Consider the following 57,671-nt stretch of genomic DNA (forward strand, 5'->3'; position numbering starts at 1 on the left):
GCCCGTACCACTCGGCGGCGCGCCGGGAGCGGCGCCGGCGGGCGTGCTCGGCGCGGGCGGAGGTGCGGCGAGCGGAGGCGCGGCGGGCTGCTGCGCGGGGGCCTGTGCGCTGCTCGTCGGAGGCGGCGCCGGCGGCACCTGCGCGTGCGCTGCGGGGCCCACCACGAGCACCGAGAGACCCAGCGCGGAGGCGGCCACGCACGCGAGGGAAGCGCGCGCTCGGCGAGCGGCGGGCGTCGCGCGAAGAAGCTCCGGATCCGGCAACGTGGGCATCGAAGACTGTCCTTTCGAAAGGAAGGGGCTCGTGGGCGAGGGAATCGAGGCCCTGCGGGCTGCGCTCGCTTTACGATAACGAAAAACGAGATGCACGTGGCGCGTCAAGCGTGCTCGCGCGGCCGATCGTGATCACTCGTAGGCATCCTCGGCCGGGCGGCTCGGCTTCGGCGCTGCGGGCTTGCTCGCCCCGCTCTTCGGCGCGGCTTTCGGCTTGTCCGCGGGGGCCGTGGTCGGGCTCGTGGCCGGCTTCGACGTGGTCTCCTTCGTGGCGGGCGCCTCCTTCGCGGCGGGCGGCTCTTCCACCGTCACGGCGGCGCTCGCCTTCGTGGGCGCCACCTCGTCCGCGGGCTTCGGCGCCTCCATCGGCGCGGCCTGGATCGGCGGCATCGGCAGCGACGCGGGCCTCGTCTCCGGCGGCGGCTCGGGCTTCTTCTCGGCCTTCTTTTCCTGCGTGTTCGTCGTGGGTTTGTCCGGCTGAACCGTCGGGGACGAACCCCCTTTCCTGAGGTAGACGAACGCGAACGCGACGGCCACGAGGCCGAGCAGCACGAGCACCACGTGCTCCTTCTTCGGCCCCTTCTTCGCGGGCACGATCGCCTTGCTCGTGCTCTCCTCGTGCTCCTTCGCCGGCGTCGCCTCTGCGGCGCGTGGGGTTGCCTTCGTCGACTTCTTCTCGGCCTTGCTCTCCGTCTTTTTCGTCTCGGGCGCAGGGCTCTTGCTCGTGTCGCCCGAGGTGTTCTTCGAGGCGGCCTTCGTGGGCTTTCGTGTCGCGGCAGCCGGGGCTATGCTCGAGGCGCTCGGGGCCTCCGTGGGTTTCGTTTCGGCGGAAGCGGCTGGCGCGGCTTTGGCCGGGCTGGCCGTCTGGGCCGGCTTCGAGACCGTCGTGGAGACCACTTGGGAACGCGCGGTGCGCGCTCGGTGCTCCTTGCGCTGGGCACGGGAAAGCTTTTTGCTCACGATCCGACGCTACCCGAAGCGGGTTCGATCAGGCAAAACCTCGGATCCAGGGCAGGAAAAGCAACCTGGTCCGCAAGTCCGTTCTCGGACGGCTTGACATGGCCCCTTCGCCGAGTATCCTCCGCGTCCCCCGATTCCGGGTAGACGAACCACCATGCCGACCATCAGCCAGCTCATCCGAAACGGCCGCGAAGCCGCTCGTTACAAGACGGCCTCTCCGGCGCTCAAGTCCTGCCCGCAGCGGCGTGGCGTGTGCGTCCGCGTGTACACCACGACGCCGAAGAAGCCGAACTCGGCCCTCCGCAAGGTGTGTCGCGTGCGCCTCACGAACCAGATGGAGGTCACGAGCTACATCCCGGGCGAGGGGCACAACCTGCAGGAGCACTCGGTCGTGCTCATCCGCGGGGGTCGCGTGAAGGATCTGCCGGGCGTTCGTTACCACGTCGTGCGTGGCACCCTCGACGCCTCGGGCGCCGCGGGGCCGAGCTCGACCAACAAGGCGACCCGCAACCGCAAGCGCTCGAAGTACGGCGTGAAGCGTCCGAAGAGCTGAGCGCTGCTCGCTCTCGACAGCCCCCGATCACAGTCCGCCAGAAGGAAGCACCATGCCTCGTCGACGTGAAGTTCCGAAGCGCAGAATCATTCCGGACCCGAAGTTCAAGGACAAGCTCGTCGCCAAGTTCACGAACTCGCTCATGTTGAGCGGGAAGAAGGCGACGGCGGAGAGCATCCTCTACGGAGCGTTCGACGTCATCCGCGACCGCTTCAAGGAGGAGCCCATCGAGGTCTTCCGGAAGGCGCTCGACAACGTCAAGCCGAAGCTCGAGGTGAAGAGCCGGCGCGTCGGCGGCGCGACGTACCAGGTTCCGGTCGAGGTTCGGCCGGAGCGTCGCGTGGCGCTGGCGATGCGGTGGCTCGTGACCTATTCGCGTTCGCGTGGCGAGAAGACGATGCGCGAGCGCCTCGCGGCGGAGCTCATCGACGCGGCGCAGAACCGTGGCAACGCCGTGAAGAAGAAGGACGACACGCACAAGATGGCGGAGGCGAACAAGGCCTTCGCGCATTACCGCTGGTGACAGCCGGCGCGTAGAGCGGTCGGACACGGCAGGAGATACGTCGAGCGAGATGGCGAAGGCGACATAAGGATCGGGTTACGTGCTCGAACATGGCGGCGCGAGGCGCGCCGCCAACGAACGTACCCCGACACCCTCTCCAGGTTCTCGAAGCGCGCCAAACGGAGGCGGGCAGGGCTGGAGAGGGTGTCGTGCGTTCGGGGTTCGAAGCGACGAACGGCGCGAGCGACGACGACGCAGACGAAAACGAGCAACCGAGACCGACGCCTCGACATCAGCAGAGACAAACCGACCGCAGGAGGAAGCAGTGGCCCGCGAATACAGCCTGGAGCGCACGAGAAACATCGGGATCATGGCCCACATCGATGCGGGCAAGACCACGGTGACCGAGCGCATCCTCTATTACACGGGCGTCAACTACAAGCTGGGCGAGGTCCACGAGGGCGCTGCGACCATGGACTGGATGGTCCAGGAGCAGGAGCGCGGGATCACGATCACGGCTGCGGCGACGAACTGCTTCTGGGAGCCGAAGGAAGGCCCGTTCGCGGGGATCCGGAACCGCATCAACATCATCGACACGCCCGGCCACGTGGACTTCACGATCGAGGTCGAGCGCAGCTTGCGCGTGCTCGACGGCGCGGTCGCGGTGTTCGACGGCGGCAACGGCGTCGAGCCGCAGAGCGAGACGGTCTGGCGTCAGGCGGACAAGTACCATGTCCCGCGCATCGCGTTCATCAACAAGATGGACAAGGTCGGCGCGGACTTCGACATGTGCGTCGACTCGATGAAGGACCGGCTCGGCACGAACGCGGTCGCGGTGCACTACCCGCTCGGCGCGGAGGACAAGTTCCGCGGCGTCATCGACATCGTGCGGATGCGCGCGGCCGTCTTCGACGACGAGACGAAGGGCGCCGAGTACAGGTGGGAAGCGATCCCCGCGGATCTCGAGGCGAAGTGCCAGGAGCTCCGCGAGCGCCTCGTCGAGGCGTGCGCGGACGCGAGCGACGCGGTGATGGAGAAGTTTGTCGCCGGCGACATCGCTTCGATCACCGAGGACGAGATCTACGCGGCGATCCGCGCGGGCACCTTGAGCTTCAAGCTCGTGCCGGTGCTCTGCGGCTCGGCGTTCAAGAACAAGGGCATCCAGCTCTTGCTCGACGCGGTGATCCAGTTCCTGCCGTCGCCGGTCGACATCCCGCCGGTGCAGGGCACGGATCCGGACAAGAAGGACAAGGTGGTGACGCGCAAGGCAGCGGACAACGAGCCGTTCGCCGCGCTCGCGTTCAAGGTGATGAACGATCCCTTCGGCCACCTCACGTACTTCCGGGTCTACTCGGGCACGGTCGAGAGCGGGTCGAGCGTCCTCAACTCGACGCGCGGCAAGCGCGAGCGTTTCGGGCGCATCCTGCGCATGCACGCGAACAAGCGTGAAGAGGTGAAGACCTGCTACGCCGGCAACATCTACGCGGCGGTTGGTCTACGCGACACGCGCACGGGTGACACGCTCTGCGAGGAGAAGCACCCGGTCGTCCTCGAGCGGATGGAGTTCCCGGACCCGGTCATCTCCATCGCGATCGAGCCGAAGACCAAGGCGGATCTCGACAAGCTCGGGGTGTCGCTGCAGAAGCTCATGTTCGAGGATCCGTCCTTCCGGACGTACACGAACGAAGAGACGGGGCAGACGATCATCGCCGGCATGGGCGAGCTGCACCTCGAGATCATCGTCGACCGCTTGAAGCGCGAGTTCAAGGTCGACGCCAACGTCGGCAAGCCCGAGGTCGCGTATCGCGAGACGGTGACGCACAAGGTCACCGACGTCGAGGGCCGGTTCGTCCGGCAGACCGGCGGGCATGGTCAATATGGTCACGTCGTGATCGATCTCGGCCCGGCGCCGCGCGGCGCAGGGTTCGTCTTCGTCAACGACATCACCGGCGGCATCATCCCCAAGGAGTTCATCCCCTCCGTGGAGAAGGGGATTCGAGACGCGCTCGGGCGCGGGGTGCTCGCTGGTTATCCGGTGGTGGACGTCGAGGTGCGGCTGCACTTCGGCAGCTACCACGAGGTCGACTCGTCGGGCCCCGCCTTCGAGGTGGCAGGCTCGATTGCGTTCCAGGAGGCGGCCAAGCGCGCGGGCCTCGTGCTCCTGGAGCCGGTCATGTCGGTCGAGGTGGTTTGCCCGGAGCAATACCTCGGCGACGTCATCGGCGACCTGAACAGCCGTCGCGGGCGGATTCTCGACATGGGGCAGCGGGGAAATGCACGCGTCGTGCGCGCAGAGGTTCCGCTCGCTTCGATGTTCGGCTACGCGACGGACGTGCGTTCGAAGACGCAGGGCCGCGCGACGCACACGATGCAGATTTCGAATTACGCACCAGTTCCGGTCGCGATCCAGGAAGAGATCGTCGCCAAGCAGCGAGGTTAGGCAATGGCCAAGGAGAAATTCACTCGAACGAAGCCCCACGTGAACGTCGGCACGATCGGCCACATCGATCACGGCAAGACGACGCTCACGGCGGCCATCGTCAAGGTCCAGTCCAAGCAGAAGCTTGCGAAAGAGATCAAGTACGCCGACATCGCCAAGGGCGGCACCGTTCGCGACGAGACCAAGACGGTGACGATCGCAGCCGCGCACGTGGAGTACGAGTCGCCGAAGCGCCACTACGCGCACGTCGACTGCCCCGGCCACGCTGACTACATCAAGAACATGATCACGGGCGCCGCGCAGATGGACGGCGCGATCCTCGTGGTCAGCGCGCTCGACAGCGTCATGCCGCAGACCCGCGAGCACGTGCTCCTCGCGCGCCAGGTCGGCCTGAACTACCTCGTCGTCTTCCTCAACAAGTGTGACGCGGTGGACGACCCGGAGATGCTGGACCTCGTCGAGATGGAGGTCCGCGAGCTCCTCAACAAGTACAACTTCAACGGCGACAACGCGCCCGTCATCCGTGGTGCTTCGCTCCCGGCGCTCCAGGGCGACCCGAAGTGGGAGGCGAAGATCGGCGAGCTGCTCGACGCGCTCGACTCCTACATCCCGGAGCCGGAGCGCGCGGTCGACAAGCCGTTCCTCATGGCGATCGAGGACGTGTTCTCGATCAAGGGCCGCGGCACGGTGGCCACGGGCCGTATCGAGCGCGGCGTGGTGAAGGTCGGCGAAGAGGTCGAGATCATCGGCTTCAAGGACACGCGCAAGACCGTCGTCACGGGCGTCGAGATGTTCCGGAAGCTGCTCGATCAGGGCATCGCCGGCGACAACGTCGGTTGCCTCCTGCGCGGCGTCGAGAAGGACGACATCGAGCGTGGTCAGGTCCTCGCGAAGCCGGGCTCGATCACCCCGCACACGCACTTCAAGGGCGAGGTGTACGTCCTGAAGAAGGAGGAGGGCGGCCGTCACACGCCGTTCTTCACGAACTACCGCCCGCAGTTCTACATCCGGACGACGGACGTGACGGGCACCGTCAAGCTCCCCGAGGGGGTCAAGATGGTGATGCCGGGCGACAACATCACGATGGACATCGAGCTCATCGCGCCGGTCGCGCTCGAGGAGCAGATGCGGTTCGCGATCCGCGAGGGTGGTAAGACCGTCGGCGCGGGCATCGTGACGAAGATCCTCAAGTAAGGGAAAAAGCAGCGTCATGGCCGACACCACGAAGATCCGGATCCGCCTCAAGGCGTTCGATCACCAGCTTCTCGACAAGTCGACGAGCGACATCGTCGAGACCGCGAAGCGAACGGGCGCGCACGTCGCGGGCCCCATTCCCCTGCCCACGGAGATCCGTCGCTACACGGTCCTCCGCGGCCCGCACGTCGACAAGAAGTCGCGCGAGCAGTTCGAGATCCGCACGCACAAGCGGCTCCTCGACATCATCGAGCCGACGCAGCAGACCCTCGACGCCCTGATGAAGCTCGATCTTTCGGCTGGCGTCGACGTCGAGATCAAGAGCTAGGAGCGCGCCATGAAAGTCAACGTCTACAACCTCAAGCGGGAGCAGGTCGGCGAGATCGACCTTTCGGACGAGGTCTTCGGCGCCGAGGTGAAGGAGCAGCTCTTCTACGAGGTCGTCAAGGCCCAGCTCGCCTCGCGGCGCGCCGGCACCAAGGCCACGAAGGAGCGCAGCGCGGTCGCAGGCTCGACGAAGAAGCTCTACCGCCAGAAGGGCACGGGCCGCGCTCGTCAGGGCTCGATCCGCGCTCCGCACCACTCGGGCGGCGGCGCCGCGCACGCGCTCGAGCCGCAGGACTGGTCGTACCGTCCGCCGCGCAAGGTGCGCATCGGCGCGCTGAAGAGCGCGCTCTCCCTGTACGCCAAGGAGGGTCGCCTCATCGTCCTCGACAGCCTCGAGCTGCCCGAGATCAAGACGAAGGCGATCGTCGACGCGCTCGGGGCCCTGCAGGCGGGCAAGAAGTCGCTCGTCGTCGACAGCGCCTCGAACGATAAGCTGGTGAAGTCGATCCGCAACCTCGACACGCACCAGTTCTTGCCGCCGGAGGGCGTCAACGTGTACGACCTCCTCCGCCACGACCACCTCGTCGTCTCGAAAGAGGCGGCCAAAGCGCTCGAAGCGCGCTGCCTTCGGTAGAGGAACACGCCATGCAGCCCGAGCACATCATTCGTCGGCCGATCATCCTCACCGAGAAGTCGAGCCGGCTCCGCGAGCAGAGCAACAAGGTCATCTTCGAAGTCCGCCGCGACGCGAACAAGATCCAGATCAAGGACGCGATCCAGGCGCTCTTCAAGGTCGGCGTGGTCGAAGTGAACACGCTCGTCATGCGCGGCAAGGACAAGCGCATGGGGCGCGGCTACGCCAAGCTGCACAACTGGAAGAAGGCGATCGTCACCCTCAAGCCGGGCGACCAGATCCAGTTCTTCGACGAGGAGAAGTCGGAGTAAGCCATGGGTATCAAGAACTTCAAGCCGACCTCTCCGGCGCGGCGCTACTACTCGGTCAGTGATTTCAAGGAAATCACCAAGGCCGAGCCTGAGCGCTCCCTCATCGAGAAGCAGACCTCGACGGGTGGGCGCAACAACTACGGCCGCATCACCTCGCGGTTCCGCGGCGGTGGCCACAAGCAGCGTTACCGGATCATCGACTTCCGGCGCGACAAGATCGGCATCCCCGCGACCGTCGCCGCCATCGAGTACGATCCGAACCGCACCGCGCGTATCGCCCTGCTCCACTACATCGACGGCGAGAAGCGCTACATCCTCGCCCCCGATGGCCTGGTCGTGGGCGCGAAGCTCGTCGCGAGCCGCAACGCCGACATCAAGCCCGGAAACAGCCTCACGCTGCGCCACATCCCGCCCGGCACCTCGATCCACAACATCGAGGTCAAGAAGGGCAAGGGCGGCCAGCTTGTGCGCTCGGCCGGCGTCGCCGCGCAGCTCATGGCCAAGGACGGCGAATACGCCCAGGTGCGCCTCCCGAGCGGCGAGATTCGCAAGGTGCATCTCGATTGCCGCGCCACGATCGGGCAGGTGTCGAACCCGGACCACGCGAACATCACCCTCGGCAAGGCGGGTCGTTCGCGATGGCTCGGCCGTCGTCCGCACAACCGCGGCGTCACCATGAACCCCGTCGATCACCCGATGGGCGGCGGCGAGGGCCGCTCCTCCGGCGGTCGTCACCCCTGCTCGCCGTGGGGGCAGCTCGCCAAGGGCCTCAAGACTCGCAACAACAAGCGGACCGACGGAATGATCATCCGCCGGCGCGGAAGCAAGGGTTGATTGAGCCATGCCGCGTAGCATCAAGAAGGGCCCCTTCGTCGACGGCCACCTGATGGAGAAGATCCAGACGGCGCAGGCCACGGGCGGCCCCAAGAAGGTCATCAAGACCTGGTCCCGCAGGTCGACCATCGTCCCCGACGCTGTGGGACTCACGTTCGCCGTGCACAACGGCCGCAAGTTCGTCCCCGTGTTCGTCACGGAGAACATGGTCGGCCACAAGCTCGGTGAGTTCGCCCCGACCCGCACCTTCCACGGCCACTCCGGCGACAAGAAGGCGAAGGTCGGCAAGGCCCCCGGCGGTCGCTGAGGGTTTTTCCAAGAGAGCCCGCGTCCTCGCTTCGGCGAGGGGCGGGCTCTTTTGCATTTCGAAGCCTCGCCGAAACCTGCGCCTGACCGAGCCGCGCATTCCACAGGCGCCGCGACTGAAACCCCATTCGCCTGTGCATCGACCGCATCGCGGTCGATGCATCAAAGGTCCAGGGCTGGCCCTGGTCCGGGTCGAGGGGCGGACAGCCCCTCGTCGGGTCCGGGGTGAAACCCCGGCGCTACGCCATGCCTCTCAGCGCGACTTGAGAGCTTCCAGTGTTTCCTTGAGCTTCGGGTCCTTGGACATCTTGCACGTCCGGCCCATCAGTATCACCCAGCCGAGCGCGCGACTGTCTCCCTCCGTGCGCGCCCTGTCGAGCAGCGCGGCCTTATCGGGACAGCTCTTCGCGGCCCAGAGGTCGAAGGCGATCCGCGTGGCTGGCGTCGCGCGCGCTCGAACGTCGTCCTGCTTCAGGAGCTCTACTGCGCGATCGGCCGCCTTCGAGCCCCCCTTGCTCGTCACGAGCGCGTAAAGCACGTCTGGCCCGCGTGTGCCCATCTTCGCGCTGATCACGTCGAAGACCTTGTCGGCCTCGGCGCCGCCCGAGAACGCTGCCTTCGACGCGAGCTCGACGATGTCGGCGCGCACGTCTGCGTCCTCGGGCGACTTCGGATCCGCGGCCACGAGCGACGTCAGCGTCGCTGCCGCCTCCTTCACCTTGCCTGCGCGCACCTCCTTCGAGAGCTGCACGCGGAGCTCGCGCGAGTTGCCGGCTGGCGCCTCTGTCTGCGGCGCGTCCTCGTCCTCGTCGGAAGACGCGGCTGCGGCGCCCGGATCCTTCGAGATGCTCGGGTTTGCCCGCGCCTCGTCGAGGTCCGGGAACGGGGACGTGCGGAGGGCGATGGCCAGCACGATCACGGCGACGATGCTGGCTGCGCCCGCGATGCAGAGCACGACGGGGCGGGGCAGGGACGCAGCGGGATCCGGGGCGCGACCGGGCGGCGAGCCGACGATGGTCATGACGTGGGGAGGAGGATAGCGGAGCTTGGGCCCGTGCGGTTCGCCATCTCAGAGGGGGTTACAGCGTCTCGCCGGGGTTTCACCCCGGACCCGACCAGGGGCTCTTCGCCCCTGGACCCGAACCAGGGCACAGCCCTGGACCTCAGGTGCATCGACCGCGATGCGGTCGATGTAAAGAGATTTTCAGAATGTCCCGCGGACGCCCAGGTGGGCCGGACCGACGACGAGCTCGGTGTGGGCGGCTTCGGGCTTCTTGTCCTTCTTCAGGCTCAGCACGAAGAGCGTCGCGCCTGCGGCCACGCCGACGGCGCCCACGATGAGGCCCACGTTCGCGACCGTCTGCTGCATCTTGCCCTTGTCGACGTCGCCTTGCCGATCCGCGGGACACGGGCCGCCGCAGGCCGCCTTGAGGTCGTCGTACGTCGCGTTCGACATCGACCCGAAGACCGCGAACGTCACGAAGCCTGCGACGCCGAGGCCGCCGGCGGCGAATGCGCCGATGCGCATCCCGGACATGCCCTTGCCGCCGCTCGTCTCGCTGCCGCCGCCGCTCCCGTCGCCGCTGCCGCCGTCGCCGCTGCCGCCGCCGCTGCTCGGGGCTGCGAAGCCGATCGACACCGTCCTCGACTCGCCTGCGGTCGTGGTGATCGACTGCGACGCGGCCGGCTTCGCGCCGGACTCGAGGCGGATGTCCACGCTCCCGGGCATCGCGGGGAAGGGTTTGCCCCAGCGATCCTGGGGCACCTCGACGCCGCCGACGGTCAGGCGTGCGCCGCTCTCGGGCGTCGTGACGTCGACGCTCACGAGCGTGATCTTCGTGTTGAGCTCGTCGCGCTCGACCTTCGCGGTCTCGCCCGTCTGCGCGTACTTTTCCCCGGCGGTCTGGGCCTCGGCTGCGACCTTCTCGAACTCGAGGTAGGCGTCGACGAGCTTGCCCATCTCCCGCAGACAGCGCGCCACGTAGAGGTGCGAGTTCGGGCTTTGCACCTTGGCGTACGAGGCGCGGAAGTCCTCGATGGCCTGCGCGTACTTGCCGGCTTTGAAGAGGGTCGAGGCGCTCTCGAACTTCTTCTTGGCTTCGGCGATGTCCGCTGCGGAGGGCGTCGCCGCTGCGGCTGGGGCTTGGGCGTGGGCGTCGCTCGGCCCGAGGACCGAGAGCGCGGGAAGGGCAACGAAGAGAGCTGCGATCGCGGTTGTTCTGGTTCGCACGGCGCTCAGATTCCGGTGGGATCGAACTTGGGGGTTTTCTTGGTGGTCTTGTTCGTCGTCTTGCTCGTCCCGGTGGACGGCGGACGCACGGTCTTCGTCGTGCTCACGGTCGGCGCTTTCCACGTGGTCGGCGCCTTGTTTCCGCCGGCGGCGGCTTGCGTCCCCTCGGGCGCGGCGACCGCGGGCTCCTCGCCCTTCGGCTCTTCGGCCTTGGGCTCCTCGACCTTCGGCGGCTCGGCCGTCGTCGTGGGCGGCGGTTCGGGCTGCTTCGCCTCGGTCGGCGTCGGCGTCGGCGTCGGCGCGGCTTGCGTGGCGGGCGCTTGCTCTGTCGTCGTGGGCGTGGGCTTCTCGGGTTTGTCCCCGCTGCCGCCCGAGAACGCCACGACGGCGCCGATCGCGACGGCCGCGAGCGCGCCGACGCCCATGACGAGCCGCTTCTTCTTCTGCGACGCTTGCGCGGCGAGCAGGACGTCGTCGTCGTCCTTCGCGGCCGGCTGCGCGGTCGTGGCCGTCGGAATCGGCACGCTCTGCAGCGTCTCGAGCCGCGGCGCGGGTGGCGCGGCCGGGATGTCGAAGCTCGCCGCGCTCGTGTCGGCGGTCACGGGGACGTCCGTGCTCTCACCGGCCTTCGCCGCGGCTTCCGGCTTCGAGTCGACCTTCGGCTCGCTCGTCATTGGCGGCGGGATGCTCGCGCGATCCGCGGCGATGCTCGCGTCGGCTGCGGCGATCGCGGCGCGCAGCTCTGCGGCGCGTTTCGCGTTCGCCTCGCCGATCACCTTGCGCACGAAGTCGGCGACGTCCTCGTCCGTGATCGGCGAGCCGACCTGCGAGGACACCTGATCGAGCGCGCGTTGCATCTCGGCGGCCGTCGAGTAGCGCTTCGTCCGGTCCTTCTCGAGCGCTTTGAGGATCACCTTCTCGAAGTCCGCGTGGATGCTCGGGACGAGCTCGCGCGGCGGGATCGGATCCTTCAGCGCGATGTTCTCGACGGTCTTGAACTCCGTCTCTCCGCGGAACGGGTGCAGGCCCGTGACCATCACGTAGAGCAGCACGCCGAGCGAGAAAAGATCGCTGCGGCGATCGAGCGGCAGGCCGCCGAGCTGCTCGGGCGAGAGATACGGCGTCTTGCCTTTGACCAGGCCTTCGGTGCGCGTGACGTAGAGACGCCCGCGTGACTTCGCCACGCCGAAGTCGGCGATCTTCGCGAAGCCCGAGGTCGAGATCAGGATGTTGCCCGGCGAGATGTCGCGGTGGACGAGATCGACGAGCGCGCCGTTGTCGTCGCGCAGCTCGTGCGCGGCGTGCAGGCCCGCGCAGATCTGCGAGGCGATGCGCAGGATGATGTTCTGCGGGATCCCGCCGAGCGTCTTCGACGCCTTCTGCACCGTGCTGAGCGTGTCGCCCTCGACCCACTCCATCACGATGTAGAGGATGTCGTCCTGCTCCCCGAGGTCGAAGATCTCGACCACGTTCGGGTGCCGGATGCGGGCTGCGACGCGCGCCTCGTCGAGGAACATCGTCTCGAAATCCGGATCGTCGGAGACGTCCGGCAGCATCGTCTTGATCGCGACGGTCTTCTGGAAGCCGCGTGATCCCTGCAGGCGCGCGGCCCAGACCGACGCCATGCCGCCCTTCGCGACGCGCAGGAGGATCTCGTAACGGCCGAGCGTGCTGCCGGGCTTGAGGCGATCGAGCGCGGTCGCCTTCGTGCGCGAGACGGGCGCCTCGGAGCCGTCGCCGTCGGCTGGCGAAGGCCCGGTCGTCGGCGTCTTCGTGACGACCGTCGGCATCTCGGACTTCGTCATCACGACGTGCTCGGGTTTGTCCTCGGCCTTGGGCTCCTCGGCCTTGGGCGCCTCCGGCTTCTTGGCTTCTTCGGCCTTGAGCTCCTCGGCCTTGGGCGCCTCCGGCTTCTTGGCTTCGTCGGCCTTGGGCTCCTCGGCCTTCGGCGCGCCCTTCACCTCGACCTTCGGCGCCTCGAAGGCCCCGGAGTCGTCGTCGATCTCGATGTCCTCGCCGGGCAGCGACTCCGCGACGGGTCGGACCGGCGGCGGCGGCTTCGGCACCTCGGGCTTCGCGCCGACCACGGGCGGGGCCGGGGGCTTCGGGATCCCGGGCTTCGGCGGCGCCGGCGCGGCCTTCGGCGGCGGCGGCACGACCGGCTTCTTCGCCTCCGCGGCCGGGGCGGCTTCGGGTTTGTCGGCCGGTTTGTCCGCGCCCTTCGCCTCCGCGGGCTCCTTCGCCTCGGCGGCGGGCTCGGCCTTTGCGGCGGGCTTCGGCACGGCGGCGGCCGCGGGCTTCGGCGGCTCGACGCCGCCCACGAGCGTCCGCTGACGAACCATCGGCTTCGGGGCGCCGATCTTCGGCACGCTCGGACCTGCGGCCGGCTTGTCCTCCGCCGCGTCTTTTTTCTCGGCGGCGGGCGTGGGCGCCGGGGCCGTCACAGCGGGCGCCGTCACGGCGGGCGCCTTTGCGCCGAGCGGCGCCTTGCCGTTTGCCCCGGGCGCTGCGACGCCGACGACCGTGGGCTGCGGAGGACGCACGGCTGCGGCGGGGGCGGGCTTCGCCGCGGCGGGCGATGGGGCCGCCGCGGCGGGCGCCACGGCGGGCGCGGCCGCCGGCTTCGAGGCGAACTTCTCCACGAAAGCGCCCACTTCCTCGGGCTTGGCCAGCATGTCCGCGGGGACGCTCTGCAGCGCCTTGAGCAGGCTGTCGAGCGACGCGCGTTTCGCGGGATCGCGCTCGAGCGCCTTCGGCAGCGCCTCCTCCACCTCGGCGGGGAGGCCATCGATCATCACGGACGACAGCTCCTGGATCGGCCCCGAGAGGACCTTCTGCACGACGGCTGCCTCCATCTTCGAGGCGAAGAGCCGCTGCTTCGCGATGAGCTCCCACAGGATCACGGCGGCGGCGAACACGTCGCCCTTCGGATCGATCGTGCCCGTCGGCGCGCCGGGCGTCGCGGCGCTCATGGCCTTCACGCGCTCGGGCGGCGCGTAGGCGAGCCGATCTTGCTTCATGATCCCGTGCGGGCCGAGCTTCGCGAGGGCGCGCGCCCAGCCGAACCCGCCGACGCGCGTCACGCCGTCCTTGCCCACGAGCACGTGGAACGGGCTCAGCTCGCCGTGCGCGATGGGCTCGCTCTGCGCGTGCGCCGCCGCGAGGCCTTCGAGCAATTCGAGGCCGATACGCAGCGCGATCGGGAGCGGGATGCCGGCCGTCTTCGCGTTCGCGACCAGCGAGGAAAGTGTTTCGCCTTCGAAGTGCTCCGAGACCACGAAGATCTCGCCGTCGCCGACGCCCGTCTCCACCATCGGCACCACGTTCGCGTGCGTGAGGAGCTTGCCGTTCTTCGCGTCGCGCAAGAACGCCTCGGCGACCTCCGGCTTCTTCGTCACGTGCTTGTGCAGGCGAAGCACGACGTAGCTCTTCGTGCTTCCGTCGGTTTGGGCGAGCCAGGTGGACGCCACGCCACTGCCGGCCATCTCCCGCGTCAACTCGTATTTCCCGAGCTTCGAAGCCGATCCAGTGGCAGTCTGAGTATCGAGCGCCATTGCCGTCGCATGCTATCAGGTTCGTAGAAGCCGGATCCAGCAAGCTTTTCAGGTTGCGCGGCCGACGCCTCTCACGAGGAGCCTCACCCGCGAAGCACGGGGCACGCCGGGTCGAGTAGCGAGGCACACGTTCAGCACTGGGCTCGCAACTGACCATGTCGCCAGCGTCGTTCCCCTCGCGTCCTCGCCTCGCGGATCACGCCGTCGTTCGGCGCCATCGCGTGGGCGACGAGGACTTCTGGGTCCTTCACGATCAGCGCTCGGGCCTCGCGTATCGCCTCGGCGCGCGCGAGTGGGGATTGCTCGCGCAGGCCGACGGCTCGCGTGATCTCGAAGGGATCGTGGCCGCGGCCTCGCGCGCGGGGACCTTCGCGAAAGTCGAGACGCTGCGCGCGTTCCTCGCCGCTCTGCACGAGGCCGGCCTGCTCGCCGCGGGCGTCGCGCTGCTTCCCGATCCGAAGGCCCGCGGCGCTTCGCGACCGCTCGATCCGCTGCCCGGCTTCTCCCTCGCGTGCGACGGCCGCGGGAGCTGCTGCCGTCTTTATGCCTCCGTGATCTTCCGGCCCGTCGAGGAGGCCTATGCCCGCGCGCTCTTGCCGCGCGTGCTCGACGCCGGCGATCACCCCGAACGCGCGTTCACGCCTTTGCACGGCTCCTCGCCCTGCGGCGCGAGCTCCGTGCCTCTCGTCGACGGCCGCTGCGCATACCTCGATGACAGCGGGCTCTGCCGCCTGCACGCGGCGCAAGGCGCGCACGTAAAACCGCTCGGTTGCCAGACCTTTCCTGCGCTCTTCGTCGACGATGGGGAGACCGTGCGTGTCGCGCCCGCCGTGGAGTGCGCGTGCGTGCTCGCGAGCGCGCTCGATCCGCAGCCGGAGGGCGCTTCGCTCGTCCCCGATGGCGCGCAAAGCTCCGCGGATCTCGACGAAGGCATCCTGATCGTCGAGCTCCCGGAGACGCTGCTGGTCACGCCGGGAAAACACGGCACGCACGCGGATCTCGTTCGTTTCATGCGCGCCGTCGCGGAGGCGCAAGCGCCGATCGACACCGCGCGCGCGCTCGCAGCCCTCGCAGCTTCCGTCGAGATCGCGGGCCTCGATCCCGCCGCCGCGACGCGCGTCCTCGCAGCGCCCGCGCCCCTCGATCTCGAGCTCTTCCGCCCCTTCTTCGCAGCGCTCGCGTCGCGCGCATCTCGCCGCGCTCGCATCGACGCGACCTTCCGCGCCGAGCACGACCTCGCGGGCCGCGCCGTCCGCTGGATCGAAGCCGCGTCCCGCGCCCTCGTCGAGGATCCGACCCTCGCCGCGCCTGCCACCTCCACGCGCGCCCGCGCCGAAGCCTTTTACCTTCGCGCCGGCGCACACGCCTACCAGCTCGTTTCGAGCGACCTCCCCCTCGCGCACGCCCTCCGCGATCGCGCCGCGCGTCTCCTCCTCGCGCGTGCCTTGCCGCTCGTGATCACACCCGACGAAGCGCGCGACGAGCCTGCGCTCGTGCATCCGCTCGCCCTCGTCGAGGCGACGCTCCGGGGGCACGGCCTCGACGCGTACGCCCACGACGTGCCAGGCGCGGCGTAACGCGGCGATCGCGTGCACGCGGACGCTTCGACGTCATAACGATCCGAGGAGGATCGAGCCCATGACGATCACGAGGGGGGACCGAGTGGGGGAGCGAGGTGCGCTCGTCGAGCGCCTGCTTTCCATCATGGATCAGAAGAACCACTGGGCCTGGCCGAAGCTCACGAAGCCGGGCCTTTCGCGCGCCGCGCTGGCCGCGCATTTCCGCCACGAATACCGCACCTACGTGCGCGACTTCCCGGTGCTGCTCGCGCGTGTCCTCGGCCAGGGCCCGCCCGACGACGTGCGCATCGCGCTCGCCGAGAACCTCTACGAAGAGCAGACCGGAAAGCTGAGCCTCGGCGTCCCGCACCCCGCCTTGTTCCTGGAGATGATCGACGGCCTCGGCATCGATCGCGCCTCGATCGAAGACCCCGCGATCCCCCTCGAACCCGAGGCCCTCACCTACCGCGCGATGCTCGACCGCGTGAGCGCGAGCCCGCCCTGGCAGATCGGCGCCGCAGTCCTGACCATCTTCGTCGAGGGCAGCGTGCACGAGCGCGCCGAGCTCGAAGGCACACGGAAGCTCCCGCCAATCGACGAGGTCATCCGCACACACCCGATGGTCCTGCACTACGGCTGTCCACCCGAGCGCATGCGCCTCGCCCGCGCCCATCGCGCCGTCGAAGGAGGCCATCGCCGCGACGCGTGGAACATGCTCCTCGCCCACGTCCCGCCCGCGAGTGACCTCGCGGCCTCCGTCGTCGACGCGATGAGCGAGGCGCTCACGCTCTGGCAAGCGTATCGCTCGGCCGTCGCGCGTCACCTCGTCTGAGCGGATGCGCGGGGCGTTGCCCCGCACCCCAGCAGGGGGCTGTCCGCCCCTTGCACCCCGGACCAGGCACGGCCTGGACCGAAGGCCGAGAAACCGCGCATCGCGCGGTTTCTCGGACGGGCCCGTGGCAAGACCACCACCGGCGTTGCCAGCCAAGACAGCAGCGTTGTCGTTTCTCGTAGCGACCTTTTCCCTGTCGACAGCGCGCATCGCGCGCTGTCGCCCCGGGTCCAGCGCTTGCGCTGGTCCGGGTCCAGGGGTGGACAACCCCTGGTCGGGTCCGGGGTGAAACCCCGGCGCCACGCCACATCACCGCCGTTCGTCGGGACGCACTTCGTACAGCGCCGCCTCGCGCGAGCGGCTCGCGGCGGCCTTCACCGCATCCGCGACCGTCGCGCGGAGCAGGAGCGCCGCTGCTTGCCGCGCGACCTCCAGTGAGGGCAGCGATGCCGCGGCGAAGAGCACGAACCCGGCTCCGATCGTGAGCCCCGCGCTGCGCCCGCGACCTCGCGCAGGCGGCCTGACCGACGCGCCCCTCGTCCGTGAAAACCCCGTCGAGGACGCTCCCATGAAATCCGCGAGCGCCTCCTCCAGCGCAAACCGCAGCGCCCGCGCGTCCGGATACCGCCTGCGTCGATCCTTCTCCAGGCACTTCGCCACGAGCCGCCGCGCGCCCTCCGGCACCCAGCCGGGCAGCGGATCTGGCTCCTCCGACAGCACGACCTCGATCACTGCGTCCACGTCCGTCCCATCGAACGGCGCCCGCCCCGCGAGCGCCTCGTACAGCACCGCCCCGAGTGCCCAGAGATCCGCGCGCCCATCCACGTCCTCGTCGCCATGCGCCTGCTCCGGGCTCATGTACTGCGGCGTCCCCACGACCCGCGGCGTCCCCTCGTGGGAAGGCCCGCTCGGCTCGTCCGCCCGGAGGGGCGCCGGGACGAACCCGCCGCTCGGCGGGTTTTTCGCGCCCATCGGCGCGCTGCACCCGAAGTCGAGCAGCTTCGGCATGCGGCCCTCGCCCGGTACGTCCGCGAGGAAGATGTTCTCCGGCTTCACGTCCCGATGCACGATCCCGTGCGCGTGGATCGCCTCGAGACCCCGACAAACATCGATCGCGATCGACAAGGCCTCCGCGACGGCCAGCGGCTCGCGCGGGCGCAGCCTCTCGGCGAGCGTCTCGCCGCGGAGCAGCTCCATCACCAGGAAGCGGCGCTTCGGCTCGGCCTCGCCGGCGTCGAGGACACCCACGACGTTCGGATGGGAGATCTGCGCGGCGATGTGCGCCTCGCGCACGAAGCCGAGAGCCCCGGTGACGTCGCTCTCGGGGGGTGAGAGTTTGATCGCCACGTCGCGCCCGATCCGTTCGTCGCGGGCCCACCACACGGTCCCCATCCCGCCAGCGCCGATCGCCCGGATCAGCCGGTACCGATCCCCCAACAGCTCGCCCGCTCGGGCCATGCTCCCCCTCCGAAGCGGGCTGGTATCTGCAGGAAACGCGCCTCGACCGTTTTCCCGGGGAGGAGGACGGGGGTTACGGGGTCAAACCGCGGAGGACGTGCGTCGCGAGCGCCTCGCCGAGCTCCCGGTAGCCCCGCTGCGTCAGGTGCACGCCGTCGCTCGCCGCGCGCGCGGGCGACTCCGCGGCCCACGCCTTGATCGAGCCCTCGCCGCCCATGACGGCGTACGTGTCCCAGAAGCTGCACCCGGCCTGCCGCGCGCCCTCGCGGATCGCGTCGCGAACGAGCGGCGTGCGCGCGCGCGTGTCCGCGCGATCCGTCGGCGCGAGCGCGAGGCAGTCCGTGTCGGGCGCGAAGCGGCGGATGCGCTCCACGAGCCGCACGAGCCTTTGCGTGTACTTCACCGGATCCACGGCCACGTCGCCCGCCTCGTTCGTCCCGTACTCCAGCACCACGAGCGACGGCTTTCGCCGGGCGAGCTCGACCCCGAAGCTCGCCTCATCCCACGCGAGGGGCGTCCCGAACCGCGCCCCGTTGATCCCCAGCGTGTCGAGCACGACCCCTGGCCGCTCGGTTGGATCCGTCTCGATCACCACCCCGCAGAGCTCGGGGTTGCCGCGCGTGGGCGTCACCTGCAACGTCTCGCGCCCTTCGCTCACGAGCAAGAGGTGCCTGAGATCGCCCGGCGGCTCGGTCACGGTCGCGCGGATCTTCGTCTTCGGCCCGCTCCCGAGCGAGACCTCGAGCTCGTCGTCGGCCGAGCGCAGCCGGTAGCACACGTCCCACGAGAGCCGGCTCGTCAGGCCTTCGTCCGTCACGTTCACGCGCGCGCGGCCGCTGCCGGCCGGGCCCGTCGTCACGAGGCCGCCGAGCCCGAACACGCCGTCGCCCGTTCGTGACGACGTGGCCGGCGCCTTCGGCCGGATCGTCCACTTCTCGTCGGTCGAGAGCCGCACGCCGTCGTGCCTGTACTGCTTCCAGCCGACGTGCACGAACCCCGGCCCGGCCTTGCCGAACCGCTTCTGCAACACGTCGCGCATCGCCCCGGTCCAGAAGTCCGCCTGCCCGTGCGAATCGCCGAGCCAGAGGATTCGCACGTGCGCCTTGCGACCGCCGCGGCCGAGCTCCCGCAGCGCCGCTTGGAACCGCGCGAGCTCGGGCTCGCCCGCGGGGAGCGCAGGCGCCGGGGCCACGGACGCCGCGCCTTCCGGGATCGACGTCTCGATCGGCGCGGCGGCGCTCGCCGAGACAGGAGGCGCGGGCACGTCGGCGGATGCAGACGCAGACGCGACGGGACGCGACGGGACAGGCCCCGCGTCGGCCGGCAGCCGATGTTCTCCGCCGCAGGCCGCGGCGAGGGTGATCACGGCGAAAGCCCAGAAACCCTCAGGCGAACGGATCGTACACCTCCGCTTCTCCCCCGGGAGACGACGACGGCGGCCGCGGCGCGCGCCTGGCGCTGACATGCTCCTCCACCTCGCGCACGAGCTCCTCGGCGTAGGCCTCGAACGGCGCGCACGTGACCCCCGTCCCTGCGAGCGCGCTCGTCGCGGCGCGCGCGTCGTACCGCACGCCCCGCGCGATCTGCTCCAGGAACGCCTTGGGGCTGCGCACGAAGCGCTCGATCCCCGGCGTACGCAAGATCATCGCCGCCGCGCTCGCCGGCACCTGCCGGAGCGTGCTCCCGCGCGCGGCGCGCGCGAGCACCTCGAAAAACCTCCGCGCCGAGATCGGATGTGGATCCACGAGGTGGAACGTCTTGCCGCGCGCCTCCCGCATCCGCCCGAGCGCGCACGACGCGCGGACCACGTAGTCCATCGACACCACGTGCATCGGCGCCTCGCCTCGTTGCGGCAACGGCAGCGGGATCTCCGCCGGCGTCGTCAGCGCGAGCAGCGCCGCGAGGTGCAGCGCATCGAGCCGCTCCCCCGGCCCCGACGCGCCGACCACCGCCCCGGGCCGCACGATCACGATCGGCACGTGCTTCCCTGCGCGACGCGCGAGCGCCTCGGCCCGCATCCGCGCCCGCGCGGCCTCGTCGTGGAACTCCTGCCCGGCTTCCAGATCCTCCTCGTACACCACGCCCGTCCGGTCACCCGACACGGCCGCCGTCGAGTGCACGACCAGGGCTTCGAGCGAGCTCGACGCCCGCGCGAGCTCCAGGATCTCCGCCGTCGTCGCCACGTTCGCTCGCGCCGCGGTCGCCTCGTCCATCCCCACCCACGCCGCGTGCGCCGCGTGGTGGATCCGATCGACCTCCGACACGAGCTGCCGGTACTCCGAGCCCGAAAGACCGAGATCCATCGCTGCCGGATCTCCTTCGAGCACGCTCGTTCGTGCCGCGGCGGCCTCGCCGAGCGCGACGAGCGCCCGATCGGCCTCGGCCTTCTCCTCGGCGCGCACGACCGCGTACACGAACGCGCGTGTGTTCGTGGAGAGCACGTGCTCGGTGATCCGCTGCGCGTAGAGCGAAGGGAACCCGTTGATCAGCACGACCTCGTCGTGACCTGGGCGGGGCACGTGCCGAGCTTACCGCATGCGAACCCTGCAGACCGGGGTGAAACGGGCCCGCGATTCGTACTAGCCTTCGGACGTACGATGAGCGCACACGCCCCGCCCCTCCGAGGACGTCCTCGACGTGCCCTGACCCGCCTCGCCCGCGGCCTCCTCTTCGCCGTCGCCCTCGCGCTCCCCGCGACGCTCGCGGGCTGCAAGGACGAACAGCCCCCGCCGCCGCAGAAGGTCGCGCCCCTCGAGCCGATCCCTGCGCCGGCGGGCCTGCTCGCCGAGGTCTTCGTCCCGAACCCCGACGAGGCCTGGGCCAAGGCGCGCGCCGCCGTCGGTGGACCTGCGCTCTTCCTCCCCTCGAACGCGGGCAACCTCGCGGTTACGCTCCTCGGCTTGCCGCTCGCCGTCTCCGCCGAGATCGACGGCAACCTCCCGCTCGTCGGCGCGCTCGTCGAGCGCACCGGCGGCGGCCGCCCGCGCTCGGCGATGGGCATCCACGTGCGCGACGCCGGCAAGGTCGAGGGCTTGCTCGTGAAGGGCGAGAACGCGCGCTTCCAGCTCCGCGTGGACGAGAAGACCTCCATCACCCTGATCGAGCCCAAGGACGGCGGCGCTCGCCCGATGGTGATCGGCCTGCTCGGCAACTACCTCCTCTTCGCGCAGGAGGCCGCGGATCTGCTCGAGGTCGGCCCGTACGTCGTGCGCACCCTGCCCACGGCGAAGATGCCGAAGGCCGACATCGCCTTCGAGCTCCCGCGCGAGGCGCTCGGCGGCCCGATCGAAAAAGGCCTGCGATCGAGCTGGGAGAGCATCCGCCCCCGCCCGCGCGCCGGCGCGGCCGCCGAGGGGGACAAGGCGCCCACGTCCGTCCCGAGCCCGCTGAATGGGCTCGTCGACGCCTTGCTCGGCATCCTCGTCGAGCTCGACCATGCGCGCGTCACCCTCGATTTCGACGACCGCGCGGCGCACCTGCGCCTCCTCGGCACGCCGCGCGAGGGTTCGGCCGGCGCCGCGAACATCGCCGCGATGACCGTCGGCGATCCGCGCCGCTTGCTCGAATTGCCGGCCGACACCGACATCGGGGTCTATCTGCAAGACAGCGCGCAATCACGCGCGACCGACGCCAAGAAATACGCCGACGCCCTCGCCGCGGCGGTCGGCAAGGACGTCCCCGAGGACGATCGCGCCGCCCTTTCGGCCGCGCTCGTCGCCGTCGCCGAGGGCCGCGGCGATTCCTTCACGGCCGGCGCCTCGCTCCTCTCCACGGGCCCCGCCATTTATGCGCGCAGCGACGTCGCCGACGGGAGCAAGCTCGACGAGGCCCTCGGAAACCTCCTCGGCCTCGCCAAGCGGAAGAGCTTCGCCTCGTGGCTCGGCCAGAACGAGATCGAGGTCAGCACCGGAAAAACCGTCCTCGAAAACCTCCCGGGCGACGTTCGCCGCATCCGCCTGGCGCGCGTGGAGGGCAAGGACGACAAGGGCAAGAAGGACGAAAAGGCGGGCAAGGACCGGAAAGACAAACCCGGCAAGGACAAGCCCGCCGACAAACCCGCCGTGCCGGAGGGCGTGCCGAGCACGATCGATGTCCTTTACATGCTCGGCAAGGACGGCCTCGTCCTCGCGGCCGGTTATGACGCCAAGGCTGCGTTCCGGACCATCCTCGAATCGCCGGGCAAGGAAAACCTCTCCGGCCGCGCCGAGGCGAAATCGGCGATCGCGGCCGTCGGCGACAAGACCGCGTTCGTCGCCTTCGTGGATCCCTTGCGCCTCCTCAATCGTCGCGCCGGCAAGGCCGACGTCGGCCCGAGCGCGCCCGTCGTGTTCTCCCTCGGAAAGGGTGGGGAAGGGGTCGGGGCGAACGACCCGTGGATGCGCCTCGACGTCGCGAACCTCGCCATTCAGGAGCTCGTCAAGCGCCGCGGCGCACTCTAGTCCCGAGGGGGACGCCTCGCGTCCCCCGCTCGTCCGGGCAAAGCCCGGCCGATTCACCCCCTGGAGGCGAAATCGCGGCGCGATTTCGCTGCGCTTTCCCGCCCATCAACGCGGCGACGCCGACGCCTCGCGCTCCTTCGCGTTCCGCACGCACCGAAACCCGAGCCCCGGCACCTTGTACGACACGATCGCCCCGCCCCGGAAGGCCGCGAGGATCCCGCGCCCGCTCCGGTTCCAGCCGCCGCCGCGCACCACGTAGTTCCCGATGGAAGGCCGCAGGTGCACCGGATCGACCTCGTCCTTGCCCGAATACGGCACGTAACTATCGAGCACCCACTCCCACACGTTCCCGGCCAGATCGTGGATCGGCCCCGACGGCCAGATACGATCGCCTTTGCGGTGCGTCCCGACCTTCGAAGGCCCGCCGCCGTGGCAGCCACTGTCGCCGCCCGGCGAGATCAGGATCGCCTGCGTGAAATCGGCGTGCTCGCACGTCGGCTCCTCCTCGCCCCAGGGCCACGACCGGCCATCGCCCCCCGTCGCCGCCCACTCCCATTGCGCCTCGGTTGGCAGCGATTTGCCGTACTGCTCGCAATAATACTTCGACATCGGATAATCGACGAGGTTCACCGGGTAATCCGGCTTGTCGGGGTACGTGACCCACCGATCGGTCCGCTGAGGCGCCTTGCAGCCCTTCTCCTGCACGCACTTCTTCATGGCGCCCGCCGTCACCTCGGTCTGGTCCATGCAGAAGGGCTTCGTCAGCACCACCTTGTGCGGCAGGTCCGCGCGTCCCTTGCCGTGATTGCCCGATTTGCGGTTGCCAAACCCGAACGCCGACAGGTTCTTGCCCATCTTGAACCCCGCAGGCCCCGTCGCCGGCACGTACACCTCACCCTCGGGGCAAGCCGGCGCGCACGCGCCCGCCTCGCAACGCTCGATGTCGAGGCACGTCTTCACCGCCTCCGGCGCGCGTCCCGTCCCTGCACAACGCACCACGCTCTCACCGTCGCAGGCGAGCGCGCCCTCCGCTTTCCCCGCGCAAGGCCCCGTCTCTTCGGCCGCCGCCGTCGTCGCCGTCGCGGCATCCGGCACGCCGCCGCCGTCGATCGCCGGGGGCGTCGCGCCCGCGTCGTCCGAGCCACTTCCGCCGCTCGGTTGCTTGGCGCAACCGACGAGGACGGCGAGGGAGGGCAGCCAGAGGGCAATGCGCCGGCGAATCACGCGGCGGAAGGTACCCGCTCGCCCGGGCATGGCAAAGGTTCCGCGTAGGCTCCCGCGCACTACGGTGACGGCGGAATGGCCGCCGTCCCCACTCCCCAGCTCCCCGCGGTGATCCCCCGCCTCCGACACGTGGATCCCCGTATCCGACTTCACATTCCCCCCCTCGGCGGAGGTGATCCCCCTGCTCCGGGAAGTGATCCCCCCGCTCCGGAAGGTGATCCCCCGTATCCGAGCCTACGTTCCCCTGCTCCGGGAGGTGATCCCCCGCGGGGGATCACCTCCCGGAGCAGGGGGATCCTGTTTCGGCGGCCGGGGCCGAGCGATCGTCGTCGAGAGGGAATGTGGATCACCCCGGACGAGCGCACGTCCGAGAGCCGCGCGTCCATTGACAGGTTCCGGATCGAAACCAACGTTCGCCCCGCGCCAAACGTCGAGTCGATTCGCTCCCTCCCGGAGGTCGAGTGAGTTTGCGCTCCCATGTGAGGTGTACGATGAACGTTCGCAGGCTCTCGAAGCTCGGCGCCACTGCGCTCTTGATCCTCGCGGCCGGCTGCCAGCGCTCCCCCGAAGCCCAGGCCGTCACCCGTGAGACCACGGCCGCGGGCGCCACGGCCGCTCCTTCTTCCACCCCGCCCGTGCTCTCCGGCACGCCCGACGTCGCCGCCCTCGTCGCGCGCGTACAGCCCTCGGTCGTCAACATCACGAGCGAGCACGAGGTCGAGGTCCCGCGCGACATGCCAGGTGATCCATTCGGCGGCGACAGCCCGTTCGGCTGGTTCTTCGGTCCAAACCGCCATGGCCGTCGCCCGCCCGTCGAGCCCTTCGAGCGCGGGAGAAAGCAGCAGGCGCTCGGCTCCGGCATCCTGATCGACGCAGCAGGGCACGTCGTGACGAATGCACACGTCGTCGAGGACGCCGACGTGGTGCGCGTGAAGCTGGCGGACGATCGCGAATTCAAGGCAAAGGTGAAGGGGCGTGATCCTCAGCTCGATCTCGCCGTGCTCGAGCTCGAAGGGGCGAAGGACCTGCCGGCCGCGACGCTCGGGTCGAGCGCAGCGCTGCGCGTGGGCGAGTACGTCATTGCGATCGGAAACCCCTTCGGCCTCGGCCACACGGTGACGATGGGCATCGTCAGCGCCAAGAGCCGCACGATCGGCGCCGGCCCCTACGACGATTTCATCCAGACCGACGCGTCTATCAACCCGGGCAACAGCGGAGGCCCGCTGTTCAACCTGCGCGGCGAGGTCGTCGGGATCAACACAGCCATCAACCCGAACGGCAAGGGCATCGGCTTCGCCATTCCAATCGACGACGTGAAGGACGTGCTCCCACAGCTCCTCGGCACGGGCCACGTCGCGCGCGGCCGCCTCGGCGTCGTGATCCAGCCAGTCGACGCAGGGCTCGCGAAGGCATTTGGCCTCGATCGTCCGCGCGGCGCGCTCATCGCCGAGGTCGAGCCCGACGGGCCAGCGCAGAAGGCAGGCCTTCAGAGTGGCGACGTGATCGTCGAGGTCGACGGCACCGAAGTGCAAAACGCACACGATTTGCCGCGCATGGTCGCACGTCACGCGCCAGGCTCGAAGGTGAAGGTAAAGGTCCTGCGCAAGGGCGAGACCAAGACGTTCGAGGCCACGCTCGCAGCGCTCGCAGATGAACAAGGCAAGGGCGCAGCACCCAGCGGGCCGAGCGTCGACAGCTCGGGCCTCGGCGCCGAGCTCATGGACGCGCCCGACGGAGGCGGCGCCGTCGTGCGGCGCGTGCGTCCAGGCAGCGCAGCGGACGAGGCACTCGCGCCCGGCGACGTGATCGTCGAGGTGGATCGAGCGCCGGTCAAAAACGCGGCAGAGGCGTCAGAGCAGATCGGCCGCGCGCTGAAGAAAGGGCCGGCGCTCCTCCGGATCGAGCGCGACGGGCGAGGCCTTTACGTGGTCATCGAGTCCACGTCTCCGCGGTAAAGGCCTCGCGTGGTGGGTGTTCTGGGGGCGCTGCGCCGGGGCGCTGCCCCGGGCCCCGCGGGGGCTGTCCGCCCCTCGACCCGGACCAGGCACGGCCTGGACCGGGGGCGGAAGAACTGCGCTCCGCGCAGTTCTTCCGACGGGCCGGTGGCAAGACCTTGGAGGTGGGTTTCGAGCTGAACCGTCAGCTCTGCGGTCTTGACCGGCCAGCCCGTCGCCGGTCTTGACCTGGCCTGTTCGATGAACTGCGCATCGCGCAGTTCATCGACCCCGAGTCCAGCGCTTGCGCTGGTCCGGGTCCAGGGGCGGACAGCCCCTGGTGGGGCCTGGGGCAACGCCCCAGCGAAACGGCTCGACGCGAAACCTCACACGTTTTTCCTCGGGCACACGTCCGAGAACATGCAATCGCCGCATTGGGGGGCCTTCGCCGTGCATGTGTACCGCCCGTGCAGCACCATCGCCGGGCCGAATTTCGTCCAGCGCTCCTCGGGCACCATGTTCATCAGATCGCGCTCGATGGCCTCGGGTTTTTCCTGGGTCGTCAGGCCCATTCGCTGGCTCACCCGCGCCACGTGCGTGTCCACGATGATGCCCGACGGGATGTCCCATGCATTGTTCAGCACCACGTTCGCCGTCTTCCGCGCGACTCCGCGCAGCGCCGTGAGCTCTTCCATCGTCTGCGGCACCTCGCCCCCGTGCCGCTCGACGAGCGCGCGACACGTCTCCTGAACGGCCTTCGCTTTCTGCCGATAAGCGCCGGTCGGCTGCAGGATCTGCTCGAGCTCCTCCGTGTTCGCCTCGGCATATTCCTTGGCCGTGCGGTATTTCGGGAAGAGCGTCTTCGTCACCTTGTTGACTCGCACGTCGGTGCATTGCGCGGCGAGGATGGTGGCGATCAGGAGTTCCAGCGGCGTCGTCCAGTCGAGCTCGTAACGAGCGTCCGGGAACTTCTTCTGGAGCCGCTCGAGGACCGTCGACATCGAGACTTCGCCAGACCTTGCCATGCGAGAATGACCTCCTCCGTCCTCCGTGAGGACGAACCCGAGCCTACCGCAATCGAAGGACGCTGGCGAGAACCGAATCTCGCGGTCCGGTCATTGTTTGTCCGACGATCGCGCGAGCGTCAGGAACACCGGCACCGTGATCACGCGGATCCCGTAGGACCGAGCTTTCTGGCTCTTCGACGTCATCGAATGCGGATCGTCGATCACCAGCACGTCGAGCTTCTTCGTCACGGAGGCCTGGACCTTGAGTCCTGCGGCCACGGCCCGCGCTTCGAGCGCGGCCTTCGAGGGCTCGCCGTCCCCGGAAAAACATATCGACGTCCCCGGCCGGAGCGGCCGCGTCGAACCTGGGAGCGGCGCTGCCGCCCCGCTCCGCGCCGCCGCGAGCGCCTGCTCCGTACAATCCGCGGGCAAACCGAGGAGCCGCGACACCCGTGCGAGATCCGACGCGCCGAGGCCCCCACTGAGATCCCCCGCGAGCGCCGCCCGCGCGACCCCCGTCAAATAGGCCCGGTGCGCCGCGACGACATCCCCGCGCAAGAGCCCTGCGCCCTCCACGTGCCGGCGCGCGGCTTCCGCCTCTTCCTCGGTGACGCGCCGATCTTCGAGGATCTCGTCGAGCACCGTGAAATACCCATCCACGCTCCCGCTCGACGTCCCCTCGGGCAAACCCTCCACCATCACGCCGAGCGGCGACGGCTCCGCCGCGGCTTGCGCCTCGCCCCGCGCGGCGATCCGCGACGGACCTTCGATCTGCGGCCATGCGACGCTCTCCGCGATCGCGAGCTCCCTATCGTACGACGTGCGCCAGAAGCCCGTCGTGTTGAGCCGCGCGAACACACCGGCGGCCGCGCGCGCGTCGTCGAGCGCGCGGTGCTCGTGCCCGCCGTCGACGCCGAGGGCCTTGCAGCACGACGACAGCCGATAATCCCCGAGCCCTGGCAAGACTCGCATCGCGAGCTCGCGCGTGCACAGCCTCGGCGCGTCCGGCATCTCGTGCCCGAGCCGCCCGAGCTCCTCGGCGAGGAACGAGAGATCGAATTTGACGTTGTGCCCCACGAGCACCGCGCCTTCGAGGTACCGCACGAGCTCGGCGACCACCTCCGGAAACCTAGGCGCGCCCTCGAGATCCTCGGCGCCGAGCCCGTGGATGTGCGTCGCGCCGGGGTTCCTCTCGGGGTTCACCAGCGTCGTGAGCTCCCCGAGCACACGCCCCTCCGCGTCCGTGCGCACGACGGCGAGCTCCACGATCCGGTCCGTCTTCCATCGCAGCCCGGTCGTCTCGAAGTCCACCACCGCGAATCCACGGGGAAACGATGCTCGTCTTTCGGCGCTTTCCATCGCGGTCCGCGCCACCCTAGCACCTCCGGGCGGGCGAGGACAACGCTTGGAATGGCTCCCTTTCCGGGTTCCGTCCCGCGGACCGCCATGATATTCGCTCTCCAATCAGGGACATGCGGACCTCGCTCCTCCTCGCCTTGGCCCTCCTCGCCGCGCCCCTCGCCGCCGCCGGGTGCTCTTCCTGCGGCAAAAGCTCCTCGGGCCCCGCGCCCGAGGCCGCGGCCTCCGCGGCGCCCGGCGCGACGGAATCCGCCGCCGCGCCGCCCCCGAAGGCGAAGATGCCCGCGCCGAGCCGCCAGGGAAACGTCGTCGCGCGGAGCCCCGCCGAGGACCTTCTCTACGTCGCCGACGAGGATGGAAACGCCCTGCACCTCGTGCAGCTCCCGTTCGACAAGGAAAAACCTGCGTGGACCGTCGCGCTCCCCGGTCGGCCGGCGCAGGTCCTGCCGCGGGACGGCGAGGTCCTCGTCACGATCCGCGATCCGGGCCTGCTCCTCGTGATGCGGCCCGACGGCGCGAATGGCCTCGTCGAATCCGCGCGCATCGCGCTGCCCGCCGACGCCTGGGGCCTCGCGATCACGAAGGACGAGAAGACCGCGCTCGTCTCGTCCGCGTGGACGCACAAGGTCTCCGCCGTCGACCTCGAAACGAAAAAGGTCCGCTTCACCGTCGACGTCGCCCGCGAGCCGCGTGGCATCGCCATTCTCGGCGACGGCTCGCGCGCGTACGTGAGTCACCTCATGGGCGCCTCGCTCACGCGTATCGACGGAATCGGCACGGCCAATCCCACGGTCAAGCGCGTGAGCCTCCCCGCCGCGCCGCTCCGGCTCCCCTACGATACCCCGCGCGCCGACGACGCCTCCCTCGGGTATGCCCTCACGTTTTCGCCCGACGAACGCAGGCTTTTCGTCGCGCGCCACGCCTTCGGCGCCATGGGCGTCGAGCCCTGGTATGGCATGCCCACGGTCGACGTCCTGCTCCCGCGCGACGATTCGCCGCTCGCGCCCCGGCGCAAGCAGCCCGCGCTTTATGGGGCGCATATCAACGCGATCCCGCCCGAGGACCCGACCCTCGACCTTCACCCCGGCGACATGGTCCAGCCGCGCGCCATGGTGTATCGCTCGACGACGCGCACTTTGCTCGTCCTCGGCGAGGGCGGCGTCGCGCTGCCCGAGCTCGACGCGACCTCGATCGACCCTTCGGCGATCGTCCGGAAAAATCACCCCCTCCACGACGAGGGGGTGAGCGGCGGCGGCCCCGCGTGTGCCGCGCCGAGTGGCCTCGCGCTCTCCTCCGACGAACGCAAGGCCTACATCTTTTGCCGCTCCACGAATGCGCTCGCCGTCCTCACGTTCCCCGAGCCGAAGGCCGGCGCGAAATCGAGCGTCGTCCGTATTCCGCTCGGCAAGGGCCCCGGCGACGCCCTCGTCGCCGAGGGACGCCGCCTCTTTTACGACGCCCAGGATACCCTCGTGAGCGGCGGCCTCGGCTGCGCGGGTTGTCATCCCGAGGGCCGCGACGACGGTTTTACCTGGACCGAGTTCGCCCCGGTGGACGAGGGCACGAACGCCACGTTCGTCTCGAATGGCCGTGTCGCCGGCGCGGCCCGCCAAACGCCCATGCTCGCCGGGCGCGTCAAGGCGCAGGGCCCTTATGGCTGGCACGGCGAGAGCGAGACCCTCGTCGATCGGATCCTCGCCGGCTTCGCCCTTCATCGCTGGGACGAGCGGCACGTCGTGGACAAGCAAACGACTCGCCCGCGCGCGCTCGCGATCGCCGCCTTCCTCCGGGAAGGCCTCGTCCCTCCGCCGCGCGAAAAGGCCGAGCTCTCCGAGGTCGAGAAGCGCGGCAAGGCCGTCTTCGAGGGCGCCGAGACCGGCTGCAAATCATGCCACGCCGGCGCCGAGTTCACCGATCGTGTCCCCATGCCGCTGCCGCGCATGACCCTGCGCGCGGGCTACAGCGACGAGAAGGACAACAACAAATACAAGACGCCCTCGCTCCTCTTCGTCGGCGGCACGCCCCCGTATTTCCACGACGGCAGCTATGCCACGCTCGAAGAGCTCATCGACAACAACGACGACCGCATGGGCAAGACGAACCAGCTCTCCGCCGAGGACAAGGCCGCCCTCGTCGCCTATTTGAGGACGTTATGAAGCTCCGCTCGATCCTCCCAGCCTTCGCCGCGCTCTCGCTCGTTTCGAGCGTCGCCTCGCCCGAGGACGTGCCCGACGCCTCCCCGGGCGACGCGGGCGTGGACGCGGAGGTGGCGCCGCCTGCGGAATCGCTCCCGTTCCTCGGGCCCGTCCCGACCGAGAAATCGAAGCCGCCCACGTTCGCCGAGTGGAGCGCCGCGAAGGACCTCGAGGCGCCGCTGAGCTCGACGTTTTGCGGCATCCGTCGGGTGCGGGAATGGCTCCGTCTCCGCTGCGAGGTCATGAATTCGAACAGCATCGACCTCGTCACGGGCAATTCCAACGACGTCTTTTTCTCCGTGAAGCAGGGCGGCGGCGAGTGCACGAACGATCCGAACGAGGGCCAGATTTGCTGGGACGCCGTCGAGGTCGTCTTCCCGATCCGCCGCGGCGATCGGCGCTTCCTCCAGGTCACGCAGCGAACCGGGGGAGGGTATTACATGCCGGGCAGCGGACCGATGGTCCAGCCCGTCGTTGGCCTCTCCGAAATGTGGGTCGAGGACGAACCCGGCCCGATCGTGACGGCCGCCGCCTTGTGAACACCTTCATGCCCTCCCGCCGAGCCGCGCTTTTCGCCGCGCTTTTTGCCCTCGCCGGCTGCTCGTCCCCGGGCGCCGGCGATTCCACGCCCGTCGAGCTCACGGGCCCGCCCCCGTTCACCGCAAAACCCCGAACCGAATGGCCCACGCGCGCCTGGCCCACGGCCGAGCCCGCGTCCGTGGGCATCGATCCGGCCGCGCTGAAGAAGCTCGACGATTACCTCTTCGCGCGAAACGGCGACGACGTCGACCGCAAGGGACAACGCACGAACGCGTTCGTCCTGGTGAAAGACGGAAAGCTCGTCTTCGAGCATTACGCGCGCGGCACCACGGCCGAGACCTCGCTCCTCACGTGGTCGGTGTCGAAGAGCTTCGTGAACACCCTGATCGGCATCGCGATCGGGGAGGGGCGCTTCAAGGTCGACGACGCCGCCGGCAAGTATTACGCGGCGCTCGGCCCGGACAAACAGAACGTCCGGATCACCGATCTGCTCCGCATGAGCTCGGGGATCGACTGGAACGAGACCTACGAGGCTTCACCGGTCTTCTCCTCGGTCATGGCCATGCTCTACACGCGCGGCCAGGACGACATGCCTCGGTTCGTCGCCGGACACGGGCTCGCCCATGCCCCGGGTACGCACTGGAGTTATTCGAGCGGCGACACGAACCTCCTCCTCGCGGCTCTGCGGGCCACGATGTCGGACGCCGAATACGCCTCGTATCCCTGGAAAGCGCTCTTCGAGCCCCTCGGCATGACGAGCGCCCGCTTCGAGCGCGACGGCGCCGGCAACTTCGTCGGCTCCTCGTACCTGTATGCGACCGCGCGTGATCTCGCCAAATGGGGCCTGCTTTATCTGTCTGACGGCGTCTGGGACGGCAAGCGCCTCCTGCCGGAGGGATGGGTCGCCTACACGCTCACGATGGCCCCCGCGTACTACACGACCGATGTCCCACCGCCGTTATGGGAGGACAACCCCGGCGCCCAGGTCTACCTGAACGTCGGCGACCCCAAGCGCAACATCCCACGCCCCTGGCCCGCCGCGCCGCCCGACACCTTCGCGGCCCTTGGCCACTGGGGCAAATCGATCTTCGTGATCCCCTCGCTCGACCTCGTCGCCGTGCGTTTGGGCGACGACCGCGAATACGGCTGCTCCGCCCACGTGCAGAAGAACTGCGTGCCCGACCGCGAAAAGGCCTTCACGAAGGGCTATTACCTCGAGCTGCTCTCCGGGCTGGTGAAGCGATGAAGCGGGCGAAGCGTGTCCTCAAGATCATCGGCATCGCCCTCGGCGTGATCCTCGCCCTCGTCGGGATCTTCGTGGCCTGGAACTGGAAAGCCCTCTCGGCGTTCCCGTTGCTCCCGTCGGGCTACGAGGCCAAAGAGCTCTGCTCCTGCCTCTTCGTCGAGGGCCGCCCGCAGCCGGATTGCGAGGCCTTCATTCGCCAGAGCGTCGTCCCGATCGATGGCCGCTCCTTCGACATGGAGGGCAAAGCCGTCACCGTCACGGCGCTCTGGAACACGCGCCGCGCGCATTTCGTCTCGGAGCGATTCGGCTGCGTGATCGACGGCCCCGGCAAGTGACCGCTCACTTCCGCCGGTTCACCTCGAACTGCCCCACGAACGAATGGCTGCCGACCCGCGCCTCGTTCGCGAACAGCCGCACGTGATACGTCCCCTCCGCGGGTAGATCACACTGGACGAGCGTCGTCGCGCCCGGCGTCACCTGGCATCGCGACGTCTGCGTCGCGCCTTTCGCCTCGAAATCGGCGAGGATCGACATGCCGTTCGGGTTCTCCAACGTCACGACCGCCTCGCGATCGACCGTCACCTGCGAGCGCTTCGGATCCACGAGCACGAGCCCCTTGGCGTGGAAGCCGGGCCGCAGGTTCGGCTGCCGCACGAAATCCCCGCGGGAGATCGGCGTCGCCGAGAGCTGCCAGCGCGGCTCGTCCGGCAAATGGTTCGCCCCGAACACCTCGGGCGGGGCCATCAGGTAATCGGTCGAGTATTCCTTGACGAACGCGGGCCCCTTCAGATACCCGGCGTCCCACGTCGCGTCGATGAGGTACCATTTCCCATCGACGAGCGCCGCATTCCAGGCGTGCCCTTCACCGGCCACGTCGCCACCCATGTCCCGCGAGAAGCCGACCACGTACGCAATCGACACGCCGGCCGCCTCGCCCATCGCCACGAGCAGCTTCGCGTACCCGGCGCACACGCCTTTCCGCGTGGAGAACACGGTCTCCGCGTCCTGCGGTGGATACCGCTTCGCCACGTAGCTCTCGCCGTCGTAGGCGATCCGGTCCGCCACGTAATCGTGCAGCGCCTTCACGCGCAGCACCGGATCCGGCTCCTTCGAGGCAAGATGCTTCGCGACCGCAGCCAGGCTCGTCTCCACCTCGGGCGGGACCGATAGGACCGCCGGGTGCAGCTCCTCGCGGAACGGCCAGCGCGCACGCCCGGCCTCGGGACGCGGCGTCGGCGTCGGCTCGGGAATCGGTTCGTCCTGGCGCTTCGGCTTGTCGTCTTGCCGCGGTTTCTCCGTCGGCACGGGCGTCGGCACCGGCGCCGCGGAGGAGGTCGACGAGCCCGTGGGCTTCGGCTGATCGTCGCGGTAAGGGTTCTCGTTCGTCGCGAGGTACAGCCATTCGAGCCGATCGGCCGTGGCGAAGAGCGCGCGCCGCGTCGCGTCCACCCACGCGCCCTTCGCACCTTCGAGGAACCAATCGCCGCGCGCCGAGAGCGCCGTGAACAGCACCTTGGGCGCTGCGAGCAGCAATGCGCCCAGAAAAACCAGGTTGAGCCCCAACGTTCGCAGCAGGATCCGATCGCCGTACGTCAGGATCCGCGGCTTCGGATTCTTCTCCCGCGAGCGCCGCCACGCCGCGAACGCCTCCCACGCGAGCGGCAGGATCGGGAAGAAGCAAAGCCCCGCGAGCAGCGCCGCCCACCGCGGCCCATTCGAATAGGCCGCGAGCGACGACGCCGCCCACACCCCGGCGAGCGGGAGCGCGACGACGAAGAGGACCCACAGCACCCGGAGCAAAAAGACGATCACCGCCGCCGCGGGGCTCGTCTTCTTCGGCTTCGCGCCGCCCGCCTTCATTTGCCCTTCGGCGTGGCCGGCGCCGTGACCTTCCCGCCGCACCCGAGCCGCATGGCGAACGATTTCGTCCCCGCCGTGTACACCACCCAGACCGTATTCGCGTCCGCCGCCGCCGCGTGCAGCTCCAGCACTTGCCCCGGATACGCCGCCACCTCCTGCGCCTCGATCGCCCCGCTCCCGCCGAGCGTAGCGATCTCCAGCACCTGCGGCGAGCCCGGCTCCTTCGCCTCCGGCCGCGCGTACACCACGATCGTCTCCCCGCACGCGGGCGCCGCCGCCACGGGCGCCGTATCCATCCCGTTCGGGTAATCGAGCGTCTTGATCTTCGCCTTCCCGTTCCAGTCGACGAGAATGTCATGGAGGGCGAAACCTTTGTCCGTGGAGAGCGGCAAGAGCCCGGCCGCGGAGTTGCCCGCGCGCGCCCCCACGAGCTCCGGATACCCCTCGGGCGGCCCGCCCACGAACACCACGTCGTCGGCCGCGAGCGCCGTCGTCTTCTCGCGGATTTCGAAGCGCCGCGCGTGCACCGGCGTCATCGCCGACCGCGCGTCGAGCCACATTGCGATGACCTGCCCCTCGCCCACGGGCACGAGCGAAATCGACGTCGCACCCGACCCCTCGGGCGAGAGATCCAGTACGCCGCCCCCCTCGACCCACAATCGCCCGTGCCGCTCCGCGTTTCGCGCATTCGGCGCCGCCAGATACGCGACCGCGTCGCGCCCGCCCGTGCGCAGCGCCGAAGGGCTCGTCCCCGGCACTGCGTCGTTCGCCACGACCTCCGGCGCGCCGAGTTTCCCCTCCGCGTCGAGCGCGCTCCGCACGAGCCCCGATCCTTCGATCCAGTACGTGTGCATCACGCCGGAGGCATCCTCGGCGACCGCGACCCTCCCGCGTGGCCATTTGCGCGCCCGCTCCGGCTCGCTCGGCCCGTGCGCGGGGCCGTCGGGCCCGAACAGCGTCACCTGCGCCGCATTGCCGGAGAGCCTCCAGATCACGCCTTTCGAATACACCGTCGCCGCCCCGCCGATGGCGATCGGCTGCTCCGGCCCATCGATGAGGAACCGCGCGCCGGTCCTCGGCTTGCGCTTCTTCGTGTTGCCCCCGCCCCCGCTCGCGCCCGCGAGCGCGCCCGATCCCGCGGGCGCGGCCGTTCCCGCAGGCGCCGCCGATCCCGCGGGCGCCCCGTCCTCGTCCGGCTCCGCGCTCGGCGTCGCCAGGGGCTCGGTGCTCGCCGTGGGCGGCGCCTGCGGCAAGGGTTTGTCCTTTTTGGGTGCCGGGCGCCGGCACGCCGCGCCCGAGAGCGCAAGCGCCGCGGTCGCGATTCCCACGAGCGCGCTCTTTGCAAAAGGCATCACGACCGCGCGCTTCAAGGACAAGCCTGCTCCGCCGGCACTGCTTCGCTGCGGAGCCACGCCGCCGCGCAGGCCGAGGCGTCGTACCCGGCCACGGATTTCACGATGTCGAGCAGGTCCTGGAAATGCGCGGCCTTCCCCTTGTACTTCAGGAAAAACGCCTTCAGCGACGGATCGAGCTTCGCCTTGCCCACCTTCGCCTCGAGCGCGCGGAAGAAAAACGCGCCTTTCATGTAGGCGATGTCCCCGAAGAGCCCGTCCTTCAGGACGTCGACCACGCCGCAGCCCTCCGGCCAGGCGATCTTCGACGTGGCCCCGGCCATCGCATTGTTCAGGCGGGTCTGGTAATGGGACCAGAGCTTCATCCCCTCGTCCGCGCCCAGCACCTCCGTGATCGCCCGCGCTTCGAGGTAACTCACCGTGCCCTCGGAGAGCACGAAATCCTCCCAGCACGCCGGGCGCACGCCGTCGCCGAACCATCCGTGCGCCGCCTCGTGCGCCTGGATCCACGGGTCTCCCATGGCGATCGTCGAGACGTGCCAGAGCGGGTGATGCTCCATGCCCCCGTAGGCCCCGGCCCCCCAGTCCACCGCAATGGGGCCCGCCTCGCCGCCGAACGGATACCCGGCGAGCATCGTCTCGTAAAAATTCATGATGTCGACGAGCTTCGCCGTCCCTTTTTGCGCGTCCGTCCCCCCGCCCGGCAGGTAATGGGCCACGAGGCGCGTCCCCTGGTACGTCGTCCCGATGTCGAGCTTCGTGTAGCTCCCCGTCGCCCAGGCGATCTGGTACGACGGCGCGTCGATCCCGATCGTGGACGGATACACCGTCGTCATCCCGTCGGGCGTACCCGTCACCGTGAGCTCGAACGTCGTCCCGTCCGCGGGATCCGAATGGCACGGGAAGAGGTTGCCGCAGAAGTAGGGCCAGACGAGGGTCGAGCCCTTCTCCATGAGCCCTTCGAACTGCGCCTGCTGCTTGAACTTGTAATCGATCGTGATCTGAAAGGAGCCCTGTGACTTCGGCACGCCGACGTCGAGCTGCCCCTGCGCGAGCGTCCATTTCAGCGGGCCCTCCGCGCGCGACACGCCCTCGATCTCGAGCCCCGCCGCCTCGAACGACGCGCCCGTGCCGTCGAGCGAGCCTGCAAGGTCGATCACCGCGGTCCCGCTCATCGTCGAGAGGTCGACGGTGAGCGCCGTCTTCTGGATGTTCCGGCCGAGATCCGCCGACGGCTCGGGCGGCGGCTCGACAGGCGTCCCCGTGGTGCCGGGCTTCTCGTCGACGTCGTTCTGGGCGCAGCCGAGGGCCGCGAGGACGACAATTCCCATCCCGACGTGCCTCGCGTATCGACCGATCCGCATGTGCTTCCTCCGTGCGAGCGCTTGATCATCCACGCCGCGAGGAGACCATGTCAAGGCCGCGCGCGTCGGGAAATTTCCGCTGCCTCTGCGACCGTGCTTTCCGGGCGGTGCCCCTTTACGACCGGCACGGCCCCGTGCTCTACTCTCGCACCACGTGCCGGAGCGTGAGCGATGAGCGAGATCTTCACCTTCTTGTCCACCGCCTTCCCCCCGACCGCGCAGGTCACGGCTTTCAAGGGGCGGGAGGCCATTTCGCGGACGTATGAATTCGACATCGCGTTGAAGCTCACAGGGCTCGACGTCGACGTCGCCGCCGCGGTCGGAGCGCGCGCCACCCTGAACATCGATCGCGGCCTCGGCGCGCCGCCGTTCGCCTTTCACGGCATCCTCGCGTCCGTCGAGCTCGTGAACGATTACGGTGCGTACGGACTCTACCTCGCGCGTCTCGTCCCGACGTACTGGCAGCTCACGCTCACGCGCCACAGCCGCATCTTCACGGACGCGAGCATCCCCGAGATCATCGAGGCCATCCTGAAAGAGGGCGGGCTCGGGTCGAACGATTACAGGATCTCGCTCTGGCACGACTATCCCAAGCTCGAACACGTTTGCCAGTACCGCGAGAGCAATTACGATTTCATCGCCCGCCTCGCCGAGCGTGAGGGCATCTACTTCTACTTCGAGCAGAGCGAGGATCGCGAGGTCCTGGTGTTCACGGACACGCGCTCGGCGCACAAGAAGCTCGCGCCGAAGCCGGTGAAGTATTTCCCCGCGCCGCCCGGCGACGTCTCCGCGGGCGAGTCGCTCCGCTCGTTCCGGTGTCGCTCGAACGCGCTGCCCGGGCGCGTGAAGGTCACGGATTACAACTACCTGAAGCCGAGCCTGGAGGTCAAAGGCAGCGCCGAGCTCTCGGGCAAGGGCGATATCGTGCTTTACGGCGAGAACGTGAAGACGCCCGGCGAGGGCAAGCGATACGCCTCGATCCGCGCCGAGGAGATCGCCGCGCGGCAGACGGTGTACACGGGCACGGGCCCGCAGTTTTACCTGCGGCCGGGCTACGTGTTCGTGCTCGAAGAGCACCCGCGGCTCGCGTTCAACAGCGATTACCTCACGATCGAGATCGAGCACCTCGGCAATCAATCGGCGAGCGGCGAGGACATGGAGATGCTCTTCGGCGAGGAGGCGCCCACGAAGGAGACGTACCTCGCCACCGTGCACGCGATCCCGCACGGGACGCAGTTCCGCGCCGAGCGCAAGACGCCCTGGCCGCGCATCGACGGCGTGGTCGACGGCGTGGTCGACGGCGTCGCGGCGAGCCCGTACGCGCAAATCGACGGCCACGGCCGCTACAAGGTGAACATCTTCTTCGACGAGGGCGACGCGATCGACGGCTCGCGCTCGACGTGGGTGCGCATGCTCCAGCCGCACGGCGGCACCGTCGAGGGCCATCATTTCCCGCTGCGCAAGGGCACGGAGGTGCACCTCGTCTTCCTCGGCGGCGACCCGGATCGGCCCGTGATCGTGGGCGCCGCGCACAACGCCGAGACGCCGAGCGTGGTGACGCAGGGCAATTACACGAAGAATTTGATCCGCTCGGGATCGAACAACTTCATCGAGATGGAGGATCTCCTCGGCTCGACGCACGTGCACATCTATGCGCCGAAGCTCAACTCCTCGCTCCACCTCGGCGCCGGCCCCTACAACTTCGACCTCCGCACGGACGGCAGCGGCCACATTTATACGGGCGTGAACTTCGACGTCGACGTGATGGCGAACAAGACCGAGGACGTCCACGGGACCATCACCGAGACGTACGAGGGCCCGTTCACGACGACGGTCACGAATCCCGTCACGCAGACGTACAATGCGACGCTGAACGAGACCGTCGAGGGCGCGGTCACCGTCCGTTACAACGACATCCTCGACCTCCAGGTCACGAGCAACACGACGCAGGTCTACAAGGCCGTCGTCGATCTGAACGTGCACGGTACGAACACCGAGCGCTTCCACAGCACCTACGACGAGACGGTGCACGGGAAGATGACGGGGATTTACCTCGGCACGCGGTTCCAGGGTGTGACGGGCGAGGACAAACTGTTCGTCGACGGCAACCAGGACATCCACGTCACCGGGCCCTCGGTGGAAAAGATCGACGGCACCTACGACCTCACGGTCAAGGGCAACATGACCACGTCGATCAACGGCAACCAGAAGATCTCGACGCAGGGCCCGGTCGAGTGGTTCAAGGCGGCCGAGTTCAGCGGCTTCACGGGCGGCGCCAAGTTCGACGGCCACGCCGGGTTTGCCTTGAGCTGGTTCGCGGGCGCGCAGATCTCGATCTTCGGCGGCCTCAAGATGGATCTGACGGCCGCGGTCGCGCTCGCGCTCACGCTCGGGCCATCGATCACGATCACGCCGCTCGCCATGGACATGAAGGCGACGAACTTGAATGCGCTCGGCCTCAAGCTCCAGGCGATCGGCAACAAGCTCGAAGCGAAGGGCCTGAGCCTCGGCGTCGCCGGCTTGCACGTCAACACCTGAGCCCCGCGTTTTCCAGCGAGATCCTCGCGCGTGAAGATCCTGAAGCCTCTCCGGCTCTCCTTCGTGCACCGCACCTTCGAGCACAAGCGGCGGTGCCTCTTCGTGCCCACGGTCCTGGCGCTCTTCCCGTTCGATTCGCCGAAATCGATCGGGACCGAGGTCGACCTCTGGAAGATGGCGGGCAAGGAGCTCGGCCGGTTTGGCGTGCTCGACCATTGCATGTGGAAGCCTCGGGGCGAGCTGCTCGTCACGGGGCATTGTTACCCCCCCGGCAAAAAAGAAGCCCCCTACGCGCACGTAAAAGTGTCGCTGGGGACGATCGAGAAGACGCTTTACGTGATCGGGGATCGCACCTGGGGCCTCATGGGCCCGAGTGATCCGGTCCCGTTCACGCAGATGCCGATCGACTGGGCGCACGCGTTCGGCGGCGAGAAATACCCGCAGAACCCGGTGGGGAAGGGCCTCTCGCCGATCAAGACCGAGTCCGGACAAGCGATCCACCCGCTGCCGAACGTCGAGGATCCGAGGCACGTCGTCAAATCGAAGGGCGACCGCCCCGAGCCGGCCGGGCTCGGGCCGTACGATCTCACCTGGCCCCATCATTTCGCGAAGATGGGGACGTACGACAAGAAATGGCTGGAGGAGCAGTTCCCCGGCTTCGCGCTCGACATCGATTTCGGGGTCTTCAACGTCGCGCCGCCCGATCAGCGCCTGGAAGGGTATTTCCGCGGCGACGAGACGTTCCGGATCGAGAACATGCACCCGGACGAGAGCGTCATCGAGTCGCATCTCCCGGGCGTCGTCGCGCGGTGTTTCTTGCAGCTCTCGCCCGAGAAGGGCGACGACCTCGTCGAGGTCCCGCTGCACCTCGAAACCGTGCAGCTCTTCCCGCACCTCGGACGTGGCATCGTGATGTTTCGGGGCCTTCACGAGATCGAGGAGCCCGACGCCTCCGACGTGCGGGTCGCCATGGCGGCGCTCGAAGACCTCGGCGACGAGCCGAAGCCACGCGCCCATTACGAGCAGGTCTTCGCGCAGCGGATGGATCGCAAGAATGCGCATCTGCACATCCTGCGTGACCCCGACCTCATGCCACGCAGCCTCGCCACGGCCCCGAAGGCCGCGCCGGTCCTCGCGGACGAGTACGACCAGGCCATCGAGCAGGAGATGCTCGTCTTGAAGAATGCGCGGCGCAAGGCCCAGGCCGAGCTCGACCGCGGGCGCGAGCGCGCGATCGCGATGGGCGCGGACCCGGAGACGTTGCCCCGACAAACGGTGCCGCCCGAGGAAGAGGTGCCGAGCCTCGACGATTTGCCTGCCTACGTCGATCGGATGAACACCGAGGCCGACAAGCAAAAGGCCGAGGCGGAGAAGAAGCAGGCGGAGGCCGAGCAGAAGGTCCGCGCGATGTGCGCGGCGCAGGGCCTCGATTACGACGAGATCATCCGCAAGGCGCGGCGCGAGAAGACGGGACCGCCGAAGTTCAGCGCCGAAAAGGAGATCGAAAAGCTGCGCGACATGGCGGAGCTTTCGAAGAACGCGGGCGTCGAGCTGCCGGGCCTGGCCGAGAAGCTCGCGGACCCCGAGCTTCTGGACAAACTGCGCAAGGCCGAGGAGCAGGTCCACGCGGCGTATCGGATCGCGGCGCACCAGGCCGAGGCGCCGGCGCCGATGGAGCCGGAGGAGAGCGAGCGGGCGCGGGCCGAGATCCGGCGCGCCTACGCGACGGGTGAAAAGCTCGCGCGGCGTGATTTTTCGGGCGCGGATCTCTCGGGCATTGATCTCTCGGGCGCGGATCTCGAAGAGGTCTACCTCGAAGGCGCGAACCTCTCGGGCGCGAATCTGACGGGCGCGAAGCTCGATCGTGCCGTGCTCGCGCGGGCGAACCTCACGAATGCGCGCCTCGCGCTCTCCTCGCTGCGGGAGGCGAACCTCGGACGCGCGCGGCTCGAAGGCGCCGATTTCGAGGGCGCGGATTTCTCCGGCGCGACGCTCCACGAGACCGACGCGGCAGGGGCGAAGCTCCTCGGTGTCTTGCTCGACGGCGCGCTCCTGATCGAGCTTCGGCTCGAAGGCGCGGATCTTTCGGGCGCGCGCGGCGAGAAGCTCTTTTTCGTCAAGTGCAATCTCCACGGTGTCCGCTGGGCGGGCGCAAAACTCGGGAAGTCGAGCTTCATCGAGTCGAATCTGACCGACGCCGATTTCACGGGCGCCGACCTCGTGTCGTGCACGTTCGTCGGCGTCACGGCCGACGGGGCGCGGTTCGACGGCGCGAACCTCGAAAACATCCGCGTCGTGCACGGCTCGACGATGGAGCGGACGAGCTTCAAGGGCGCCAAGCTGCCCGGCTCGAACCTGCGCGGGGCGAGGCTTCAATCGTCCGATTTCACGGAGGCCACGATCTCGAAGAGCGACCTCTCCGAGGCGGATCTGCGCGGGGCGAGCCTCGCGCGCGTGATCGCGGTGGACTCGCGGTTCGTCGGGACGGACCTCCGCAATGCGCAGTGCGTCTCGGCGAACCTCATGCTCGGCATCATGCACAAGGCGCGCCTCGCGGGCGCCGATTTCACGGGCGCGAACCTCTTCGCGGCGGATCTGCTGCGCGCCGTCGGCGACGACGAGACGCGCTTCGATCGCGCGAACCTGAAGCGCGTCGTGCACCAGAGGTCGGCCCGATGAACCGCGAAGAGCTCGTCGCGCTCGTGAAGAACGGGGAGATCGTCACCGAGGTCGACCTCTCGGGGCTCGATCTCTCGGGCGCAGACCTTTCGGGTGGCATCTTCGAGAAGGTCGCGCTCAAAGGCGCGAATCTTTCGGGCGCGCGGCTCAAGGAGAGCGTGCTTTGTGGCTGTGACCTCTCCGAGGCGAACCTCGAAGGGGCGAACCTGCATCACGCCTCCGTGCTCGAATCGAAGCTCGTCGGCGCGAATTTGAAGAAGCTCTACGCGCCGATCGCTCGGTTCGTCGAGTCGAACCTCGCGGGCGCGGATCTCTCGGGATCGAACCTGCTCACGGTCTTTTTCGTCGAGTGTGATCTCTCGGGCGCCTCGCTCGCCGAGGTCACGTTCGATCGCGGCGCGCTCGTCGATGCGAAGGTCGACGGGCTCGACTTGCGGGGCAGCCTCGTCAAGCAATCGGTCATTGCGAAGACCGATCTACGAAAGAGCCTGCTCACGAAGACGCGCTTCGAGATCGCGGTGCTGCACGAATCGGTCCTCGCGGGCATGGATCTCGCGGGGATGGATCTCGGCGCATCGCAGTTCGTGGACGCGGACCTCTCGGGCGCGGATCTCTCGGGGGCGAACCTCGAGCAATGCAATTTCAAGGGCGCGGACCTCCGGGGCGCGAAGCTCGAAAAGGCGCGGGCGCCGAAGGCCATGTTCGCCGCGGCGAAGCTCGAAGGGGCGATTCTCTCCGGCGCGATGCTGCGCGAGACGCTTTTCGTGGAGGCGCTGGCCACGGGCGCGAATTTCGAGAAGGCCGACCTCGAGCTCTCGGTGTTCGTCCGCGCCTCGTGCGTGGGCGCGCGCTTCGGCGGGGCCACGCTCTCGTATGCGGATTTTTCGAATGCCGACATTTCGCGCGCCGATTTCGCGGGCGCGAACATGCTGCGGACGCGGCTCCACCGCGTGAAGGACGAGGACGCGACGTTCGGGCTCGCCCGGAAGATCGCGCTCGGCGACGACGCGGAGCTCGCCGAGGCGGAAGGATTCTTGCCGGCCTCCTGAGGGGGCGGTTTTTTCGAGGCGCGGAGCTTACGGAGAGGGCACGGAGAACGACATGAACGGCAATCTCGCGAGGAAGCTCGATGAGCTCGAGGCATACCAGGTGATGGGCACGGTCGTACACGCCGAGCCCGGGCTCTTCATCGTCCGCACGGGCCGCGGCGACATGCGGGCGCGGCGCGCGACGAGCTGCCTCGTCGAGCCGCGCCTCGACGATTTCGTCCTCGTCGCGGGCGCCCCGAGCGGCGCGGCGTGGGTCCTCGCGGTGCTCGAGCGCGAAGAGGGCGCGGGCGCGTCGCTCGCTTGCGACGGCGACCTCGAAATCAAGGTGCCGGAGGGCCGCGTGCGCGTGGCCTCGAAGGAGGGCATCGATCTCGTCTCGTCGAAGGACGTCTCGGTCCTCGCCGACGGCGTGCGCGTGCACGCGGCGACGGGCAGCGTGGTGATGGACAGCCTCTCGTACCTCGGCGGGCTCGTGCGGAGCGAGATTGGCAAACTGCGCCACGAGGGCGGCATCGTCGAGCGTGTGGTCGAGCGCGTGAGCGAACGCGTGAAGCGCTCGTTCCGCAAGGTGGAGGAGGTCGATCAGGTCAAGGCCGAGCGGATCGACTATTCTGCCAAGCAGGTCATGAGCCTTCGCGCGGAGAACGCCATCGTCACGGCCGAGGAGCTCGTGAAGATGGACGGTGAGCAGATTCATCTCGGGTGAGCGAGAGCCGGGGCAGGGAGGAGGCGCGTCATGTTCGGCAATTCGCAGCTTGGCGGTGTGAATCTCGGGTTTCCGGACGTGTGCCTCACGCCCATGCCCGTTCCGGTGCCGATTCCGTATCCGAACGTCTCTTTCGGCCCGCTCGGCTTCCCGCCCTCGTTCAACGTCCTCTGGATGTGCACGCCGGCGCATCACCTCTTGACGACGCCGCTCATTTCGATCGGCGATACGCCGGGCATCGCGATGGGCGTGGCCTCGGGCATGATCATGTCGCCGACGCGGCCGATCACCGGGGCGTTCACCGTGCTCGTCAATGGCATTCCCGCGACCCGCATGACGAGCTTCAACATCCAGAACAACACGAACTGTCCGGGCCTCGCGATCGTGCCCGCGCAGGTCAAGGTGCTCCTGTTCGCGCCCTGAGGCCGCGGGCTTTTCATCACCTGGTTCGTCTTGGAGATCCGCTCGTTCTGCCCATTCCCCGCGGAGGCCTTCGTCTGGGAGGCCGCGCCGGGGGTGCATTCGCTCACGATCCTCGTCAAAGCCACGTTCCTGCTCGTGCACGGGGCCGAGGCGACGATCGCGCCGGCGCAGGACGAGCCTTCGGGGGACGTGCCGTGGGATGACGAGCCGGGCGCGTCGCTCCGCCTCGCCAATGATTTCGTGCCGCTCAAGCCGCGCACGGACGTGCTCGTCGTCGGGCATGCCTTCGCCCCGAAAGGCGCGCCGGTCACGGAGCTCTCGTGCCGGATCGAAATGGGCGATTTCGCGAAGGGGCTAAAGCTCGTCGGGGATCGTCGATACACGCCCGGGCCCGAGGGCCTGTCGGCGGGGCCGGCGGCCGCATTCACGCGGATGCCGCTGCGATACGAGCGGGCGGCGCGCGGGGAGGGGAATCCTGTCGGCGTGGATCGCGGGGCGACGCCGGCGCCCGGGGCGATGGCCATGCCAAACGTCGTGACATCGACCGGACAAACCCCGGGGCTCGGCCCGATTGCTCCGGGGTGGCCGCAGCGCCGGAAGCTCGTGACCGACGAGGGGCACAAGTGGGCGACGGCTGCGCGCGACGGAGAACCGGGGCCAGCGCCCGAAGGGTTCGATTTCGGGTTTTTCCAGACCGCACCGCCGGATCAGCAGATCCCGCTCCTGCGGCCCGGCGCGACGCTCGTGCTCGAACATCTCCATCCGACGCTGGAGCGGCTCGAAACACGTTTGCCCGCGGCGCGGCCGCAGGCGTTCCGGATCGATCCGAAGACCGGGAGGGTCAGCGAGATTGCGCTGCGGTGTGATACCCTCACGATCGATACGGATCGGGGGCGCATGTCGCTCGTGTTCCGCGGCCTCACGGACGTGCCCGCGAAGGCGCCGATCGCCGTCGGAACGCTCGTCGTGGCGAGCCATCCGCAAGGCAAGCGGGTCCGGCCTGCCGATATCGAGAAGGTCGTGCGGCAAGGGGGCTCGCTGGAGGACGTCGCGGGCGCGCCGGAGTTACATCCGCTCGAAATGAGGCACGATACGCGGCCGATCGGGCAGGTGCGATCGGGCGGCACCACGAGCGGCTCCGCGTCCGCGAAGGCCCCGGCCTTGCCATTTCGACCCGCTGCGCCCGCCGCGCCTGCGCCCGCCGCGCCAGCGGCGCCTCCGCGCCCGAGCCCCGCGCTACCGTTCGGCAGTGGCACGGTGCACGTGGGAGCGCCTGCGGTCGTCATTCGTCCGGCCACACCCTTCGAGCGGACGTCCGTGCCGCCCCCGCCGCCGGCGCCCCTCCCTGCGAAACCCGAGGAGGAGCTCGACATCGAGCCGGATCCGCCGACGCCGGCGCGTCCTTCCGCGCCGCCGCCGTCCGGGCGGGTCCTCCCGTTCGGCAGCATCACGCTCGGCCCTTCGGCCACGCCGCCGAAGGTTTCTCCGGCCACACCCTTTCAAGCGCCGGCGGCGCCGCCGCGCCCGAAGGCCGAGGAGGCGCCGCGGGTCTTGCCGAACGCGGGATTGCCCTTCGTGTCGGCGGAGGCCGCGCCGCCGTCCTCGCGCGCGCCTGCGTCCGTGCCTGCGCCTGCGTCCGTGCCTGCGTCCGTGCCTGCGCCCGTGGCTCCGCCTGCGCCCGTACCCGCGAGCGCGGTGCCCATTCCTTTCTCGCCGAAAGACGCGGTCAAACCCGCGCTCGTCACACTGCCGACGATTCCGCTCGAACCAAAGCCGCCCGAGCCCGAGCAGGGCGAGCCCGCATTGCCGGGGGCGGCGTTGCTTTTGCCGCTTCCGCTCGAGAAATATGCCTCGATTGCGGCCGAAATCGCGGGGCCCACGGTCGATGTGGGCGTGACGCTCCGCCGGCACGGGCTCGACGAGGAGAAATGGGCGCGCATCGCGGCCGAGAGCACGGCCATCATCGCGGAGGACGCCGTGCATGCCGAGGGGGCGCTGCTCGAAGCATTCGATCGTATCTACGTCGCGCGTATGGAAGCGCTCGGCCGGGCGGTCGACGTGCGGGGGCATGCGCGGCTCTCGGTCGCGGCGGCGCATGGAAAGCTGTCGCGTTGCCTCGAAGAGCTCGGCCTCGGGCGCGCGGATCTCTTGCCGCTGCGGCGCTCGCTCGGGCGCAGGACGACGAAGGATCCGGCCTTCGCGGCGGAGCTGCGCGCCGCGACAGATGCCGAGCGCGCAGCCTCACCGCCGCCCGAGGTGGGGCTCTTCAAGCCGCCGCGGCGGAAGCGGGATTGAGTGACAATGGTCCGCGGACCCGGGACCGCGGCGGGTGAGCTTCAGGTGCGGTAGGCGCGGATCACGGCTCGAACTCGTAATACGCGCCCTCGTTGTCGTCCGTGAAGGAACCGAGACTCGATTCCACCACGAAATAATAGCTGATCTTCGACGTGACGTCCGGGAGCGAGAACGTGTGGACCGTCGTGCCGTCGATGGCAGGGTTCGTGCCGTAAGGAAAGCCCCCGCTCCCCACGAGGCCCTTGATGCCCACGACGGCGGGGAACGTCGTCGCCGTGGTCCAATCGTCTTTCGAATACACGACGGTGACCGTTGCGTCCGGCGGGAGGTTCGCCAGCACGGCCGCGCCCTGCATCATGGTGTTGGAAGCGCGGGGTACGCCGTGGTGGAACACCCTGCCACCGGGCATCGTGGGACCCGCGGCGTAGGAAACGGCGTGGCCGAGCCCGAAATTGTCGTCCACGTGCGTCTGGTCCCAGAAGTCCTTGTGTTGAACCGAGACGTTCACGCTGCCCGGGCCGGGATAACAGTTCGCGGTGTACAACGCGCGCCCGTCGCCGCGGAGTGTCGCGTAATTCGCAGCGCAACCGAAGAGCCCACTCGAGGTCGGGATTTGCACGGTCACGGTCCCCGCGGAGATCGGGGTCGAGACGGCGATCTCGAAGTAATACCTGTACTTGGGAGGGAATAGGCTCAAGAGCGGAACGCTCCTGGGCTCGAGCGCGAATGTGTCGAGGTCGAGCGCTGCGAGCATGGGAGCTGCGCCGAGGTCGTTGGTGCCGGCGAACCCGGAATCGGGACTCGGCGCTGTGACCGAGTTCGTCGGGAGTTTCAGCCAGGTCGTGGCCTCCGCATAAACGAGCTCTACCTCGCCGGATGCGAGCGCGGGCTCCGCGCCGAGAATGATCATCGAAGCGGCCCCGAGAACGAGGAACGATCGGTTGTTCGACATGAGGACCTCCCAGCCGGGACGCGGGCGAATGACGCACGAGACCCGAGGAAAGGAATGAACCTGCGGCGCTCGCGAATCGAACCTGCTCGATACACGAGCGCCCCATCAGGGGAGCTTGCCACAGGATGGAGGAACTTTTTTGCAATTCGCGCGCCAGCCGCGAGCGTCATGAATTACGAAGGGATGTCGCGCGCGGGTAGGCGGGCCGGATTGCAAAAATGAGCCGAGGTTGCAGGCGTGAACCCGCGCTTGGCGCGAGTTTGGAGCAGGTTCCCGACGGCCGGACGTCAGGGCCTCGTTTGCGTATTTTTCGTATCGACGCGGCTCCGCACGATGCGCGGCGGCGTGCTGTCGACGTCGAGCCGCGAAACGACCAGGTTCCGGAGCGATGGACGCCCCGCGCGCGCGAGGAGGAGTTTTCCGAGGAAGTCACGCAAGGCGGGTTTGCCGCCGAGGGCGAGATCCGTGGTCTCGACGGCCTTCCACGCCGTGGCCGCGCCCTTCACGCACGACTCCTTCGCGCCCGCGGCGTCCGGCTCGCAGACGAGCACGATGCAGTGCATCGCGAGCCCGAGGCAGGTCCGGTGGATCGTGGCGTCGTCGGTCGTGGTGCCGTTCCGCTCGACGAGCGAAATCGAGGTTTTCGTGTCGACCTTTCCACGCGACGCGTAAAGCAACCCGACGGGGTTGTGCGCGCTTTGGCTCTCGATCCAGGCAAACGGATCCGTCTCGGTCGCGGCCGTCTTCGTGGCCCCGGCGGCGAGGGTGAGCAGCGTCGGGCTCGACACGATGTTACGCGCTCGTAGCAAATCGGCCGGGTTGCTTTTTTTGCTGGTCGCGCTCGGCGGAGGCGGAATGTGCACGCCGCCCGCGACGGGCGCTTCGCCTTCGTGGTCGTCGTCGTCTCCGTCGGACGTGTCCACGTTCGACAGGACTTCCAAAGTGACGTCGACACCGAGCTCCGCGACGTCGCCCGCGTGGCTTTCGGCCTTGGCGCCGGCGCTCATCGCTTCCTCGACGAGGCCGCCGCCGCCCTCGGGCTTCGGGCCGTGGAGGCCGGGCAGCGGGCTCTTCGCGCCCGCGCGCATGCCGTCGTCGGCGAGCGAGCCGAGCTTGCCGCCGCGCATGCCGTCGTCGGCGAGCGAGCCGAGCTTTCCGCCGCCGCGCAGGCCGTCGTCGGCGAGAGATCCCGCGCGGCCGAGGCCTCGCGCGGCGTCGTCGCCGAGCATCGCGCCCTTGGCGCCGATCCTCGCGCAATCGTCGCCGGCCCGGGCCATGAACATCCCGATCGCCGCGATCACCGCCGCGACGGGCCCCAGCTTTTTGCCGCCGCTGCCCTCGTCCTCTTCGCTCACGAAGACCTCCGCGCCATGTACGCGGCTGCGATGATACCGAGGGGCCTGCCCGAGGCAATCCCCTCGGGCAACTCCTTGCAAATGCGACGGTTCTGGCTACCCTCCGCCGCCACCATGGCCGTCATCACCGTCCTCGGCGCCGGCATGATGGGCAGCGCGTTTTGCGTGCCGCTCGTCGATCGCGGGCACGACGTGCGCCTCGTCGGCACGCACCTCGACCACGCGATCATCGAGAGCCTGCGCGAACGCGGGTTCCACCCGACGCTGAAGCTCGATCTGCCCCCTTCCATCCGGCCGTTTTTCGTGTCCGAGCTCGAAGATGCGGCCCGCGGCGCGGACATCCTCGCGTTTGGCGTGAGCTCGGCGGGCATTCACTGGGCCACGGAGACGATCGCGAACCACACGCGGCCCGGTGTGCCGCTCGTGATGATCACGAAGGGGCTCGAGCTCGACGGCGAGGGCGGTCGGCTCCTCGTGCTGCCGGACGTGGTGCGTCGCGGTTTGCCCGAGGAAGCGCGCGCGAGCGTGTTTCCGGCGGCCGTCGCGGGGCCGTGTATCGCGGGGGAGCTCGCGCGGCGCGTGCCGACGTCGGTCGTGGTGACGGGGAGGGGCGGCGAGGCGCTGGGCAAACTCGCGAGCGCGCTGCGTGGCCCGTATTATCACGTTTTTCCGTGCGCCGACGTGATCGGCGCCGAGGTGTGCGCGGCGCTCAAGAATGCGTACGCGATGGGCGTCGCGCTCGGCGCGGGCCTGCACGAGAAGAATGGCGGCGCGCCCGGGAGCGTGGCGATGCACAACTGGGAGAGCGCCGTGTTCGCGCAGGCCATTCGCGAGATGATGCGGGTCATCGCGATGCTCGGCGGGGATCCGATGACGGCGACGGGTTTGCCGGGCGTGGGGGATCTCGACGTCACGATGAACGGCGGCCGCACGGGGCGTTTCGGGCGGCTGCTCGGGCTCGGGCTCGGCGCGCGCGAGGCCGTGGCCCGGATGGAGGGCGCGACGCTCGAATGCCTGGAGATCCTCGACGTGATGCGAAGGGCGTTGCCCGCGTACGAGGCCCGAGGCGAGCTCGGGCCCGGGGAGCTGCCGCTTTTGCGAAAGCTGATCGCGGTCGCGCTCGAGGACGCGCCGGTCGAGATGCCGTTCGATTCGTTTTTCGGAGCGTGACGATGCAAGCGGGGGACGACGCGCTTTTCCTGGGGATCGATTGCAGCACGACGGCGTGCAAGGCCATCGCGTGGGACCGGGAGGGCCGCGCCGTCGCGGAGGGGCGCGCGCCGATCCCGCTCTCGAACCCGGCGCCGGACGCGTGGGAGCAGGACGCGCGGACGTGGTGGGAGGCCTTGGTCACGGCGACGCGCGAGGCGGCGCGCGCGCTCGGGGACGCGGGTGCGCGGCGCATCCGGGCGATCGCGATCACGCACCAGCGGGAGACGTTCGTCCTGACAGACGAGCAAGGGGAGCCTTTGCATCCGGCGCTCGTGTGGATGGACGCGCGCTGCCGGGCGGAGGTCGCCGAGCTTTCGGCGAAGGTGGGGGAGGCGCGCTTGCACGGGATCTCGGGCAAGTTCCCGTGCACCACGCCCTCGCTCTACAAGCTGCTCCACCTGCGCAATCGGATCGCGCCGCACCTCGCCGCGCGTCCGGTGCGGATGCTCGATGTGCACGCCTTTCTCGCCCACAGGCTCACGGGCCGCCTCGTCACGTCCGTGGCGAGCGCGGATCCGACGGGGCTCGTCGACATGGCCGCGCGGGGTTTTTCCGCGGAAATCCTCGAATGGGCAGGTTTGTCCGCGTCGGAGGTCCCGGCGCTCGCCGAGCCAGGCGAGCGGATCGGCGAGGTGGGGCGCGAGGCCGCCGAGGCGCTGGGGATCGAGGCGGGGATCCCGGTGTTCGCAGGGGCCGGTGATGGGCAGGCCGCGGCGCTCGGCGCGGGCGTCGTGGGGCCGGGCGTGATGTATCTGAACCTCGGCACGGCCATCGTGTCGGGGGTCATTTCGCGGGAGTACCGCACGGATCGGTCTTTCCGGACGATGATGGCGGCGACGCCGGGCGCGTTCTTGTACGAGACCGATCTGAAAGGCGGGACGTTCACGCTCACGTGGCTCGCGCGCTTGCTCGGCGCGGATGTGGACGCGTCGTCGGCGACGCTTTCGGCGCTCGAACGGGAAGCGGAAGGCATCGCGCCGGGCGCGGACGGGCTCGTGCTCGTGCCGTATTTCCACGGGGTGATGAATCCGTACTGGGACGACGCGGCGACGGGGATCCTGCTCGGCCTGTCCGGCGGGCAAGGGCCGGCGCACGTGTATCGGGCGATTCTCGAAGGAATCGCGCTCGAACAGCGGCTGCACACGGACGGCGTGGAGCGGGCCTCGGGGCCGATTGCGGAGCTCCGGGTGATGGGCGGCGGGTCGCGGAGCGCGCTGTGGTGCCAGATCCTGGCGGATGTCCTCGACAAACCCATCGTGCGAGCGGGGACGAGCGAGGCGACGTCGCTCGGCGCGGGGATCCTGGCGGCGGCCGGCGTGGGGGCGTTTGCGGGGATCGAGGAGGCGGCCGCGGCGATGACGTCGCGGGGCGAGGTGTTCGTCCCGGGGGAGCGGCGCGGGTTTTACGAGCGGCTTTACCGCGAGGTGTACGTGGGGCTGTATCCGGCGCTCGCGGGGACGATGGGGCAGCTCGCGCGGTTGCGGGAGAGCGCGCGGTAGCTCATTCGTCCCACGCGACGCGGAAGCTCGTGAACGCGTACGGGTACGTGCGCCGGTACCAGTTGCGGAAGCTCGGACGGAGGAGCTTTTCGTCGGTGGCCCACGAGGCGCCGAAGACGACGTCGTGCTCGCCGTCGAAAAAATCCGCCGAATAACCGGGGTAGGTCCAGGCGTACGGGACGAAGCCGGGGAGGGGTGAGAAAGGCGTGCTCGTCCATTCCCAGCCATTGCCGACGAGCTCTTCCACGCCCCACGCATTCGCCCCGGCCGGATGCGTGCCCGTGGGCGAAGGGAAAAACCGGGCGAAATCGAAATTGCCGTGGCAGGGCGCAGGCGCGGCGTCGCCCCAGGGATGGGGCCGACGAGCGTCGTCCGGGGCCGCGAATGCGGCGCGGCAGAGCTCGGCCTCCGTCGGCAATCGCCCGCCGCGGTGGGCGCAATAGGCCCGCGCCTGCTCGCCCGAGACCTGGACGGGCCAGCCCTCCGCGACCTCGAAAGGCACGGGACCGAACGCCGTCTTGACGAACCGGCGAGCGCCGCTATGAATCCAGGAGCGGGGCAGGAGCGACGAGGGATCGTCGTTCGCTCGGAGGAATGCGAGCCAGTCGATGTTTCGCACGGGCAGGGAATCGAGGGAAAAGGCCCCGACGGAGACGGTGGTCCGGCCAAACTCGTTGTCCCAGCCGAACGGGATCTCGTCCCAGGCGGCGCCGATCACGGCGTCGCCCGCGGAAATGCGGATGCGCTCGGCGGCGCGGCCCTTTCCGGATTCAGGTGGGGCGATGCTCGCCGGGCGCGAAATCAGGCCCGGGCGGCACTCCGCGAACATGTAGAGCAACGTCTCCTGGTGCATGAGCTCGTGTTCGAGGACGAGGTGCAGGATGCGCGCGTTCTCGCAGAGGGGGTCGTCCGCGCGGCCGAGGACCTCGCGTATGCGGGCGCGGACGGCGCGGCGCGCCTCGTCGCGATAGGCGAGCACGGCGGAGACCGAGGGCCAGCTCGAAATGGTCGAGCGGCGCGCGCCCTGGTCGTCCTTGGGATCGATGCCCCGCTCGAAGAGGACGTCGAACGCCTCGTCGAGGTGCCCCGCCCCGAGCACGCCCCGGCCTATCTGGTTCCAGGCGAACGCGGGGAGGTGGCCGAGGTAAAACAGGAACGGGTGGCGCAGGCCGATCGGCCGTTCGAGCATCGCGTCCCGAGGGAGCAGGCTGAACAGGAGGTCCGTGCGCTGGTAGGTCGTATCGAGTTTTTCTTTCCAGAACGATTCGAGGGGCAGGGTCACGAACGACGCCTCCGGAGCACGGCGAGGGCAAAGAGGTCGGCCGGGTCGGTGTACCAGCGGTCGATCGTGAGGCCGGCTTCGGCCGCAGACGCCTCGAGCGAGGCGCGCGTGAACTTGCACGAGAGCTCGGTGCGGATCTCGGCGCCCGCGTCGAAGTCGAGCCCGAGGTCGATCGCGCCGAGGCGGACCTGGTTCTTGCGCTTCGCGACGAGGCGCATTTCGATCCAGGCGTTTTTCCGGTCGTAGAAGGCGCGGTGCCGAAAGGCCGTCGGGTCGAAATTGCCGGCGAACCTCCGGTTGAGGACGGAGAGGACGTTCAGGTTGAAGGCCGCTGTGACGCCCTCGGGATCGTCGTACGCCGCTTCGAGGCGGGCCGGATCCTTGACGAGATCGACGCCGAGGAGCAGCGCGTCCGAGTCGGCCATGCGCTGCGCGAGCTCGCCGAGGAACGAGCGGCGCTCGTCCGGGTGGAGGTTGCCCACGGTGCCGGCGAAAAACACGACGAGGCGCCCGCCCGCAGGGCCGAGGCGGCCGAGGTCGGTCATGAAATTGCCCACGACGCCGCCGAACACGAATTCGGGATAAGCGGCGGAGAGGCTGTCGATCGACTGGAGCAAGAAGAGCTCGTTGATGTCGAGCATGGTGCAGGTGACGTGCTGCCCGTTCGCCCGCTGGGCATCGAGGAGGAGCCGGATTTTCCGGCCCGCGCCGCTGCCGAGCTCGACGAGGTGATGCGGGCGAACGTGCGCGACGATATCGGCCGCGGAGCGCTCCAGGATCGTGATCTCCGTGCGGGTCTGGTAATAGACGGAGAGCTGGGTGATGCGCTCGAAGAGCTCGCTTCCCGTGTCGTCGTAGAGGTATCGCGCCGGGATTTCCGGGAGCTCCTGGAGGAGGCTCGCGCGGAGCGCCGCGCCCTCGTCGATCGGGCGCGTGGAAGAGCGAGGCGCGAGGTCTTCGGGCGCGTCCTTTCTGACAGGCGATCCGTCCATTCGCGAAAACCCTCCAGCGCCCGCGGGCGGGCGTCCGAGCGGCGGGCGCGATGCGCCGTTTGCTCAGGACACCAGCGTCGAAGCAGGCGCAGCGGGGGGATGCGAAAGCCATTCCTGGGCACGCACGAGGAGGGCCGCGTGGGTCGGAATTCGTTCGAGGAAGGTCTGGCGAAGGAGAGGATCCTGGATTCGATGCGCCCGCAGGAAAAGATCGGAGCGCGCCGAGAGGGCCGCCGCGCGTGCTTCCTCGCCGCGGCCAAGGGCGCGGAGGGCATCGACGCGCGAGAGGACGAGGTGCTCGTGACCGAAATGGTACATGCCGCGCCGCGCGCTCTCGGCGATCGCGGGCTCGGCGAGCGCGAGGGCCTCGGCGGGGCGGCCCTCGGCGAGGGCGATTCCGGCGAGGATGCCCGCGAGGGCCGCGCGCGCGAAGGGTAAGGTTTGCACGAGCGGTTCGAGGGCGAGGGCGCGGGTCCGGGCCGCTTCGAGGAAGCCCGCGGCGAGCGCTGCCTCGGCGAGGAGGAGCGCAGCATTCGTGGCGACGGTGCGTTCGCCGCGGGCCTCGGCCTCCCGGTGGATGGCCGTGCAAGGCTCGATGGCGTCGGCCGGGCGGCCTCGGAGCACGAGGACACGAGCGAGGTAGGTGCGCGACGCGAGCGCCATCATGCTGCCCGGCTCGGCGCTTTGCAGGGCGCGCGCGAGGGCGGCCTCGGCTTGCTCGAAGGCGCCGAGGTAGGACCAATCGAGGCCGACGTGCATTTGCACGTAAGGACCATAGCGACGATCGCCCGCGGCCTCGAAATGGGCGAGGGCCTCGCGGTCGAGGGCGAGCGCGGCCGCGAAGTCGCGGGGGACGTAACGCTGCCAGAAGGCGCGGGTCATTTTCACCCAGCCCGCCGCGGTGGGCGCGTGGCCGAGGAAGGGGGCCGTGACCTCTTCGAGACGCGCGAGGTGCGCCTCGGCGAGCTCGCGCTGGGCGCCGAGGAGGTACGGCATGATCGCCACGCTGTAGGCCCAGGCGAACGCGGGGATCGCAGAAGGCTCGGGGTTCACGCGGCCGAGGTCGCGCGCGAAGGCGGCGCGGACGTCGGGTTTGTCCGCAATGACGGGGCTCGTGATGGCGCTGCCGAGCGCGCGGCAATGGCTCGTCGAGCCCGGCGTTGCAATGGATAACGTGGCCTCGGCAGAGGCGAAAGCGCGGACCCAGTCGCCGTTCCAGGCCCAGGCGTCGGTTTGGATCGCCCGAAGTGCGGCGGCCCGATCTCCCGCGGCGCCGAGGGCGAGGCCCCGCTCGGCGAGGGCGAGCGCGGCCTCGTCGTCGCCCGCGCCGAGCGCATGCTCCGCGGCGCGCTCGTAATGTCGGATCGCCCGCGCCGCGTCGCCGCCGCGATCGAAATGCGCGGCGAGGATCCTGGGGTCCCATTCGCCGTGCGCTTCGAGCCATTCGCCGGCGAGCCTGTGGCCGAGGGCGCGATCCCGATCGGTGAGCATCGCATAGGCGCCCTCGCGCAGGAGCATGTGCCGGAACGCGAGCTGCTCCTCGCCGGCGAGCCGGCTTTCCCGCCGCGCCACGAGGATCTCGCGTTCGATGAGCGAGGCGAGCACGGCCGAGAGTTCCTCGTCGTCCGGCGCGTCGTCGCCGAGCAGCGCCGGAATGCCGCCGCGGAAGAAGGATTCGCCGAAGACGCTCGCCGCCCGGAGGACACGCCGCGCCGGCGGATCGAGGGCGCCGAGGCGAGCTTCGATCATGCCGAGCACGGTCTCGGGTAGCGCGCCCCCACGCCCCTCGGCGACGGCGCGCACGAGCTCTTCGAGATAAAAGGGATTGCCCGCGGCGCGCTCGACGAGGGCGTCGACGAGCTCGGGAGGCGCCGCGTCGCCGAGGGCGTGGCGCGTGATGCGCGCGCTCGCCTTGCGCGGTAGTTCGTCGAGACGAATCTCGTGCGAGCGATCCCCGAAGAGGCGCGGGAACAACGTGAGGGCCTCGGGGCGCGCCGCGGCGAGGACGATGAAGGGGCGATCGCCGAGCTCACGCATGGCCGCGTCGAGGAGGCGCAAGGAGGCGGCATCCCCCCATTGCACGTCCTCGAGCGCGAAGACGACGGGATGGCTGCGTGTCATCGCGGCGAGGAGATCCACGACGGCCTCGCGCAAGCGGTCCTTCATGAGCGCGGGGCTCTGGCGCGCGGCGCGCAGGCGCAAGCTCGCCTCGTCGGGGAAGGGGAGGCCGATGAGCTCGGCGACGAGCTCGGAGACACGCTCGGCGTCGGCTGCGGGCAGGTATTTTTGGACGAACCCGGTGAGGCGCGCGCGGCCCTCGAAGGGCGCGTCCGCGAGCGCGCCGAGGAGCGCGGAGCCGAGGAGCGAAAAGGGAGAGCCCTGGCCGAGGAGATCGCCGTGTCCGCGGGCCACGAGGACGTCCGGGCGATCCTGCCGGATGCGCGTGACGAGCTCGGAGAGGAGGCGCGATTTGCCGGCGCCCGCCGCGCCCAGGAGGAGCACGGCGGAGGGGCGCTCTTCCTCGATCGCCGCGTCGACGAGATCCCGCACCATGCGAAGCTCGCGGTCGCGGCCGACGAAGGGGCTCGGGCGGCCGAGGAGCGTGCGCGCAGCCTCGCCGGAGGCGCGCTCCGCGACGAGGCGGTGGCCGGAAGGCGCGGTCGTGACGTCGAAACGCGCATCGAGCAGGGCGCGGGTGACGTCGTCGATGCGGATGCCGACAGGGAGTTTGTGGTTCGAAACGTCTTCCCCTTCGAGCAGGGCCGCGACCCGATCGACGACCTCGCCGACGGGCAGGCGCGCGGAGGCCTCGGCGCGGCCCGTGGCGAGCGCGATCGCGGCGTCGGGGAGGATCGCGCGGAGACGCAAGGCCGCGCGGGCCGCGCGCGCGGCGCGGTCCGTGGGCTCTCCGGCGCCGAGGAGCGTGACCACGAGCGCGCCGTTGCGGAGCTCGTCGACGCGCGCGCCGAGCGGGGCGACCTCGTGCCGGACGGCCGCGACGACGTCGGCCTGCGAGCGCTCCGTGGAGCCCTTCGGATCGAGCGCGCCGCTCACGGGCTCGCGGTGGAGGGCCAGGATCGAGACGAAGCGCGCCTCGACGTCGGTCAAGCCCATCACCGCAGGTTCGTCCGCGAGCGTCGGGGCCTCGCCCGTCTCCTCGGTGCCGAGCGTGTCGAGCAGGGCGAGCTCCGCTTCGAGGGCAGCGCCGTTCGCCGGGCGGGACGTGGGGTCCTTCGCGAGGAGGCGCGCCATGAGCACGTCGAGCCGCGGGGGAAGGTCCGGCCGCGCTTCCGCGAGGCGTGGGGCCTCTTCGAGCAGGAGCTTGGCGAAGAGGGCCATGAGGTTGTCGGCCTGGAACGGCGGGCGGCCCGTGAGGCACTCGTAGAGCACGGCGCCGAGCGAGAAGACGTCCGCGCGTGCATCGAGGGGCGCGCCGTCGCCGCTGGCTTGCTCGGGGGCCATGTACCCCGGCGTGCCGAGGATCACGCCCGATCGCGTGAGCTTGCGGGACGTGGCGCCGAGCTGCGCGAGGCCAAAATCCACGAGCTTGACGCCCTCGATCGCGCGGCCCACGAGCACGAGGTTCGTGGGCTTGACGTCCCGGTGCACGATGCCACGCGCATGCGCCGCGCCGAGGCCCGCGGCCACGCGGCGCGCGAGGAGCAGGCACTCCTCGAGCGTGAGCGGCCCGCGCGCAAGCCGCGCCGCGAGGTCCTCGCCTTCGAGCCACTCCATCACGAGGTAGGGAAAGCCCGCCTCGGAGAGGCCATGCGTCACGTAGCGGACGACGTGCGGATGCGAGAGCTCGGCGAGCGCGCGGGCCTCGACGTCGAAGCGGCGCGTCGCGTCCGAGGCCGGTTGGTGGATGACCTTGAGGGCGACGGGCGAGCCGGTCTTGCGATCGTGTGCACGGTAGACGGCGCCCATGCCGCCGGCACCTGCACGAAGCTCGATCTCGAAGCGGCCGGCGATGACGTCGCCGCGCTTCATGTCCTCGTGCCGCCTTGCTTCCGCGCGAGGGCGGGGGAGGCGTCGGCCTCGCCCGCGTGCGCCGTGGCGCGCACGCCCGAGCCCGCGAGCCAGCGCTCGGCGAGCGCCTGACCACGACGGAGGTCCGCCTCCGTCGCCGTCGCCAGGAACGCCTCGCGCAGCATGGGCTGGCTGAACGCGTACTCGGTGTCGTTCGGAGCGCTGCTCGCGCG

Annotated in this window: 45 protein-coding genes (1 of these 45 running past the window's edge); 25 read left to right on the top strand and 20 right to left on the bottom strand. The window is 69.3% G+C overall.

What is annotated here, in order from left to right; all coding sequences use genetic code 11:
- Nucleotides 1-273: hypothetical protein (locus QHF84_RS28635; protein ID WP_281316620.1), on the bottom strand; the 273-nt coding region annotated here is incomplete at its 3' end.
- Nucleotides 274-405: 132 nt separating this feature from the next.
- On the bottom strand, nt 406-1,233 hold the full coding sequence (locus tag QHF84_RS28640) for a hypothetical protein (protein WP_281316621.1): 828 nt from the start codon (nt 1,231-1,233) through the stop codon (nt 406-408).
- A gap of 154 nt (nt 1,234-1,387) precedes the next feature.
- On the opposite strand from QHF84_RS28640, the gene rpsL reads away from it, so the two are divergent.
- The 9 genes from rpsL to rpsS all read left to right on the top strand — a co-directional run bounded on the left by rpsL (nt 1,388) and on the right by rpsS (nt 8,335).
- On the top strand, nt 1,388-1,786 hold the full coding sequence (gene rpsL, locus QHF84_RS28645; protein ID WP_136932396.1) for a 30S ribosomal protein S12: 399 nt from the start codon (nt 1,388-1,390) through the stop codon (nt 1,784-1,786).
- Between the two features lie 52 nt (nt 1,787-1,838).
- Nucleotides 1,839-2,309, top strand: coding sequence for a 30S ribosomal protein S7 (gene rpsG, locus QHF84_RS28650; protein ID WP_136932397.1), 471 nt, complete (start codon nt 1,839-1,841; stop codon nt 2,307-2,309).
- A 304-nt stretch (nt 2,310-2,613) separates the two neighbouring features.
- Nucleotides 2,614-4,728 carry an elongation factor G gene (gene fusA, locus QHF84_RS28655; protein ID WP_281316622.1) on the top strand — a complete coding sequence of 705 codons (2,115 nt, stop codon included), beginning with the start codon at nt 2,614-2,616 and terminating at the stop codon, nt 4,726-4,728.
- A 3-nt stretch (nt 4,729-4,731) separates the two neighbouring features.
- Nucleotides 4,732-5,922: an elongation factor Tu gene (gene tuf / locus QHF84_RS28660; protein WP_281314648.1), complete on the top strand. Its 1,191-nt coding sequence runs from the start codon at nt 4,732-4,734 to the stop codon at nt 5,920-5,922.
- Between the two features lie 16 nt (nt 5,923-5,938).
- Complete coding sequence (gene rpsJ, locus QHF84_RS28665) at nt 5,939-6,250, top strand: 30S ribosomal protein S10 (RefSeq protein ID WP_012233476.1); 312 nt, start codon at nt 5,939-5,941, stop codon at nt 6,248-6,250.
- Nucleotides 6,251-6,259: 9 nt separating this feature from the next.
- The gene (gene rplD / locus QHF84_RS28670) at nt 6,260-6,883 is read left to right on the top strand and encodes a 50S ribosomal protein L4 (protein WP_281316623.1); all 624 of its coding nucleotides are present in this window, start codon (nt 6,260-6,262) and stop codon (nt 6,881-6,883) included.
- 11 nt (nt 6,884-6,894) lie between these two features.
- Complete coding sequence (locus QHF84_RS28675; protein ID WP_272429075.1) at nt 6,895-7,194, top strand: 50S ribosomal protein L23; 300 nt, start codon at nt 6,895-6,897, stop codon at nt 7,192-7,194.
- Between the two features lie 3 nt (nt 7,195-7,197).
- Nucleotides 7,198-8,028 (top strand): 50S ribosomal protein L2, encoded by an 831-nt coding sequence (gene rplB / locus QHF84_RS28680; protein WP_281316624.1) that lies wholly within the window; start codon nt 7,198-7,200, stop codon nt 8,026-8,028.
- A gap of 7 nt (nt 8,029-8,035) precedes the next feature.
- On the top strand, nt 8,036-8,335 hold the full coding sequence (gene rpsS / locus QHF84_RS28685) for a 30S ribosomal protein S19 (protein ID WP_136936256.1): 300 nt from the start codon (nt 8,036-8,038) through the stop codon (nt 8,333-8,335).
- Nucleotides 8,336-8,587: 252 nt separating this feature from the next.
- Here rpsS and QHF84_RS28690 read toward each other — a convergent pair whose 3' ends face one another.
- From QHF84_RS28690 to QHF84_RS28700, 3 genes are all read right to left on the bottom strand, one after another.
- A complete protein-coding gene (locus tag QHF84_RS28690) occupies nt 8,588-9,355 on the bottom strand; it encodes a hypothetical protein (RefSeq protein ID WP_281316625.1) in 768 nt (255 codons plus the stop codon).
- A gap of 183 nt (nt 9,356-9,538) precedes the next feature.
- Nucleotides 9,539-10,564: a tetratricopeptide repeat protein gene (locus QHF84_RS28695; RefSeq protein ID WP_281316626.1), complete on the bottom strand. Its 1,026-nt coding sequence runs from the start codon at nt 10,562-10,564 to the stop codon at nt 9,539-9,541.
- A gap of 5 nt (nt 10,565-10,569) precedes the next feature.
- Nucleotides 10,570-14,118 carry a protein kinase gene (locus tag QHF84_RS28700; protein WP_281316627.1) on the bottom strand — a complete coding sequence of 1,183 codons (3,549 nt, stop codon included), beginning with the start codon at nt 14,116-14,118 and terminating at the stop codon, nt 10,570-10,572.
- Nucleotides 14,119-14,273: 155 nt separating this feature from the next.
- On the opposite strand from QHF84_RS28700, the gene QHF84_RS28705 reads away from it, so the two are divergent.
- Both QHF84_RS28705 and QHF84_RS28710 read left to right on the top strand, forming a co-directional pair.
- Nucleotides 14,274-15,695, top strand: coding sequence for a YkgJ family cysteine cluster protein (locus tag QHF84_RS28705; RefSeq protein WP_281316628.1), 1,422 nt, complete (start codon nt 14,274-14,276; stop codon nt 15,693-15,695).
- Between the two features lie 61 nt (nt 15,696-15,756).
- A complete protein-coding gene (locus QHF84_RS28710; protein WP_281316629.1) occupies nt 15,757-16,509 on the top strand; it encodes an iron-containing redox enzyme family protein in 753 nt (250 codons plus the stop codon).
- A 309-nt stretch (nt 16,510-16,818) separates the two neighbouring features.
- Here QHF84_RS28710 and QHF84_RS28715 read toward each other — a convergent pair whose 3' ends face one another.
- The 3 genes from QHF84_RS28715 to QHF84_RS28725 all read right to left on the bottom strand — a co-directional run bounded on the left by QHF84_RS28715 (nt 16,819) and on the right by QHF84_RS28725 (nt 20,486).
- On the bottom strand, nt 16,819-17,967 hold the full coding sequence (locus QHF84_RS28715; RefSeq protein WP_281316630.1) for a serine/threonine-protein kinase: 1,149 nt from the start codon (nt 17,965-17,967) through the stop codon (nt 16,819-16,821).
- Between the two features lie 73 nt (nt 17,968-18,040).
- The gene (locus tag QHF84_RS28720; RefSeq protein ID WP_281316631.1) at nt 18,041-19,333 is read right to left on the bottom strand and encodes a GDSL-type esterase/lipase family protein; all 1,293 of its coding nucleotides are present in this window, start codon (nt 19,331-19,333) and stop codon (nt 18,041-18,043) included.
- Between the two features lie 19 nt (nt 19,334-19,352).
- Nucleotides 19,353-20,486 (bottom strand): SDR family oxidoreductase, encoded by a 1,134-nt coding sequence (locus QHF84_RS28725; RefSeq protein WP_281316632.1) that lies wholly within the window; start codon nt 20,484-20,486, stop codon nt 19,353-19,355.
- A 78-nt stretch (nt 20,487-20,564) separates the two neighbouring features.
- Between QHF84_RS28725 and QHF84_RS28730 the strand changes: the two genes are divergently transcribed.
- Complete coding sequence (locus QHF84_RS28730; protein WP_281316633.1) at nt 20,565-22,406, top strand: hypothetical protein; 1,842 nt, start codon at nt 20,565-20,567, stop codon at nt 22,404-22,406.
- Between the two features lie 105 nt (nt 22,407-22,511).
- Here QHF84_RS28730 and QHF84_RS28735 read toward each other — a convergent pair whose 3' ends face one another.
- Nucleotides 22,512-23,630 (bottom strand): SUMF1/EgtB/PvdO family nonheme iron enzyme, encoded by a 1,119-nt coding sequence (locus QHF84_RS28735; protein ID WP_281316634.1) that lies wholly within the window; start codon nt 23,628-23,630, stop codon nt 22,512-22,514.
- Between the two features lie 491 nt (nt 23,631-24,121).
- On the opposite strand from QHF84_RS28735, the gene QHF84_RS28740 reads away from it, so the two are divergent.
- Nucleotides 24,122-25,585 carry a DegQ family serine endoprotease gene (locus tag QHF84_RS28740; RefSeq protein ID WP_281316635.1) on the top strand — a complete coding sequence of 488 codons (1,464 nt, stop codon included), beginning with the start codon at nt 24,122-24,124 and terminating at the stop codon, nt 25,583-25,585.
- Nucleotides 25,586-25,950: 365 nt separating this feature from the next.
- Here QHF84_RS28740 and nth read toward each other — a convergent pair whose 3' ends face one another.
- Together nth and QHF84_RS28750 are read right to left on the bottom strand one after the other, a co-directional pair.
- Complete coding sequence (gene nth, locus QHF84_RS28745; protein ID WP_281316636.1) at nt 25,951-26,589, bottom strand: endonuclease III; 639 nt, start codon at nt 26,587-26,589, stop codon at nt 25,951-25,953.
- 90 nt (nt 26,590-26,679) lie between these two features.
- Complete coding sequence (locus QHF84_RS28750; RefSeq protein WP_281316637.1) at nt 26,680-27,882, bottom strand: exonuclease domain-containing protein; 1,203 nt, start codon at nt 27,880-27,882, stop codon at nt 26,680-26,682.
- 161 nt (nt 27,883-28,043) lie between these two features.
- On the opposite strand from QHF84_RS28750, the gene QHF84_RS28755 reads away from it, so the two are divergent.
- Genes QHF84_RS28755 through QHF84_RS28770 form a run of 4 tightly spaced genes read left to right on the top strand, consistent with a single transcriptional unit; the run spans nt 28,044 to nt 32,246 of the window.
- Complete coding sequence (locus QHF84_RS28755) at nt 28,044-30,086, top strand: c-type cytochrome (protein ID WP_281316638.1); 2,043 nt, start codon at nt 28,044-28,046, stop codon at nt 30,084-30,086.
- A complete protein-coding gene (locus QHF84_RS28760; protein WP_281316639.1) occupies nt 30,083-30,664 on the top strand; it encodes a hypothetical protein in 582 nt (193 codons plus the stop codon). The genes QHF84_RS28755 and QHF84_RS28760 overlap by 4 nt, the downstream gene beginning before the upstream one ends.
- Before the next feature lie 8 nt (nt 30,665-30,672).
- Nucleotides 30,673-31,911 carry a serine hydrolase gene (locus QHF84_RS28765; protein ID WP_281316640.1) on the top strand — a complete coding sequence of 413 codons (1,239 nt, stop codon included), beginning with the start codon at nt 30,673-30,675 and terminating at the stop codon, nt 31,909-31,911.
- Nucleotides 31,908-32,246, top strand: coding sequence for a hypothetical protein (locus QHF84_RS28770; RefSeq protein WP_281316641.1), 339 nt, complete (start codon nt 31,908-31,910; stop codon nt 32,244-32,246). The genes QHF84_RS28765 and QHF84_RS28770 overlap by 4 nt, the downstream gene beginning before the upstream one ends.
- Nucleotides 32,247-32,250: 4 nt before the next feature.
- Here QHF84_RS28770 and QHF84_RS28775 read toward each other — a convergent pair whose 3' ends face one another.
- From QHF84_RS28775 to QHF84_RS28785, 3 genes are read right to left on the bottom strand one after another with little or no spacing between them, the layout of a single operon-like run.
- Nucleotides 32,251-33,771: a transglutaminase domain-containing protein gene (locus QHF84_RS28775; RefSeq protein ID WP_281316642.1), complete on the bottom strand. Its 1,521-nt coding sequence runs from the start codon at nt 33,769-33,771 to the stop codon at nt 32,251-32,253.
- Nucleotides 33,768-35,126, bottom strand: coding sequence for a hypothetical protein (locus QHF84_RS28780; protein ID WP_281316643.1), 1,359 nt, complete (start codon nt 35,124-35,126; stop codon nt 33,768-33,770). The genes QHF84_RS28775 and QHF84_RS28780 overlap by 4 nt, the downstream gene beginning before the upstream one ends.
- Before the next feature lie 11 nt (nt 35,127-35,137).
- Entirely contained in the window at nt 35,138-36,454 is a 1,317-nt protein-coding gene (locus QHF84_RS28785) for a M1 family aminopeptidase (protein WP_281316644.1), read from the bottom strand.
- Between the two features lie 204 nt (nt 36,455-36,658).
- Here QHF84_RS28785 and tssI point away from each other — a divergent pair, with 204 nt between their 5' ends.
- From tssI to QHF84_RS28815, 6 genes are read left to right on the top strand one after another with little or no spacing between them, the layout of a single operon-like run.
- Nucleotides 36,659-39,025, top strand: coding sequence for a type VI secretion system tip protein TssI/VgrG (tssI, locus tag QHF84_RS28790; RefSeq protein ID WP_281316645.1), 2,367 nt, complete (start codon nt 36,659-36,661; stop codon nt 39,023-39,025).
- 30 nt (nt 39,026-39,055) lie between these two features.
- Nucleotides 39,056-41,704 carry a DUF2169 domain-containing protein gene (locus tag QHF84_RS28795; RefSeq protein WP_281316646.1) on the top strand — a complete coding sequence of 883 codons (2,649 nt, stop codon included), beginning with the start codon at nt 39,056-39,058 and terminating at the stop codon, nt 41,702-41,704.
- Nucleotides 41,701-42,753: a pentapeptide repeat-containing protein gene (locus tag QHF84_RS28800; RefSeq protein ID WP_281316647.1), complete on the top strand. Its 1,053-nt coding sequence runs from the start codon at nt 41,701-41,703 to the stop codon at nt 42,751-42,753. Before QHF84_RS28795 ends, QHF84_RS28800 begins: the two co-directional genes overlap by 4 nt.
- Before the next feature lie 52 nt (nt 42,754-42,805).
- Nucleotides 42,806-43,459 (top strand): DUF3540 domain-containing protein, encoded by a 654-nt coding sequence (locus tag QHF84_RS28805; protein ID WP_281316648.1) that lies wholly within the window; start codon nt 42,806-42,808, stop codon nt 43,457-43,459.
- Nucleotides 43,460-43,489: 30 nt separating this feature from the next.
- A complete protein-coding gene (locus QHF84_RS28810; RefSeq protein ID WP_281316649.1) occupies nt 43,490-43,882 on the top strand; it encodes a DUF4150 domain-containing protein in 393 nt (130 codons plus the stop codon).
- Between the two features lie 30 nt (nt 43,883-43,912).
- Nucleotides 43,913-46,177: a DUF2169 domain-containing protein gene (locus QHF84_RS28815; RefSeq protein ID WP_281316650.1), complete on the top strand. Its 2,265-nt coding sequence runs from the start codon at nt 43,913-43,915 to the stop codon at nt 46,175-46,177.
- A gap of 61 nt (nt 46,178-46,238) precedes the next feature.
- On the opposite strand, the gene QHF84_RS28820 is transcribed toward QHF84_RS28815, so the two are convergent.
- Nucleotides 46,239-47,129 carry a hypothetical protein gene (locus tag QHF84_RS28820; RefSeq protein ID WP_281316651.1) on the bottom strand — a complete coding sequence of 297 codons (891 nt, stop codon included), beginning with the start codon at nt 47,127-47,129 and terminating at the stop codon, nt 46,239-46,241.
- 287 nt (nt 47,130-47,416) lie between these two features.
- The gene (locus QHF84_RS28825) at nt 47,417-48,484 is read right to left on the bottom strand and encodes a hypothetical protein (protein WP_281316652.1); all 1,068 of its coding nucleotides are present in this window, start codon (nt 48,482-48,484) and stop codon (nt 47,417-47,419) included.
- A 114-nt stretch (nt 48,485-48,598) separates the two neighbouring features.
- On the opposite strand from QHF84_RS28825, the gene QHF84_RS28830 reads away from it, so the two are divergent.
- Entirely contained in the window at nt 48,599-49,654 is a 1,056-nt protein-coding gene (locus QHF84_RS28830) for a hypothetical protein (RefSeq protein ID WP_281316653.1), read from the top strand.
- 2 nt (nt 49,655-49,656) lie between these two features.
- The gene (locus QHF84_RS28835; RefSeq protein ID WP_281316654.1) at nt 49,657-51,195 is read left to right on the top strand and encodes an FGGY family carbohydrate kinase; all 1,539 of its coding nucleotides are present in this window, start codon (nt 49,657-49,659) and stop codon (nt 51,193-51,195) included.
- 1 nt (nt 51,196) lies between these two features.
- Here QHF84_RS28835 and QHF84_RS28840 read toward each other — a convergent pair whose 3' ends face one another.
- The 4 genes from QHF84_RS28840 to QHF84_RS28855 all read right to left on the bottom strand — a co-directional run.
- Nucleotides 51,197-52,477 carry an SUMF1/EgtB/PvdO family nonheme iron enzyme gene (locus QHF84_RS28840; RefSeq protein WP_281316655.1) on the bottom strand — a complete coding sequence of 427 codons (1,281 nt, stop codon included), beginning with the start codon at nt 52,475-52,477 and terminating at the stop codon, nt 51,197-51,199.
- Nucleotides 52,474-53,469, bottom strand: a complete 996-nt coding sequence (gene egtD / locus QHF84_RS28845) for an L-histidine N(alpha)-methyltransferase (RefSeq protein ID WP_281316656.1) — start codon at nt 53,467-53,469, stop codon at nt 52,474-52,476. The genes QHF84_RS28840 and egtD overlap by 4 nt, the downstream gene beginning before the upstream one ends.
- Nucleotides 53,470-53,532: 63 nt before the next feature.
- Nucleotides 53,533-57,459, bottom strand: coding sequence for a serine/threonine-protein kinase (locus QHF84_RS28850; protein ID WP_281316657.1), 3,927 nt, complete (start codon nt 57,457-57,459; stop codon nt 53,533-53,535).
- A protein-coding gene (locus QHF84_RS28855) for a serine/threonine-protein kinase (RefSeq protein ID WP_281316658.1) crosses the window boundary here: on the bottom strand, nt 57,456-57,671 show its 3' portion. 2,229 nt of this gene lie beyond the right edge of the window; 216 of the gene's 2,445 nt are visible here — the last part of the coding sequence; its start codon lies off the right edge, out of view; the stop codon is at nt 57,456-57,458. Before QHF84_RS28855 ends, QHF84_RS28850 begins: the two co-directional genes overlap by 4 nt.

It is taken from the genome of Polyangium sp. y55x31 (genome assembly GCF_029946505.1).
Classification (GTDB): domain Bacteria; phylum Myxococcota_A; class Polyangia; order Polyangiales; family Polyangiaceae; genus Polyangium.

Coding starts and splice junctions, on each gene's coding strand:
- tssI (WP_281316645.1), top strand. CDS start 36,659: ATGAGCGAGATCTTCACCTTCTTGTCCACCGCCTTCCCCCCGACCGCG.
- nth (WP_281316636.1), bottom strand. CDS start 26,589: ATGGCAAGGTCTGGCGAAGTCTCGATGTCGACGGTCCTCGAGCGGCTC.
- egtD (WP_281316656.1), bottom strand. CDS start 53,469: ATGGACGGATCGCCTGTCAGAAAGGACGCGCCCGAAGACCTCGCGCCT.
- QHF84_RS28820 (WP_281316651.1), bottom strand. CDS start 47,129: ATGTCGAACAACCGATCGTTCCTCGTTCTCGGGGCCGCTTCGATGATC.
- QHF84_RS28675 (WP_272429075.1), top strand. CDS start 6,895: ATGCAGCCCGAGCACATCATTCGTCGGCCGATCATCCTCACCGAGAAG.
- QHF84_RS28690 (WP_281316625.1), bottom strand. CDS start 9,355: ATGACCATCGTCGGCTCGCCGCCCGGTCGCGCCCCGGATCCCGCTGCG.
- QHF84_RS28705 (WP_281316628.1), top strand. CDS start 14,274: ATGTCGCCAGCGTCGTTCCCCTCGCGTCCTCGCCTCGCGGATCACGCC.
- QHF84_RS28760 (WP_281316639.1), top strand. CDS start 30,083: ATGAAGCTCCGCTCGATCCTCCCAGCCTTCGCCGCGCTCTCGCTCGTT.
- QHF84_RS28830 (WP_281316653.1), top strand. CDS start 48,599: ATGGCCGTCATCACCGTCCTCGGCGCCGGCATGATGGGCAGCGCGTTT.
- QHF84_RS28740 (WP_281316635.1), top strand. CDS start 24,122: ATGAACGTTCGCAGGCTCTCGAAGCTCGGCGCCACTGCGCTCTTGATC.
- rpsJ (WP_012233476.1), top strand. CDS start 5,939: ATGGCCGACACCACGAAGATCCGGATCCGCCTCAAGGCGTTCGATCAC.
- rplB (WP_281316624.1), top strand. CDS start 7,198: ATGGGTATCAAGAACTTCAAGCCGACCTCTCCGGCGCGGCGCTACTAC.
- QHF84_RS28850 (WP_281316657.1), bottom strand. CDS start 57,459: ATGAAGCGCGGCGACGTCATCGCCGGCCGCTTCGAGATCGAGCTTCGT.
- QHF84_RS28810 (WP_281316649.1), top strand. CDS start 43,490: ATGTTCGGCAATTCGCAGCTTGGCGGTGTGAATCTCGGGTTTCCGGAC.
- QHF84_RS28770 (WP_281316641.1), top strand. CDS start 31,908: ATGAAGCGGGCGAAGCGTGTCCTCAAGATCATCGGCATCGCCCTCGGC.
- QHF84_RS28755 (WP_281316638.1), top strand. CDS start 28,044: ATGCGGACCTCGCTCCTCCTCGCCTTGGCCCTCCTCGCCGCGCCCCTC.
- QHF84_RS28715 (WP_281316630.1), bottom strand. CDS start 17,967: ATGGCCCGAGCGGGCGAGCTGTTGGGGGATCGGTACCGGCTGATCCGG.
- QHF84_RS28835 (WP_281316654.1), top strand. CDS start 49,657: ATGCAAGCGGGGGACGACGCGCTTTTCCTGGGGATCGATTGCAGCACG.
- QHF84_RS28730 (WP_281316633.1), top strand. CDS start 20,565: ATGAGCGCACACGCCCCGCCCCTCCGAGGACGTCCTCGACGTGCCCTG.
- QHF84_RS28775 (WP_281316642.1), bottom strand. CDS start 33,771: ATGAAGGCGGGCGGCGCGAAGCCGAAGAAGACGAGCCCCGCGGCGGCG.
- QHF84_RS28785 (WP_281316644.1), bottom strand. CDS start 36,454: ATGGGAATTGTCGTCCTCGCGGCCCTCGGCTGCGCCCAGAACGACGTC.
- rpsG (WP_136932397.1), top strand. CDS start 1,839: ATGCCTCGTCGACGTGAAGTTCCGAAGCGCAGAATCATTCCGGACCCG.
- QHF84_RS28800 (WP_281316647.1), top strand. CDS start 41,701: ATGAACCGCGAAGAGCTCGTCGCGCTCGTGAAGAACGGGGAGATCGTC.
- rplD (WP_281316623.1), top strand. CDS start 6,260: ATGAAAGTCAACGTCTACAACCTCAAGCGGGAGCAGGTCGGCGAGATC.
- QHF84_RS28765 (WP_281316640.1), top strand. CDS start 30,673: ATGCCCTCCCGCCGAGCCGCGCTTTTCGCCGCGCTTTTTGCCCTCGCC.
- rpsS (WP_136936256.1), top strand. CDS start 8,036: ATGCCGCGTAGCATCAAGAAGGGCCCCTTCGTCGACGGCCACCTGATG.
- QHF84_RS28700 (WP_281316627.1), bottom strand. CDS start 14,118: ATGGCGCTCGATACTCAGACTGCCACTGGATCGGCTTCGAAGCTCGGG.
- QHF84_RS28710 (WP_281316629.1), top strand. CDS start 15,757: ATGACGATCACGAGGGGGGACCGAGTGGGGGAGCGAGGTGCGCTCGTC.
- tuf (WP_281314648.1), top strand. CDS start 4,732: ATGGCCAAGGAGAAATTCACTCGAACGAAGCCCCACGTGAACGTCGGC.
- QHF84_RS28805 (WP_281316648.1), top strand. CDS start 42,806: ATGAACGGCAATCTCGCGAGGAAGCTCGATGAGCTCGAGGCATACCAG.
- rpsL (WP_136932396.1), top strand. CDS start 1,388: ATGCCGACCATCAGCCAGCTCATCCGAAACGGCCGCGAAGCCGCTCGT.